This is a genomic window from Acidobacteriota bacterium (assembly GCA_016184105.1).
In the GTDB taxonomy this organism is placed as follows: domain Bacteria; phylum Acidobacteriota; class Vicinamibacteria; order Vicinamibacterales; family 2-12-FULL-66-21; genus JACPDI01.
Genome location: JACPDI010000040.1, coordinates 1 through 57671, shown reverse-complemented (window position 1 = coordinate 57671; position 57671 = coordinate 1). Strand labels below are relative to the sequence as shown.

Annotated in this window: 56 protein-coding genes, 2 pseudogenes and 1 riboswitch (1 of these 59 running past the window's edge); of the genes and pseudogenes, 38 read left to right on the top strand and 20 right to left on the bottom strand. The window is 68.4% G+C overall.

Translation table 11 applies throughout. The features are described from left to right. Window positions 1–335, top strand: partial view of an enoyl-ACP reductase gene (locus HYU53_14355; protein MBI2222375.1) — the end only. 439 nt of this gene lie to the left of the window's left edge; only the last 335 of its 774 coding nucleotides appear in the window; the start codon falls outside the window, past its left edge; its stop codon occupies window positions 333–335. A 50-nt stretch (window positions 336–385) separates the two neighbouring features. Next, a complete protein-coding gene (locus HYU53_14350) occupies window positions 386–700 on the top strand; it encodes a BON domain-containing protein (protein MBI2222374.1) in 315 nt (104 codons plus the stop codon). Between the two features lie 41 nt (window positions 701–741). Here HYU53_14350 and HYU53_14345 read toward each other — a convergent pair whose 3' ends face one another. The 4 genes from HYU53_14345 to HYU53_14330 form a co-directional block, all read right to left on the bottom strand. Then, window positions 742–1428 (bottom strand): FAD-dependent oxidoreductase, encoded by a 687-nt coding sequence (locus tag HYU53_14345; GenBank protein MBI2222373.1) that lies wholly within the window; start codon window positions 1426–1428, stop codon window positions 742–744. A 9-nt stretch (window positions 1429–1437) separates the two neighbouring features. Beyond that, window positions 1438–3933: a diguanylate cyclase gene (locus HYU53_14340; GenBank protein MBI2222372.1), complete on the bottom strand. Its 2496-nt coding sequence runs from the start codon at window positions 3931–3933 to the stop codon at window positions 1438–1440. A gap of 328 nt (window positions 3934–4261) precedes the next feature. Further along, window positions 4262–5605 carry a sigma-54-dependent Fis family transcriptional regulator gene (locus HYU53_14335; protein ID MBI2222371.1) on the bottom strand — a complete coding sequence of 448 codons (1344 nt, stop codon included), beginning with the start codon at window positions 5603–5605 and terminating at the stop codon, window positions 4262–4264. A gap of 1 nt (window position 5606) precedes the next feature. Next, entirely contained in the window at window positions 5607–6068 is a 462-nt protein-coding gene (locus HYU53_14330) for a PH domain-containing protein (protein ID MBI2222370.1), read from the bottom strand. A 211-nt stretch (window positions 6069–6279) separates the two neighbouring features. On the opposite strand from HYU53_14330, the gene HYU53_14325 reads away from it, so the two are divergent. From HYU53_14325 to HYU53_14305, 5 genes are read left to right on the top strand one after another with little or no spacing between them, the layout of a single operon-like run. Further along, window positions 6280–7446 (top strand): deoxyhypusine synthase, encoded by a 1167-nt coding sequence (locus tag HYU53_14325; GenBank protein MBI2222369.1) that lies wholly within the window; start codon window positions 6280–6282, stop codon window positions 7444–7446. After that, complete coding sequence (locus HYU53_14320; protein MBI2222368.1) at window positions 7447–7878, top strand: DUF5615 family PIN-like protein; 432 nt, start codon at window positions 7447–7449, stop codon at window positions 7876–7878. It begins immediately after the preceding gene. Then, entirely contained in the window at window positions 7875–8765 is an 891-nt protein-coding gene (locus tag HYU53_14315; protein ID MBI2222367.1) for an ROK family protein, read from the top strand. Before HYU53_14320 ends, HYU53_14315 begins: the two co-directional genes overlap by 4 nt. Then, entirely contained in the window at window positions 8762–9955 is a 1194-nt protein-coding gene (gene nagA / locus HYU53_14310; GenBank protein MBI2222366.1) for an N-acetylglucosamine-6-phosphate deacetylase, read from the top strand. The genes HYU53_14315 and nagA overlap by 4 nt, the downstream gene beginning before the upstream one ends. 12 nt (window positions 9956–9967) lie before the next feature. Then, complete coding sequence (locus tag HYU53_14305) at window positions 9968–10858, top strand: DUF4097 family beta strand repeat protein (GenBank protein MBI2222365.1); 891 nt, start codon at window positions 9968–9970, stop codon at window positions 10856–10858. Here the strand turns inward: HYU53_14305 and HYU53_14300 are convergent. Genes HYU53_14300 through HYU53_14290 form a run of 3 tightly spaced genes read right to left on the bottom strand, consistent with a single transcriptional unit; the run spans window position 10839 to window position 13417 of the window. Next, a complete protein-coding gene (locus HYU53_14300) occupies window positions 10839–11510 on the bottom strand; it encodes a 7-cyano-7-deazaguanine synthase (protein ID MBI2222364.1) in 672 nt (223 codons plus the stop codon). The two genes, HYU53_14305 and HYU53_14300, sit on opposite strands and share 20 nt — an antisense overlap. Further along, window positions 11510–11914 (bottom strand): 6-carboxytetrahydropterin synthase, encoded by a 405-nt coding sequence (locus HYU53_14295; GenBank protein MBI2222363.1) that lies wholly within the window; start codon window positions 11912–11914, stop codon window positions 11510–11512. Before HYU53_14295 ends, HYU53_14300 begins: the two co-directional genes overlap by 1 nt. Window positions 11915–11941: 27 nt before the next feature. Continuing rightward, window positions 11942–13417: a FeoA domain-containing protein gene (locus HYU53_14290; GenBank protein MBI2222362.1), complete on the bottom strand. Its 1476-nt coding sequence runs from the start codon at window positions 13415–13417 to the stop codon at window positions 11942–11944. A 27-nt stretch (window positions 13418–13444) separates the two neighbouring features. On the opposite strand from HYU53_14290, the gene HYU53_14285 reads away from it, so the two are divergent. Genes HYU53_14285 through HYU53_14255 form a run of 7 tightly spaced genes read left to right on the top strand, consistent with a single transcriptional unit; the run spans window position 13445 to window position 19780 of the window. Continuing rightward, window positions 13445–14512, top strand: a complete 1068-nt coding sequence (locus HYU53_14285; protein MBI2222361.1) for a multicopper oxidase domain-containing protein — start codon at window positions 13445–13447, stop codon at window positions 14510–14512. Window position 14513: 1 nt separating this feature from the next. Beyond that, window positions 14514–15710 (top strand): metal transporter, encoded by a 1197-nt coding sequence (locus HYU53_14280; GenBank protein MBI2222360.1) that lies wholly within the window; start codon window positions 14514–14516, stop codon window positions 15708–15710. A gap of 5 nt (window positions 15711–15715) precedes the next feature. After that, a complete protein-coding gene (locus HYU53_14275; protein ID MBI2222359.1) occupies window positions 15716–16141 on the top strand; it encodes a hypothetical protein in 426 nt (141 codons plus the stop codon). Beyond that, a complete protein-coding gene (locus HYU53_14270) occupies window positions 16138–16905 on the top strand; it encodes a ubiquinone/menaquinone biosynthesis methyltransferase (protein MBI2222358.1) in 768 nt (255 codons plus the stop codon). Before HYU53_14275 ends, HYU53_14270 begins: the two co-directional genes overlap by 4 nt. Beyond that, window positions 16906–17331 carry a hypothetical protein gene (locus HYU53_14265; protein MBI2222357.1) on the top strand — a complete coding sequence of 142 codons (426 nt, stop codon included), beginning with the start codon at window positions 16906–16908 and terminating at the stop codon, window positions 17329–17331. Between the two features lie 44 nt (window positions 17332–17375). After that, the gene (gene tadA, locus HYU53_14260) at window positions 17376–19355 is read left to right on the top strand and encodes a Flp pilus assembly complex ATPase component TadA (GenBank protein ID MBI2222356.1); all 1980 of its coding nucleotides are present in this window, start codon (window positions 17376–17378) and stop codon (window positions 19353–19355) included. Beyond that, window positions 19355–19780 carry a hypothetical protein gene (locus HYU53_14255; GenBank protein MBI2222355.1) on the top strand — a complete coding sequence of 142 codons (426 nt, stop codon included), beginning with the start codon at window positions 19355–19357 and terminating at the stop codon, window positions 19778–19780. The genes tadA and HYU53_14255 overlap by 1 nt, the downstream gene beginning before the upstream one ends. 69 nt (window positions 19781–19849) lie before the next feature. On the opposite strand, the gene HYU53_14250 is transcribed toward HYU53_14255, so the two are convergent. Then, complete coding sequence (locus HYU53_14250; GenBank protein MBI2222354.1) at window positions 19850–21055, bottom strand: CoA transferase; 1206 nt, start codon at window positions 21053–21055, stop codon at window positions 19850–19852. A gap of 11 nt (window positions 21056–21066) precedes the next feature. Between HYU53_14250 and HYU53_14245 the strand changes: the two genes are divergently transcribed. After that, complete coding sequence (locus tag HYU53_14245) at window positions 21067–21342, top strand: glutaredoxin family protein (GenBank protein ID MBI2222353.1); 276 nt, start codon at window positions 21067–21069, stop codon at window positions 21340–21342. On the opposite strand, the gene HYU53_14240 is transcribed toward HYU53_14245, so the two are convergent. Together HYU53_14240 and HYU53_14235 are read right to left on the bottom strand one after the other, a co-directional pair. Further along, complete coding sequence (locus tag HYU53_14240) at window positions 21285–22313, bottom strand: homoserine dehydrogenase (GenBank protein MBI2222352.1); 1029 nt, start codon at window positions 22311–22313, stop codon at window positions 21285–21287. The genes HYU53_14245 and HYU53_14240 overlap by 58 nt on opposite strands. A 7-nt stretch (window positions 22314–22320) precedes the next feature. Next, window positions 22321–23457, bottom strand: a complete 1137-nt coding sequence (locus HYU53_14235; GenBank protein ID MBI2222351.1) for an aminotransferase class I/II-fold pyridoxal phosphate-dependent enzyme — start codon at window positions 23455–23457, stop codon at window positions 22321–22323. A gap of 44 nt (window positions 23458–23501) precedes the next feature. Here HYU53_14235 and HYU53_14230 point away from each other — a divergent pair, with 44 nt between their 5' ends. Next, on the top strand, window positions 23502–24296 hold the full coding sequence (locus tag HYU53_14230) for a formylglycine-generating enzyme family protein (GenBank protein MBI2222350.1): 795 nt from the start codon (window positions 23502–23504) through the stop codon (window positions 24294–24296). Between the two features lie 4 nt (window positions 24297–24300). Here the strand turns inward: HYU53_14230 and HYU53_14225 are convergent, their stop codons facing one another. After that, a complete protein-coding gene (locus HYU53_14225) occupies window positions 24301–25038 on the bottom strand; it encodes an SIMPL domain-containing protein (protein MBI2222349.1) in 738 nt (245 codons plus the stop codon). A 49-nt stretch (window positions 25039–25087) separates the two neighbouring features. Beyond that, a complete protein-coding gene (locus tag HYU53_14220) occupies window positions 25088–26353 on the bottom strand; it encodes a DNA recombination protein RmuC (GenBank protein ID MBI2222348.1) in 1266 nt (421 codons plus the stop codon). Between the two features lie 62 nt (window positions 26354–26415). On the opposite strand from HYU53_14220, the gene moeB reads away from it, so the two are divergent. The 17 genes from moeB to HYU53_14135 all read left to right on the top strand — a co-directional run bounded on the left by moeB (window position 26416) and on the right by HYU53_14135 (window position 42886). Then, on the top strand, window positions 26416–27546 hold the full coding sequence (gene moeB, locus HYU53_14215; GenBank protein MBI2222347.1) for a molybdopterin-synthase adenylyltransferase MoeB: 1131 nt from the start codon (window positions 26416–26418) through the stop codon (window positions 27544–27546). Between the two features lie 101 nt (window positions 27547–27647). Continuing rightward, on the top strand, window positions 27648–28103 hold the full coding sequence (locus HYU53_14210) for an Rrf2 family transcriptional regulator (protein ID MBI2222346.1): 456 nt from the start codon (window positions 27648–27650) through the stop codon (window positions 28101–28103). 7 nt (window positions 28104–28110) lie between these two features. After that, a complete protein-coding gene (locus HYU53_14205; protein ID MBI2222345.1) occupies window positions 28111–28437 on the top strand; it encodes an iron-sulfur cluster assembly accessory protein in 327 nt (108 codons plus the stop codon). Between the two features lie 26 nt (window positions 28438–28463). After that, window positions 28464–29909 carry a Fe-S cluster assembly protein SufB gene (gene sufB, locus HYU53_14200; protein ID MBI2222344.1) on the top strand — a complete coding sequence of 482 codons (1446 nt, stop codon included), beginning with the start codon at window positions 28464–28466 and terminating at the stop codon, window positions 29907–29909. A gap of 2 nt (window positions 29910–29911) precedes the next feature. Continuing rightward, on the top strand, window positions 29912–30679 hold the full coding sequence (gene sufC / locus HYU53_14195) for a Fe-S cluster assembly ATPase SufC (protein ID MBI2222343.1): 768 nt from the start codon (window positions 29912–29914) through the stop codon (window positions 30677–30679). Next, window positions 30676–32031 (top strand): Fe-S cluster assembly protein SufD, encoded by a 1356-nt coding sequence (gene sufD / locus HYU53_14190; GenBank protein ID MBI2222342.1) that lies wholly within the window; start codon window positions 30676–30678, stop codon window positions 32029–32031. Before sufC ends, sufD begins: the two co-directional genes overlap by 4 nt. 60 nt (window positions 32032–32091) lie before the next feature. Further along, on the top strand, window positions 32092–33336 hold the full coding sequence (locus HYU53_14185) for a cysteine desulfurase (GenBank protein ID MBI2222341.1): 1245 nt from the start codon (window positions 32092–32094) through the stop codon (window positions 33334–33336). Beyond that, window positions 33336–33800 carry an SUF system NifU family Fe-S cluster assembly protein gene (locus tag HYU53_14180; GenBank protein MBI2222340.1) on the top strand — a complete coding sequence of 155 codons (465 nt, stop codon included), beginning with the start codon at window positions 33336–33338 and terminating at the stop codon, window positions 33798–33800. The genes HYU53_14185 and HYU53_14180 overlap by 1 nt, the downstream gene beginning before the upstream one ends. 14 nt (window positions 33801–33814) lie before the next feature. After that, complete coding sequence (locus HYU53_14175) at window positions 33815–34219, top strand: DUF59 domain-containing protein (GenBank protein MBI2222339.1); 405 nt, start codon at window positions 33815–33817, stop codon at window positions 34217–34219. Between the two features lie 85 nt (window positions 34220–34304). After that, the gene (locus HYU53_14170) at window positions 34305–35477 is read left to right on the top strand and encodes an IscS subfamily cysteine desulfurase (protein ID MBI2222338.1); all 1173 of its coding nucleotides are present in this window, start codon (window positions 34305–34307) and stop codon (window positions 35475–35477) included. A gap of 54 nt (window positions 35478–35531) precedes the next feature. After that, window positions 35532–35972, top strand: coding sequence for a hypothetical protein (locus HYU53_14165; GenBank protein MBI2222337.1), 441 nt, complete (start codon window positions 35532–35534; stop codon window positions 35970–35972). Window positions 35973–36053: 81 nt separating this feature from the next. Further along, the gene (gene ilvD, locus HYU53_14160) at window positions 36054–37718 is read left to right on the top strand and encodes a dihydroxy-acid dehydratase (protein MBI2222336.1); all 1665 of its coding nucleotides are present in this window, start codon (window positions 36054–36056) and stop codon (window positions 37716–37718) included. A 3-nt stretch (window positions 37719–37721) separates the two neighbouring features. After that, window positions 37722–39452, top strand: coding sequence for a biosynthetic-type acetolactate synthase large subunit (gene ilvB / locus HYU53_14155; protein ID MBI2222335.1), 1731 nt, complete (start codon window positions 37722–37724; stop codon window positions 39450–39452). Between the two features lie 18 nt (window positions 39453–39470). Continuing rightward, a complete protein-coding gene (gene ilvN, locus HYU53_14150; protein MBI2222334.1) occupies window positions 39471–40028 on the top strand; it encodes an acetolactate synthase small subunit in 558 nt (185 codons plus the stop codon). A gap of 11 nt (window positions 40029–40039) precedes the next feature. After that, the gene (ilvC, locus tag HYU53_14145) at window positions 40040–41095 is read left to right on the top strand and encodes a ketol-acid reductoisomerase (protein MBI2222333.1); all 1056 of its coding nucleotides are present in this window, start codon (window positions 40040–40042) and stop codon (window positions 41093–41095) included. Between the two features lie 6 nt (window positions 41096–41101). After that, complete coding sequence (locus HYU53_14140; GenBank protein ID MBI2222332.1) at window positions 41102–42049, top strand: branched-chain amino acid transaminase; 948 nt, start codon at window positions 41102–41104, stop codon at window positions 42047–42049. A 12-nt stretch (window positions 42050–42061) separates the two neighbouring features. Next, complete coding sequence (locus tag HYU53_14135; protein MBI2222331.1) at window positions 42062–42886, top strand: ABC transporter substrate-binding protein; 825 nt, start codon at window positions 42062–42064, stop codon at window positions 42884–42886. 106 nt (window positions 42887–42992) lie between these two features. On the opposite strand, the gene HYU53_14130 is transcribed toward HYU53_14135, so the two are convergent. The 4 genes from HYU53_14130 to HYU53_14115 are packed head-to-tail and all read right to left on the bottom strand — an operon-like array spanning window position 42993 to window position 47990. After that, a complete protein-coding gene (locus tag HYU53_14130; protein ID MBI2222330.1) occupies window positions 42993–43916 on the bottom strand; it encodes an ABC transporter substrate-binding protein in 924 nt (307 codons plus the stop codon). Next, complete coding sequence (locus HYU53_14125) at window positions 43892–44893, bottom strand: iron ABC transporter permease (GenBank protein MBI2222329.1); 1002 nt, start codon at window positions 44891–44893, stop codon at window positions 43892–43894. The genes HYU53_14130 and HYU53_14125 overlap by 25 nt, the downstream gene beginning before the upstream one ends. After that, window positions 44890–45741 carry an ABC transporter ATP-binding protein gene (locus HYU53_14120; GenBank protein ID MBI2222328.1) on the bottom strand — a complete coding sequence of 284 codons (852 nt, stop codon included), beginning with the start codon at window positions 45739–45741 and terminating at the stop codon, window positions 44890–44892. The genes HYU53_14125 and HYU53_14120 overlap by 4 nt, the downstream gene beginning before the upstream one ends. An 8-nt stretch (window positions 45742–45749) precedes the next feature. Further along, window positions 45750–47990 (bottom strand): TonB-dependent receptor, encoded by a 2241-nt coding sequence (locus HYU53_14115; GenBank protein MBI2222327.1) that lies wholly within the window; start codon window positions 47988–47990, stop codon window positions 45750–45752. A gap of 56 nt (window positions 47991–48046) precedes the next feature. After that, window positions 48047–48199, bottom strand: a riboswitch (cobalamin riboswitch). 70 nt (window positions 48200–48269) lie between these two features. On the opposite strand from HYU53_14115, the gene HYU53_14110 reads away from it, so the two are divergent. From HYU53_14110 to HYU53_14095, 4 genes are all read left to right on the top strand, one after another. Continuing rightward, on the top strand, window positions 48270–48767 hold the full coding sequence (locus HYU53_14110; protein ID MBI2222326.1) for a YjbQ family protein: 498 nt from the start codon (window positions 48270–48272) through the stop codon (window positions 48765–48767). Then, window positions 48760–49893 carry an aminofutalosine synthase MqnE gene (gene mqnE, locus HYU53_14105; protein ID MBI2222325.1) on the top strand — a complete coding sequence of 378 codons (1134 nt, stop codon included), beginning with the start codon at window positions 48760–48762 and terminating at the stop codon, window positions 49891–49893. Before HYU53_14110 ends, mqnE begins: the two co-directional genes overlap by 8 nt. A gap of 84 nt (window positions 49894–49977) precedes the next feature. Continuing rightward, a complete protein-coding gene (nadA, locus tag HYU53_14100; protein MBI2222324.1) occupies window positions 49978–51111 on the top strand; it encodes a quinolinate synthase NadA in 1134 nt (377 codons plus the stop codon). A gap of 25 nt (window positions 51112–51136) precedes the next feature. Then, on the top strand, window positions 51137–51739 hold the full coding sequence (locus HYU53_14095) for a superoxide dismutase (protein ID MBI2222323.1): 603 nt from the start codon (window positions 51137–51139) through the stop codon (window positions 51737–51739). 21 nt (window positions 51740–51760) lie between these two features. Here the strand turns inward: HYU53_14095 and HYU53_14090 are convergent. Beyond that, window positions 51761–52093: pseudogene (locus HYU53_14090) on the bottom strand (redoxin domain-containing protein). A gap of 400 nt (window positions 52094–52493) precedes the next feature. On the opposite strand from HYU53_14090, the pseudogene HYU53_14085 reads away from it, so the two are divergent. Further along, window positions 52494–52610: pseudogene (locus tag HYU53_14085) on the top strand (transposase). 92 nt (window positions 52611–52702) lie between these two features. On the opposite strand, the gene HYU53_14080 reads toward HYU53_14085, so the two are convergent. The 3 genes from HYU53_14080 to HYU53_14070 form a co-directional block, all read right to left on the bottom strand. Next, a complete protein-coding gene (locus tag HYU53_14080) occupies window positions 52703–55204 on the bottom strand; it encodes a glucan 1,4-alpha-glucosidase (GenBank protein MBI2222322.1) in 2502 nt (833 codons plus the stop codon). 77 nt (window positions 55205–55281) lie between these two features. Next, a complete protein-coding gene (merA, locus tag HYU53_14075) occupies window positions 55282–56691 on the bottom strand; it encodes a mercury(II) reductase (GenBank protein ID MBI2222321.1) in 1410 nt (469 codons plus the stop codon). A 632-nt stretch (window positions 56692–57323) separates the two neighbouring features. Next, window positions 57324–57671 (bottom strand): mercury transporter MerT (locus HYU53_14070; GenBank protein MBI2222320.1); only part of this gene is annotated, 348 nt, incomplete at its 5' end.

Below are 57671 nucleotides of genomic sequence, written 5' to 3'. Positions count from 1 at the left end.
ACATCGGGAGCCAGCGCGTGTTCCCCAACTACAACGTGATGGGGGTGGCCAAGGCGGCGCTGGAATGTTCGGTCCGGTATCTCGCGTCCGAGCTGGGGCCGCAGAACATCCGGGTGAACGCGATCTCGGCGGGCCCGATCAAGACGCTGGCCGCCTCGGGGATCTCGGGTTTTTCGAATATCCTGCAGACGTACCGCGACCGCACGCCGCTGAGGCGTACCGTGGAGGCTTCCGAGGTGGCGGATGCGGCGATGTTCCTGCTCGGCCCTGGTGGGCGCGCCGTCACGGCTGAGGTTCTTCTCGTCGACGGCGGCTACCACGCCATGGGGATCTGAACACACAGGGCACTCAGTTTGCAGCCGTACGCGGCGGAGGGAAGTGACGTATGAAGACGCGCCGCGTTCTCGTGTCCGTTCTGCTTGCGTGCGCGATGCTCGCGCCGGTGACCGTCGGCACGATCAGCTGCGGAAAGACCGTGGGCGAGACCATCGATGACGCGACGATCACCACGCGCGTGAAGACCGCGCTGCTCAACGATCCCGACGTCGGCGGCCTGCGCATCGACGTGGACACGACCGTCGGTGTCGGGACGCTCTCGGGCGTGGTCAAGAGCCAGGCCGAAGCCGACAAGGCGGTCGCCGTCGCGCGCAAGATCGGCGGCGTCAAAGACGTCAAGTCGACGCTGCAGGTGAATCCTTGAGGTGTACAGCACTTAGCACGTAGCACCCAGCACGTCAGGTCTCACTGCTCCTCGGTCCGTATCCGCCTGACGCCGAGGTGTTCCAGCGCCCGGCGCACGTCGGTGACGAACCCCTCGGGCCCGCAGATGAAGGCGTGCGTGTCGGGCGTGTCGAGGATCGTCTCCAGCAGCGGCCGGTTGACGCGGGTCGAGAGCCCCTTCCACCGGCTGTGCGCCTCGCGCGTGGCGGTCAGCGCCAGGCGGATCGCCCCGCTGCGCGCCGGCTGCCGCAGCTCGCGCAGGAACGCGAATTCATCCGAGTTGCGCGCGCTGTAAACGAGCCGGCAGGCAGGATGCAACGGACGCCGGAGCGCCTCGACCAGCATCGCGCGGATCGGTGCGATGCCCGTCCCCCCCGCGACAAACAGCGCGTCCGGCCAGGTGAAGAACTCGTCGGGCAGGCAGAAGCGGCCGTGCGGCCCTTCGACGTGCACGACGGCGCCCCGTCGAAGCGCCGCCAGCTCCACGCCGGAGCCGTCCGCCCGCACCAGGAACTGGATCCCCTTCTCCGGCGCCTCTGACGGCGCACTGGCGATTGAGTACGGCCGGGCGCCGGCGGCATTCACGCCGACGCGCGCCCACTGGCCGGCCTTGTACTCGAACGGCTGCGCCGGCGCATCGATGGTCAGGAGGCGAGTGGTGGGAGTCGCCCGCGTGTTGCTGCGCACGCGGGCGGTGAGAGCGGGCACGAACCGATTCTAGAGTACCCCTGCCGCCGCGCGCTCGACGTCGAAGTGGCTGATGGTCGCGGTCCACTCCGGCGGCTCCAGAAGCACGCCCTCGGCCGCGCCGCGCTTCCGGAGGGCCTTGTCCTGGTACATGCGGCTGTCAGCCGTGGCGAGCAGGGTCTCGTACGACTCGCCGTCCTGCGGGAACACCGCGCAGCCGATGCTGATGCCGAGCGGCAGGCGCTTCCCGGGCCGGGCCTCGAAGTACACCTCGTCCACCGCGCGCTGCAGTTCCAGCCGCTTGCCTTCCGCCTCGTCGGCGGCGCAGCCCGAGAGCACGACGATGAACTCGTCGCCGGCGTAGCGGACGCAGATGTCGTACGGCCGGATGGCGGTGCGCAGCACGCGCGCGACCTCGCAGAGCGCGCGGTCGCCGATGTGGTGGCCGTGGTTGTCGTTGATGTCCTTGAAGTGATCGAGGTCCATGACGAGCAGCGAGACCTCGCCCTTCAGCCGCTCGGCGCGCGCCAGCTCGCGGCTCAGATGCATGAACAGGAAGCGCGTGTTCGGCAGGCCCGTCAGCGGGTCGGTCAGCGAGTCTTCGCGGGTCGTCTCGAAGACGACCGAGTTGTTGATGACGGCTGATGCCTGTTCCGAGATCCGGTCGAGCAGGCGCCGATGATCGTCGGTGTAGAACGCCGGGTGCGTGTGGTAGACGGTCAGCGTGCCGATGAACTTTTCGTTGAAGACCAGCGGGCAGACGAGGGCCGACTGCAGCGCCGTCGCGCCGTCGCGACCCGCGGCCTCGAGGTCGGCGCTCGGCCGCGCGTTCACCAGCGGCCGGCGGTTGCGGGCGACCCAGCCCGTGAGCCCTTCGCCGCTCCGCACCTCGAGCTGCTGCACCAGCTCGGCGTCCATGCCCGTCGCGAACGCGCAGCGCAGCGTGTCCGAGTCCTCGTGGTACAGGAACAGCGCGCAGCACGAGAACGGCACGAGGTTCGTCAGCTTGGCGGCGATGAGCGCCATCGTGTCCGCCACGCCAAGGCTGGTCCCCATCGCCTGCGCAATCTCGTAGAGCGCGTAGATCTCGCGGTGCGCCAGCGCGATGTCCTCGAAGACGTTCTTCTTCTTCGTCGGCCCGGGCGAGAGCCCCGTCGCCGGGCGGATGTCGGAGGGCTCGGCGTCAAGGCTCAGGCGGCGCACGATCTGCTGCTCGAGCGTCGCCGCCTCCTTCTGCAGCCCGGGCAGCATCTCGATGAACTTGTCCACGATCACCGGGTCGAGCCCCTTGCCAGCCTCCTGGCGCAGCAGCGCGACAGCCGCTTCCTGCCCCATCGCCTTGTGGTACGGCCGCTCCGCCATCAGCGCGTCGAAGTAGTCGACGACCGAGAGGATGCGCGCGCCGAGCGGCACCTCTTCTCCCTTGAGGCCGTGCGGGTACCCCTTGCCATCCCATCGCTCGTGGTGGCTGAGGATCAACGGGGCCACGGGATAGGGGAAGGGGACCGTGCCGATGATCTCGGCGCCCACCTTGGGGTGCGCGCGGATCTTCTGGAACTCCTCCTGCGTCAGCGGGCCCGGCTTCGAGAGGATGTGCTCGGGCACGGCAAGCTTGCCGATGTCGTGCAGGAGCGCGGCGGTCTTCACCCCCTGGATCTCGTTCTCCGACATGCCGAGCGCGCGCGCCAGCGACGCCGCGTAGAGCTGCACGCGCCGGATGTGCGTCTGCGAGGTCTGGTCCTTCGCATCGATCGCGAGAGCCAGCGCCTCGATCGTCGCCAGGTGCAGCTCCGACATCTGCTGCACGTGGCGCCGCTCGTCCTCGATGCGGCCCAGGTACACCTTGTAGGTGCGATACGTGAGATACAGCGGCGCGATCGCGAGCGGCACGAACCAGAGGCGCGAGGACTGCACGAACCACGCGGCGACCGCGGCGGCCACGGCGCCGACGAAGTAGCTCGGCGCGCTCCACAGGAAGTTCTCGTTCCAGACCTTGAAGAGGGGCTGCCGGGTGGAGAGCGCGATCGCGGTCGCGATCGTCGCCGTGTTCAGGACGAAGTAGGTCGTCGCGGCGCCGACCAGCGGCTTCGGCAGATGGCTCAGCGCCACAACTCCCGGCGTCCCGCCGAGCCACAGGTACACGTGCCCGGCCCCCTGCACCGTGACCGCCAGGCACGCCATGCTGAACAGCGTGCGGTACAGCGGGTTGCGCTCGCGGATGCGGAACGTGCACTGGCTCCACGCGCTCGCCGCCGCCACGAGCATCGTCGGGTACGGCCCGAGCAGGAGGAGCGATGCGAAGTCCACGGCGTACGACACGGACATCGTCGAGCCGCTGCGGGTGAGCGGCAGCTGCACCTTGAACATCGAGGTGAGCGAGGACAGCACCAGCAGCATCAGGAAGATCGCGGAGCTGCGGAAACCGGCCGTGGGGAATTGCAGGAACAGGAGGAGGATGAAGCTCGCGCCGAGTGCGACGACAGCGCCAACGTAGAGGCGCGCGAAGACCGGCAGATCCCGGAACACGGTTAGAGACCTAACCCAGAGACATGCATGTGAGATTTCGCAGGGTGCCCGATGGCGCCAGGACGTGCCTTCGTGTGCAAGAGCGCTGCCCTGCGAGGCTCGGCGGCGTACCGCGCCTCCTCTCCTTTAGAATCAGTTGCTTACCTGGCCTTCCGTGCGCCGCTGGGCGCGCGACGACGCTTCGACGGCTTACAAAACTTGTCCCGTAACGGGACACCACAGTTGTAAGTAGCTGCTACTGAATGACTTAACAGCTGGGCTTCTGACTGCGTATATGGCTCGAAATAGAACACAGCTAACGTGTTGATAGTTAAGGAATTTTCCGGAACTACTCGTCCTGCGCGGCGGTGGATGTCCTGTTTCGGGACGATCCTGTCGGTGAAGTTTCAAGACTGTATTCCAGGATCTTCCGGTACAGCGTGCCGCGGCTGATATCGAGGATGCGGGCCGCCTGCTTCTTGTTCCCGTCCACGCTGTCGAGCACGAGCCTGATGTGAGCGCGCTCCGCCTCGCGCAGCGTGGGCAGGCGGTCCGGCGACGGTTCCGCCACGGCTTCCGGCGCGTGCAGGAACTCGACGTCATGCGGCTTGATGAGCGTCTCGGACGAGGAGAGCGCCGCACGCGAGACCGTGCTTTCCAGCTCCCGGATGTTGCCGGGCCAGTGGTATTGCATCAGGAGATCGACGGTCTCCTTCGAGAACATCTTCGCATCCACCGGGAGGCCGTTGTTCACGCAGTACCGTGCGAGGAAGCGCTGCGCCAGCACGGGAATGTCGATCGCGCGCTCGCGCAGCGACGGCAGGCGGATCGAAAACGCGTTGACGCGGTAGAACAGGTCCTCGCGGAAGCGGCTCTCGCGCACGAACTGATCGAGCGGGCGGTTGGTCGCCGAGATCAGGCGGAAGTTCACCTCGATCGAATGGTTGCCGCCCAGCCGCTCGAAACGGCGTTCCGCGAGCACCCGCAGCAGCTTGGCCTGCGCCACGATCGACAGGTCGCCGATCTCGTCGAGGAACAGCGTGCCGTTATTGGCCAGCTCGAGGCGTCCCGGCTTGCGTTCGTGGGCGCCCGTGAACGCGCCTTTCTCGTAGCCGAAGATCTCGGATTCGAAGAGCGTGTCGGGCAGCGCCGCGCAGTTGACCGCCTGGAACTTGTTCGAGCCGCGCCGGCTCAGCTCGTGGATCATTCGCGCGACCACTTCCTTGCCCGAGCCGGTCGGTCCCAGGATGAGCACCGAGATGTCGGACTTCGCCGCGGTGCGGATCCACTCGAAGATGATCAGCATCTTCTCGTCGCGGCCGATCATCTCGCGGAACCGCTGCACCGCCGGCGAGCGATCCTCGTGGCTGACGGTGACCCGCGCCTGGAAGAAGTCCTCGAGCAGCGTGCGGACGGTGTCCGAGTCCGGTGCGTGGAAGGCATAGCGCGGGTGCGCGGAGCTGCCGGCGCGCTGCACGAGGCCGAACGCCACCAGCTCGCGCATGCAGTTGTCCACGTCGAGACGCATGCGCCCGAACGTCTGCATCAGCGCCTCGATGTCGAACGCCTCGCCCGGGCGCGAGCGCAGGAACCGGAGCAGCCCGGCGCGCAAGGGGGACTGCACGAGCGACTGGAAGCGCGCTTCGAGCTCGCTCGGCATGTCGCGGCGCTCCGACACGCTCACCGGATCCATCTCAGGCACTGTCGTCTGTGCCCCCCTGCGCGGCGGGCTGCGCGCCCGGCTGTGCCCCACGCCCCTGGTAATACGCCGACTGGAATCGCTCGATGAGACGCTTCATTTCCTCGGCATCCCGCTTTCGATGGCCGCGGCAGCGAATCGGGCTCGCGCCGCCGCTCGTCTCGATGTACACGTCAGAGAAGAGCAGGTTCGTGTCGATGCGGACCGAGGCGACGTGCGCGATATGAATGGAGTGCTCCAACCGGCCGATCCACTGCGGCTGATAATGCACGACGCTCCGCTCGTCGATGCCGACCTGTGTCGGCAGCAGGCGGTTGCCGGGACTCAGGCGACTGGCGCGGAAGACGTGCGTCCCCGCCATCGGCCGCCCCTTTCGGTAGACCACCCAGCCAAACGCGGCGACCGCCGCCGCAACGGCGAACAGGACGATCCAGACCCACCCGGTCTCGGAATTCATGTGTGCGCTCTGACGATGGAGGACCGGTACAATCCTTCGGCCCCGCCCGGCTGTCAAGCACTGTTTCGGCCGCTCGTGCGGTAAACTTGAGCAAATTCGCGCCGCAAGGTACCGCCAAAGGGCAGCGAACAGGCCGCCCGCGAGGCAGGGGAAGGCCGCCGCAAGGTACCGCCAAAGGGCAGCGAACAGGCCGCCCGCGAGGACAAAAAAGATGCCCCATCGCGCGCCCGGGTCGCCGGGCAGAGATCCCCAGCGCTACCTCACCGGCCGTCCAATCAAGTACTACCGTCCCAAGGGCAGCCGCGAGGTCCGGGACCTGATCGGCCACGGCTTCCAGGCGTTCAACGCCGGCCGCCTGTCCGAGGCCTGCCAGATTTACGCCGAGAAGATGCTCGCGCCCGAAAACGATACGACGATCGGTCTGACGGTGGCCGGTGCCCTCACTCCCGCGGGACTCGGCGGATGCGTCATCGAGCTGATGGATCGGGGGCTGGTCGACTTCATCATCAGTACGGGCGCGAACCTCTATCACGACCTCCACTACGCCCTGAACTTCACGCTGCATCGCGGGTCCCCCTTCCTCGACGACGTGGAGCTGTACGAGCAGGGGATCATCCGCATCTATGACGTGCTGTTCCCGGCCGGCGTGCTCCTCGAGACCGACAAGTACATCCGCGACTTCCTGTTGCGGGAGAAGCTCACCGGCGCGATGTCAACCGCCGAGCTGCACTACCGTCTCGGCCAGGACCTGCTGCGAACGTTCCCCGGCTGCGACGAGCACTCGGTGGTGGCGCGCGCGGCGAAGTGCCACGTGCCGATCTACACCTCGTCGCCCGGCGACAGCTCGATCGGCATGAACATCGCCTACCACGAGCTGATGAACGACGGCACCCTCATGATCGATCCGAACCGCGACGTCAACGAGGTCTGCGCGATCATTCTGGCCGGCAGGAAGAACGGGTGCGTCATCCTTGGCGGCGGCTCGCCGAAGAACTTCTACCTGCAGGGGCAGCCGACGCTCTGGGAGGTCTACGGCATTCCCAAGGGGGGCAACGACTACTTCATCCAGATCACGACCGACCAGGTGGTCTGGGGCGGGCTCTCGGGGGCGACGCCGTCCGAGGCGGTGAGCTGGGGCAAGGTGAATCCCGGCGTCCTGCCCGACACGGTGGTCGCGTACGCGGACTCGACGATCGCGTTTCCGCTGTTCTGCGAGTACGCGCTCGCCTCGGAGCATGGCCGCCGCGCGCGGCGCGAGCTGTATCTCAAGCGCGACGCACTGGTCGCCGATCTCAAACGACAGGCAATGGGGGCGCGCGGTCGTGGCGCGCCCCCGGAGCCCGCCGAGGTCATGCCGAATCTGGAGCGGCACAGGTAAGTGGGCACACTGGCGTCGGAGCTGGGCCCGCACGTGCACGAGCATGCCGCGCAGCCGCGCATCTACGCGGACGCGAACCTGCCGGCGGGCGCCGTCTCGTTCATGCGCAACGATCTCGGATGGGACGTGTTTTTCGTCCTCGAGCACGATGACCTGCGCCGCGCGCGCGACACCGAGCACTACCGCCTCGCGCGGCAGCTGCGGCGCACGCTGCTCTCGCTCGACCGCGATTACTTCGACGCGAAGCGCTTTCCGCCCGCCGAGAGCGGCGGGGTGATCGTGATGTCCGCTCCCGACGAGGAGCGGCTGCGCGTCCTGCTGGCCGCGGCAGACCGTTCGTTGTTCCGCACGGAGATCTCCGCGTCGCTGATGGGGAGAAAGCTGCGGTGGGACTACGGCGCCGAGGCCCCCACCGAGCAGCCCAGCACATGACCACACGCGCAATCGGCGTCGAGATCTTGCCCCATGGCGTGCGCCTGGTCGTCGTCGACCGTGACGGGCGGGTGGTTGCCCGCGCGGAGCGCCGCGCGACGGACCGCGGGATGCCGCGCGCCGCGAAGGCCGCCGCCCAGGCGCTCGTCGAGGCCAGCGTGCGCGACCGACTGCCGGCGCGCGCCTGCGCGCACGATCCGGCCGGCGAAGCGGTGCGCGAGGCGGTGCGGGCCATGGCGGCAATCGTGCGCGTCGAGGGGGACGTGGCTGGCGCCGGCACGGCGGCGGCAATTGCGGAATCCTGGATCGGCGCGGCGCGCGGCGCCGGAAACGTTGTCGTCCTCACCATCGGCGAACAGATCTCGGCAGGGGTGCTGATCGGCGGCGCGCCCTACACCGGCACGCACGGCCTGGCCGGGTCGGCCGCGTGGCTCGCGCTCAATCCTGTCGAGCGCCAGGATTACCGCAGGTCCGGGTGCCTCGACGCGGAGGTCAGCTCGCGCGGCGTCGCCCGGCGCCTCGCGTGGCGGATCGAGGCCGGCGATCGCTCGGCGGCGCTTGAACGAGCCGGCGGCAGCCTCGACGCGATGACCGCGGACCATGTGTACGACGCGGCGCGGGCCGGCGACGGGGTCGCCGTTTCCGTGGTGCGCGACACCGCGAAGTACATCGGCATGGCCGTCGCCAACTTCGTCGTCACGCTCGATCCCGAGGTCGTGGTGTTGTGCGGCGAGGCGAGCCGCGCGGTCGATCTGCTGCGCGATCCGGTCCGGCAGGAGGCCGCGCGCCGGCTGCCGCAGCCGCTCGCCCAGGCGCTCCGCCTCGAATTCTCCACATTGGCCGAAGAGGCTGCCGCCATCGGCGCCGCGCGGCTTGCACTGCCGTGATCTTCCTGCGAGCCGGAGGGCTCGTCCTTCCCGACCGCGTCTCCGGGCCGGCCACCGTTGTCATCGAAGGGGATCGCATCGTGGACGTGCGCGACGGGTCGCGCGGCGGCAGCACCGCCGACGTGGCGATCGACGCGACCGGACACCTCGTGGTGCCCGGATTCATCGACGTGCACGTGCACGGCGTCGATGGCTGTGATGCGCTCGCGCAGGCGGATGGCGTCGAGCGGATGTCGCTCCGGCTTCCGCGGTTCGGCGTGACGGCGTTCTGTCCCACGAGCATCGCGTGCGCCCCCGCGACGCTGCGCGCCCTGCTTGCCGCTGTCGGCCGCGCGCGCGCGAATCGGCCGCGGCGGGGGGCCCGCGTCCTGCCGGCGCACCTCGAGAGCAACTTCATCAGCCCGGCCTTCGCGGGGGCGCAGCCGGTCGAATGCCTGCGCGTGCCGCGCGGCAGCCGCCCCGAAGGCGAGTTCACCGGCGCCGAGATCCTCGACGAAATCGACCGCGCGCGCCCCGACGTGGGCATCGTCACGCTCGCGCCGGAACTGGAGGGCGCCATCGACCTCGTGCGGTCGCTCGTCTCGCGCGGCCACCGCGTGTCGATCGGCCACACCGGCGCGACCTACGAACAGGCACGCGCCGGGATCGACGCAGGCGCCCGCCACGCGACCCACCTGTTCAATCGCATGACGCCGCTGACGCACCATGAGCCGGGCGTCGTAGGGGCGGTGCTCGAAAGCGAGGAGGTGGCCGCCGAGCTCATTGCCGACGGCGTTCACGTGCATCCTGCCGCCATGCGCGCCGCCATCGCCGCCAAGGGGGCGTCCCGCATGATCGCCATCACCGACGGCACATCCGGTTCGGGCATGCCCGCCGGCTCCCGCGCAACGCTCGGCGGCCGCCCCATCACGGTCACCGACGTCGCACGGCTCGATGACGGGACGCTGGCGGGGAGCGTGCTCACCATGGACCGCGCGTTCGCCCGGCTGACCACCCTCGCCGGGCTGTCCCCCGTGGAGGCCGCCCTCATGACGTCCACGACCCCGGCCCGCGAGCTGGGGCTCCACGGCCACGGTGTCTTGGCGCCAGGCACGGTGGCGGACCTGGTGGTCCTCGACGCGGCGTATCACGTCGTGCAGACCTGGGTCGGGGGTGAACTTGCGTGGGCCGGGGATCGTCTAGGAATTTGAGGAGTTGAGGGCTTGAGAATCGCTGCCCTTGTCGCGACCGTTGTGCTTGGCCTGGCGGCCGGCGCCTGCACGGTGCGGGTGGATTCCGAGGAGCACACCGCGCGCGAGGAGAAGCGCTTCAAGGTTGCCGCGGAACCGGAAGTGCGCGTGGCAACCTTCGACGGCTCGATCGAGGTCCATTCCTGGGACCGCGACGAGGTGCTCGTCGAAGTGGAAAAGCGCGGCCCGGACGAGGAGGCCCTGAAGTCGATCAGGGTGCGGGCCGAGCAGCAGGGCAACCGCATCGAGGTGGACGTGACGCGCCCGTCGGGACGGGACAACTTCGTCGGGATCGGCATCCACATCGGCACGGCCGCCCGCCTCACGGTCACGGTGCCCCGGCGCGTGGTCCTCCAGGTGCGCTCGGGCGACGGCTCGATCCGGGCCGACCGGCTGGAAGGGCGCATCGAGCTAAGGACGAGCGACGGCAGCGTGCGTGCCGATGAGGTGAAGGGCACCCTCGACGTCGAGACGCACGACGGCTCCATCACCGCCGATGAAGTTGACGGCGAGGCGACGCTCTCCACGCGCGACGGCGGCATCAACGTGTCGGGACGCCTCTCCATTCTGAAAGCCAAGACCGGCGATGGTTCTGTCACGATTCGTGCGGATCGCGGCAGCGTCATGGCCGCGGGCTGGTCCATCATCACTGAAGACGGCGCGGTGGCGGTCTATCTCCCCGAGCCGTTCGCCGCGGAGGTGGACGCGCAGACCGACGACGGCCGCGTGCGCAGCGATTTCGAGTTGGAGGCCGAGCGCGAGGACGGGCACCGCCGGCGCTGGGTGCGCGGAAAGATCGGCGGCGGCGGCCACCAGCTGCGGATCCGCACGGGAGACGGATCGATCAGTCTGCGGAACTGGTAGCCGCGTATCGCGCAGGGTCCTCGACCCCCACTTCGCGGAATGCCTCGAGCCGTTCGCGGCACTTGCTGCACCGGCCGCAGTGCAGATTCCCCTGCGGGTTCATGCAGGACATGGTGAGCTCGAGCGGCACCTTCAGCGTCAATCCCAGGCCAATCACGTCAGCCTTCGTCAGGCTCGCCAGGGGTGCGACGACGTCGATCGGGTGATCGAGTCCGATTGACAGCGCCCGCGCCATCGCGCCGAAGAATTCCTGCGTCGCATCCGGGAACGGGTTGCCGGCCAGCGGCCCGATGGCGACCCTGGTGATGCGCTCGCGGGCCGCGAACACGGCGGCCTTCGACAGCAGCACGATGTTGCGTCCCTCGAGGTAGACCTCTTCGTCGGGAGAGTCGTACCGGGGGGGCGTTCCTCGCACCGCCCAGTGCGCGGCCGGATACACGTCGAGCATGTCGACCGTGAGCCGCGCGGCGGGCGCGATGCGGGTGTCGCGTGCGAGCGCCGGCAGCAGGCGATCCAGCATGGCGCGCTCCGCGGCCTCCCACGCCAGACCCACCGACACATACACGGGCTGCACCCGCCGCTCGCGCGCTTCGAGCGCGACGAGCACGGCGCTGTCGAGGCCGGCCGAGCACAGGACAAGGGACGTATCCACTAGCCGCCCGTGTATGTGGCGAGTGAGGTCGGTGTTTCCCACACCCTGATAGTCACGATGTCGAGGCCGAGCGAGCGCCCCTGGTCGAAAATCAGCCTCGCGATGCGCTCGACGGTGGGATTGCTGTCGATGACATACACCGGCTCGCCAAGCGCCTGCAGCGGCTCCACCAGCGGGTCGTCGTGGCGCAGGATCATCTTGTGATCCAGCTCGCGGTCGATCCAGCCTTTCACGAGCCGCTTGATGTCGCTGAAATCGGCGACCATGTTGCGCCGGTCGAGCCGATCCGTGCGCACCTCGACTTCGACAACCGCATTGTGGCCGTGCGGGTGCTTGCAGACGCCATCGTAGTCGAGGAGCCGGTGCCCGTAACAGAAATCGATGCGCTTGGTGACGACGTACATGAATCTAGTGTATCGCGTGCGACTCCCTTATCGCCTGAACGGCAATTCGTACGAGAAATACACGAGCACCGCGGCGTCGGATCCTTCGTCGTAGAACGTGACCGGCAGGGCGAGGCCCATCACCACCTGGTGATCGCCGTAGTTTTTCCCCAGGCGCATGCCGGGCGACAGCGTGAGGAGCGACGCGCGGCCGGCCGGCGAGTCCTCGGATTGGAAGACGGCCTCGAGCATCGGGTGGATCATCGGTCGGGCGCGCCAGATGAGGCTGCCGCTCAGATGGGGCGTGAAGAGCGTCGCCTGCTCCGTGGTGCCATCCACCTCGACGCCCGGGAAAGACGTGAAGCCGGCGTTCCAGTGCACGTACACGTCGTCGAACTGCTTGCTGAACGGCAGGTTGACCTGGTAGCCGAGCGCGTCGAGTCCCCGCTCGCGGCCGCCGGTGGGCAGCACGAGCGACCCGCGCGGCGCGAATGCCGGACGGCTGCCGTCCTCCGTCCACACCTGGTAGCGATAGTTCAGGAGCGCGTCACCGATCCCCTGCGAGCCATCGCCGCCGACAAAAGGCAGCGTGTACGAGAGCTGGTGGGTTTGCGAGCCGACCGGCCACTCCTGCGTGAACGCCAGCTCCCACGCGCCCGCGCCCCGCTCGAAGCCGAAAATGTTCTGGACGATCCCCGCCTCCTGGTTGAACGCTTCTTCGACGAGAAACGAGTTGTCGAGAATCTCGAACGGCCGCGAGGCTTCGTTCGGCGGCGACGCCTGCGCGCGGGCGCCGCCGGTCAACACGACGAGCAGCAGGAGCGCGGTCTGCACCATCAGCTTGGCCGCCGCGCGCGTGCCGATGGCAATCACGTCGTCTCGCCGCTTCAGCATGACGCGGTCTGCCGCCGCGTCGCGATCTTCAATCTGCACGATCTCTCCCGGTTTCAACTGGCTGTTCTCGATGAATCGCAAGAAGTCCGCGTCCTGATCGGTCACCCGGGTCACCCTCATGGGAACGTGCAGCTGGCACGTCAGCAGGTTGTCGTAGTGGGGCGCCGCCAGCTGCCCTTCCTCGTTGGGAATCGGGTCGCCATGCGGGTCGACCTTCGGGCGGCCAAGCATCTCGTCGATCCGATCGATGAGTCGATCGGACACGGCGTGCTCCAGGTGTTCGGCTTCGTCGTGGACCTCGGCCCAGCTCATCCCCATCACCTGCACGAGGAACAGCTCGATGAGGCGGTGGCGCCGCAACACGAGCGCCGCCAGCTTCTCGCCCGCGCTCGTCAGCCGCACCCCGACGTACGGCTCGTATTCCACCAGCCCCGACTCGGCCAGCGCCTTCACCATCGTCGTCGCGGTGCCGGGGACGACGCCAAGGGCGGCGGCCAGGTGGCCCATCGCCACGCGTTCGCCGTGCGCCTGTACCTGTGCCTGGTAAATCGCCTTGAGGTAGTTCTCGACGGTGTAAGAGGTTGTGGCGGCCACGTTTTGAAGCGTTTCGACTTGACTTACGATGAGCATACTACTATATTTTGAGTTATCAAAATTATGTTTTGGAACCCACGAACGCAAAGTCTCTCCCGGCGCACGTGGCTCCGGCTCGCGGGGCTCGGCTCGCTCGGTGCCGGGAGCGGACTGCTCGCGCGTCGCGTGTCGGCCCAGGACCACAATCTCGGTGTTCCGGTCATGGAGCACGCGGCCCACGCGATGGGGCCGGTGGGACACGTGGCTGCCGGGGGGTTCAACCCGACGACCTACCTGCGCTCCTGGAATTTCTCAGAGCTGGCGCCCGAGCGGCGCGCGGACTTCTATCGCGAAACGCGCCGGCCGGACGGCACGCTGCTTCGCGAGTACGAGATCTTCGCCGTGGACCGCGAGATCGAAATCGCCCCCGGCGTGTTCTTTCCCGCGTGGACCTTCAACGGACAGGTGCCGGGACCCACGCTGCGCGCGACCGAAGGGGACCGCGTGCGCGTGCGCTTCGTGAACCAGGGATCGCATCCCCACACGATCCACTTCCACGGCTGGCACCCCCCCGGGATGGACGGCTCGCTTCCGGAGCACCAGGTGATGCCCGGTGGATCGTTCGTGTACGAGTTCGACGCGGAGCCGTACGGCATGCACTTGTATCACTGCCATGCGGTGCCGCTGAAGCGCCACATCCACAAGGGTCTCTACGGGGTGTTCATCGTCGATCCGAAGGATGCGCGCGCGGAAGCCGACGAATTGATCATGGTGATGAACGGGTTCGACACGAACTTCGACAGCGACAACGAGGTGTACGCGGTCAACACCGTGGCGCATCACTACATGTACGAGCCGATTCGCGTGCGTGTCGGCGGGCTGGTGCGGGTGTATCTCGTCAACCTGACGGAGTTCGACCTGATCAACAGTTTCCACCTGCACGGGATGTTCTTCGACGCCCATCGCACGGGCACGCGCCGCGATGCGACGGATCACACCGACACGATCATGCTGTGCCAGGGAGAGCGCGCCATCCTGGAGACGCGGTTCCGTTATCCGGGCGACTTCATGTTCCACGCGCACCAGACTGAGTTTGCGGAGCTTGGCTGGATGGGCCTGTTCCGTGCGGAGGCGGCGAGCCGTGAGAGCTGAGATGGTTCCCGCGACGGCGATGCGGCCGCGGGCGCGGCTGTGGATGGCGGCCGTGATACCCGTCGTGCTGCTGTCGGCGCTCCTGTGGCTGATCGTGCGCAGCGGTCCGGGCGACGCGCTGCGCGGAGACAACGTGCCGCCCGTCGAGCGGCTCGCGTTCCAGCGCGTGACGCTCGACACCGCCGGCATTCACGCGCAGGTCCTGAACGACGGCCCTGATCCGGTGACGATCGCCCAGGTGAACGTGGACGACGCGTTCTGGTCGTTCCACGTGGATGGGCCGAAGACGCTCACCCATCTCGCGCGCACGACGATCACCGTGCCGTACCCCTGGGTGCACGGCGAAACGCACCGGCTGAAGGTCATGACCGCGACCGGCGTGACCTTCGAGCATGAGATCGCGGTGGCGCTGCCCGCGCCGCGCGCGAGCGGGCGCGTGCTCGGCGTCTTCACGCTCGTTGGAATTTACGTGGGCGTGCTGCCGGTGGCCATCGGGCTGCTCTGGTATCCGCTGATTGGCAGGCTCGGTCGAACCGGGCTGGATTTCGTGCTGGCGCTCACGATCGGGCTGCTGCTGTTCCTGCTTGCCGATGCGGTGCACGAAGGGATCGAGACCGCGCAGGCGCTTCCCGGGTCGTTCCAGGGCTTTGCGCTGTTCGCGATGGCGGCCGCTGCCGCCTTCCTCGCGCTGGAGACGCTGGGCGCCTGGCTGCGCGCGCGCCGCCAGGCGGTCGAAGGTGGCCAGGCCCGCGTGCTCGCGCTGCTGGTCGCCATCGGGATCGGCCTGCACAACTTCGGCGAGGGACTGGCCATTGGGGCCGCCTTCGCGCTGGGCGAAGCGGCGCTCGGCACCCTGCTGATCGTCGGCTTCACGCTGCACAACACGACCGAAGGGATCGCGATCGTCGCACCGCTCGCGCGCACGAGAGTACGCGTCGCGGACCTGGTGCGCCTCGGTCTGGTTGGCGGCGTGCCGACGATTTTCGGCGCGTGGCTCGGCGGGCTCGTGTATTCGCCCGTCTGGTCTGTCGTGTTCCTCGCGGTCGGCGCGGGCGCGATCGCGCAGGTCGTGGCGCAGATCTCGAGGCAGCTGGCGGGCGAGCGGCCGATGATGACATTCTTCTCGACGCGGACGGCGCTGGCCGGCCTGCTCGCCGGCTTCGCGATCATGTACTCGACCGGCATGCTGGTGGGATGACGCGCATGAGCCGCTCGCCGAACGGATGGATCACACGCGGCGCGGTCACCATCCTGGCGCTCACGCTCGCGTTCGTCGCCTTTCGATGGCTGCCGCTGACGGCGGGGGACGGCACCAGTGACGCCGATCGCGCCGTCACCGAAGTCGTCCTCGTGGCGAGGAATATGGCGTTTTACCACGACGGCGACTTCGGGCGACCGAACCCGCCGCTGCGGTTTGCGGCCGGCGCGCGAGTGCGCCTCGTGCTGCGCAACGAAGAGCCCGGCATCACGCATAATTTCTCGGTGCCCGCCTGGGATGTGTTCACCCGCGAATTAAACGGGGAGGGCACCACGGAGCTGGAGTTCGTAGTGCCGGCCAGCAAGGGGCGGCAGGCGTACGAATGCACGCCGCACTCCGTGATGATGCGCGGCACGATCGAGATCAGGTGACCATCGCCGGGACACCCCGCCAGTCCCTCCGCGAGGGGCTCGCGACGCCCGACGCGAAGCGTCGTTACGTCCGCCAGCTCTTCCACACCATCGCCGGTCGCTACGACCTGATCACGGTGCTGCTGTCTTTTGGCCGCGACCGTTCCTGGAAGCGGCGGCTCGTGTCCCTCGCGTCGATCGGCCCCGGCAGCCGCGTGCTCGACCTCGCCTGTGGCACCGGCGACATCGCGTTCGAGGCGGCGACCCGCGGCGCGCACGTCGTGGGGCTGGACATCACGGAGCGGATGGTGCGGCTTGCGGGAAAAAAGGGGGACAGTCACACTTTCCGGAGATCTGAGCCGGGAAAGTGTGACTGTCCCACTTTTCTCGTCGGGGACATGATGGCGCTGCCGTTCGCAGATGGCGCCTTCGACGTCGTCACCACCGGCTACGGCATCCGCAACGTCCCGCTGCTCGAGCCGGCGCTTCGGGAGATCGCGCGCGTGCTGCGGCCGGGCGGGACGCTGCTGTCACTCGATTTCAACCGGCCCGACCCGGCGATCCTGCGCGTCGTGTACCTCGCATATCTCGAGTTGGCCGGCAGCATGCTCGGCTGGGCGCTGCACCGCGACCCGGACACGTACCGCTACATTCCAGCCTCGATTCGCCGCTACCCGGGTGCGCCCCGCGTCGCCACGCTGATGCGCGAGAATGGCTTTGCGCTCGCGGAGTGGATTCCGGTCCTTGGAGGCCTGATGGCGATCCATCGCGCGCGCAGGACGTAGATGGACGTTGATACCACGCGCTGGTCGGGCGACGGCGGCTTCACGCAAGTGCTCGTCGATGCACTGCGCGATCTGCCCGACGTGCTCGCCGTCAGGGTCGAAGACGCGCCCGCGTCGCGCGCCGAAACGGGCTACAACTTCATCGTCAACGAGGTGTACGTCACGTTCGCGACCACCGAGGTGCGCGAGCGGCGCCGGCTCCTGGGGGTCGTGCCCTACTCGCGGACGCGCCCCGCGCCCCGCCTGGACCTGGACGGCCTCTCCTCGATCCTCTCGGCGGCCGCACGCATTGGCGCGCCGGATTATGCAGATCCAGGAATGATCCAGTATCTTCGGACGGAGCGGGTGGTCGCGCCCTACCAGACGAAGGGCGTCAAGATCATCGAGCTGGTCCGCATTTACCGCGCGGGTACGGTCCCGCGCTAAAGCGCAGCATGTCATCCGCCGACAAGAATTCCGGATCAGTCCGCGTGTCTCTAGTCGAGTCGCTCTTCAGCGCCATCATTCGCCTCGACGGCGATTCCCTCGTGCTCCACACGGGTGAGAAGCCCTACGTCGTCACGTCCTCTTCCTCGATGAATGCCTTCCGAGGGCCGCTGGCGTGGGGCCAGGTGGAGCTGTCCACGCGCACGTTAACGACGGAAACGGTCGAGAGCATGCTGGATCAAATGCTCACGCCCGAGCAGCGGCGCGTGCTGAACGAGCTTGGCGCCGTCGAGCATGAGCTCGCGGCGACCGGAGACCGCCCGGCGTTCACCGTCGTCGCGGCGCGTGGCGGCGACGACATCTGGGTCGAGATCCGGCCGCTGCGGGCGAAGCGCGAGGAGGAGCCTCAGGAGGACTACGCGTTGCCGTCGGGCAACGCCGTGCCCGAGCCGCAGGCGCTTGCCGCGCCGGACGGCCATCCCTCATTGGAGATCGTCGCCGACGTCGCGCAGCAGGAGCCGGGGGCCGCAGACGTGACGCAACTGCTCGAGTCCTCAGGACTGATCGAACCCGGCACGCCTGAAGCGATGGAGGACCAGAGACCCAACGCCGCCGTCGTGGCCGCGGAAGAGGCCGCGGAAGAGGCCGCGGCGGCGCGCGCGGCGGAACTGTCGCGGCTCGAGGCGGCCCACGCACAGGAGCTCGCGCGGCGTGAGGCCGCCCACGCGGAGGAACTGGCGCGGCTGGAAGTGGCGCATGCCGAGGAGCTCGACAGCCTGGAGGCGGCCCGCCGCGACGAAGAGGCCCGCCTTGAAGCCGCACGGGCCCAGGAGTCCGCGCGGGAGCCCGATCGAGACGCGGAGCCGCGCACGGCCGTCGTGGTGCCGCTCGTGCGAACGGTGCACGAACCGCCGCCGGCGCCGCCACCCGTCTCGACGGCGCCGGACCTGGATCGCCTGCTGAGCATCGCCGCCGCCAGAGGCGCATCCGGCCTGTATCTTGTCAGCCGATCGGTGCCGGCCATCCGCGTCGAGGGGGAAACGCAGCAGCTCGAAGGCGAGGACGCGCTCGCCCCGAGCGACGTCGAGGCGTTCGTGCTGGCGCTCTCGCCGGGATCAAACGCCGACCTCCTCGACGGCCGCGAGACGTCCGAATGGTTCTACGACGTGCCCGAACTGGGACGCGTGCGGTGTCTCGGCTTCCGCGATCACCGCGGCCCAGGGCTGCTCGTGCGCATGTTGCCGGCACGGGCGATCTCGGCCGAGCAGCTGGGCATCTCGAAGGACATCCAGGCGGTCTGCACTCAACACGAAGGGCTCGTGCTGGTGAGCGGCCCGCGTGCCAGCGGCAAGTCCACGCTCATTGCCACGTTCGTCGACCTGATCAACCGCACGCGGGCGGACCACGTCATTTCGATCGAGCGCCAGATTACCTTCGTGCACGAGAGCCGGCGGTCGTTCATCAGCCAGCGCGAAGTGCGCGGAGAGTCGCAGGACGTCGTTTCGGCGATCCGCGCCGCGCTGCGCGAGGATCCGGACGTTCTGGTGATCGAGGAGCTCCGCGCTCCGGAGGTCGTTGCGGCCGTGCTCGAAGCCGCCGAGTCCGGCCTGCTGGTGCTCGCCGGCATCCGCGCGCCAGGTGCCGGCCCCGCGCTCGAGCGGCTGATTGAACAACTGCCCGCCGAGCGGCGCAACCAGGCGCTGGTGAGCCTGTCGGCGAGCCTGCGTGCGGTCGTCGTGCAGACGCTGCTGCGCAAGCGCGGCGGGGGGCGCGTGGCGGCGCGTGAATTGCTGCTCAGCACGGCGGCGGCCGCGTCCGTGATCGCCGACGGAAAGCTCTTCCAGCTGCCCGCGGCCCTCGAGAGCGGCCGGAAGCTCGGCTGCGTGCCGCTGAACGACTCGCTCGCCGCGCTCGTTCGCGACGGCGTCGTGGATGCGGGAGAGGCCTGGCGCAAGGCGTACGACCGTGAGGGGCTGCTGGCGCTGCTCCGGCGCGAAGGAGTCGACGTGGAAAGGTTGGCGTAGTGGTTGAAGTCGCTGATGTGCGCCGGAAGTTCCGCGCGCGCATCGAAGAAGCCAGGAAGCGCGGGGACGCACGCAGGATCGCGGCCGATCGCGCATCGCAAGAGTACGAGATCTTCCTGAGGGACGTCGCCACGCCCGCATTTCGCATGGTGGCGTCGGTGCTCTCGGCGGAAGGCTACCCGTTCAAGGTGTTCACGCCGGCGGGCGGCGTGCGCATGGCATTCACCAACTCGCGCGACGACTACTTCGAGGTCGAGCTCGACACGGGTTCAGAGGCGCCGCAGGTGATCGGCCGGGTCAACCGGTCGCACGGCGGGCGCGTGACGACGATCGAGCGGCCGGTGCGCGAAGCCACGGCCATCGGCGAATTGAGCGAAGGAGACGTGATCGACTTCGTGCTCGCGGAGATCGATCGATTCGTGTAGGGAGCAATAAGTGGGACAGTCACACTTTCCGAAGCAGGCCCAGGAAAGTGTGACTGTCCCACTTATTTTCTAGATCGCGCCCTCCGAGCGCAGCACGCGGATCCGCTCGCTCCCGAAACCCAGCTCCCGCAGGATCGCCTCCGTGTGCTCCCCCAGCCGTGGCGGCGGCGTCGACACGCGCCCGGGTGTCTCGGAGAGCCTGGCCGGCACGCCCAGCAGCCTGATCGTGCCGGCGGTCGCGTGCTCCAGCGAAACGATCATGTCGCGTGCCGCAAGCTGCGGGTCGGCGAGCACTTCCGGGATGTCGCGAACCGATCCGCAGGGGACGCCCGCGCCGAGCAGCGTCTCCAGGCATTGGCCCCGCGTGAACGCCCGGAACTTTTCGATCAGGATCGGCCGGAGCGTGTCGTAGTTGAGGACGCGCTGCTCGTTGGTGGCGAACTTCGCGTCGCGCGCCAGCGGCTCGAGCTGCATGGCGCCGCACAGGCGGCGCCACTGCTCGTCGTTGCCGACCGCGAGCACGAAGTCGCCATCGGCGGCCGGGAACGTATCGTAGGGCGCGATCGTCGGGTGCCGGTTGCCCATGCGCCGCGGCGTGGTGCCGGCGGCGAAGAAGAGGCCGGCCTGGTAGGTGAGCAGCGACACGACCGAGTCGAGCATCCCGACATCGATGAACTGTCCGCGGCCCGTTCGCTGCCGCGCGAGGAGCGCCAGGGCGATCGCATACGCCGCGTACAAGCCGGCCGTCATGTCGCCGATCGCCACGCCGAGCCGGACTGCCGGCCGATCCGCGTGGCCGGTGACGCTCATCAGCCCGCCTTCGGCCTGCACAACCGAGTCGTAGCCGGGCGCGTCGCGCCGCGGCCCCGTCTGGCCGAACCCCGAGATCGAGCAGTAAATCAGCCGCGGGAAGCGCGGCCCGAGCTGCGCGTACGACAGCCCAAGGCGATCGACCGTGCCCGGCCTGAAGTTCTCAACGACGATGTCGGCGCGTTCGAGGAGCGGATCGAGAATGTCGCGCGCGGCTGGATGTTTCAGGTCGAGCGTGAGGCTTTCCTTGTTGCGGTTGATGCTGAGGTAGTACGCGCTCTCGCCGCCGGGAAACGGCGGCCCCCACGCCCGCGTGTCGTCGCCACGCCCCGGCTGCTCGACCTTGATCACGCGCGCGCCCATGTCGGCGAGCTGCATCGTGCAGTACGGTCCGGAGAGCACGCGGCTCAGGTCCAGTACCGTCGTTCCCGCGAGCGGCGCGTTGGAGTCGGATGATAGGGACATAAGACAACTCGATGGTGAAACCGATCGTCGTCTTCAGCGGCTCGCATCGACTCGCGTGCGAACAGGTGAAGGAGTTTCTTTCACGCGCAGGACGGGTATTCACGGTCAGGAACGTGGATGAAGACGATGACGCCCATCGCGAGCTGATGGCGCTCAACCTCCGCAGCGTCCCGGTGACCGTCGTCGGCGCCGGGCCGCCGCATCGTCGGGGGACTCGAGCCCGCCGCCCTCACGAGCGCGCCCGCAGGGAACGATTCAGCGTGACCAGGTCGGAGAGCAGGGCGTAGGCGGTTTGCGTGAGGCCGCCGTCGAGCTGCGTGATCCCGACGCGGCCGAGCAGGTCGCTCTCCACGTAGAGCGCGTTCGACATGCCCCGCAGCAGCGACAGCGGGTCTTCGCGTTCGAGCTCCTCCGGCGCCACGCGCGCGCGGATCGCTTTTCCCTCGCGACGCGCGGAAGCCACGAGGCGGATCCGGCGGCCGCGCGCGAGCGCGTCGCGCACGGCCGCGCCGGTGAGGTGCGCGATGCCGGTGCGATCGACCTCGCGCGGCGTCATCGCGCCGTCCATCAGGACGTTGACGAGCGCAGCCGTCTTGGCCGCGGCATCCCAGCCGTCCACGTCGAGCGACGCGTCGGCTTCGGCGATGCCCTGCTGCTGCATCTCGGCGAGAGCAGGCTCGAACTCCCCCCCCTCCTCGAGCCTGGTGATGATGTAGTTGGTCGTGCTGTTCACGACGCCGCGAAACCCGGTGATCTCGACGGCCGGCATGGTCTCGCGGACCAGGTTGAACACCGGGATGCCGTCCATCACCGCCCCTTCGAACAGGTAGCGCACGCCCATACGCGCCGCCAGCTCCCGCAGCTCCCGGTACGCGAGCGCGACCGGTCCCTTGTTCGCGCTGACGACGTGCATCCGGGAGAGGAGTGCGAGGCGGACATGATCGATGGCCGGCCGCGCCTCCCTGATGTCGAGCGGCGTCGTTTCCACGACGACGCGGGGCGCTTCTGACGGAGACGCCGCCGCCGCGATCAACTCCAGGCCGCCGGCGATGGGTCCGAGCGGGCCGCCGCCTGCGAGCGCGCGCGAGACGTCCACACCGCCGGGCGCGAACATGCCGCCGCGGCGCCCCGTGGCGATGCCGACGACGCGCGCGTGCAAGTTGTGGTCGCGAGCCAGGCGCTCGCGGCGCTCGTCGAGCAGCGAGGCGAACCGCCGCGCGACATTGCCGAAGCCGACGAGGAGGAGATCGAAGGTCACGGGACGCCTATACCTTGGCCAGCGACTCCAGCAGCACGTTCAGCCGCCCCAGTCCCTCCCGCAGGTACCCGGTGTGCGATCCGAATCCCAGGCGGAAGTACCCGTCCATGTGGAAGTGATCGCCCGGCACGATGAGCACGCTGTGCTCGTCCTTCAGCCGCAGGATCAGCTCCGTGGAGTTGATCGGGTACTTGTAGGCCACGTACACGATCGCGCCGGCTTCGGGCGGCGCGTGCCGGAACTGGTCGCCGTACGCGGCGAGCCATTCGCGCACCACGGGATAGTTGGCGGCGATCATCTGGCGCGTCCGCGCGAGGATCTGCCGGCGCCGCGCGGGCTCGAGCGCCACGCGCGCGAGCAGGTCGCTCATGGCCCCAGGCGCGATCGTCGTGTAGTCGTGGTACGACCACAGGCGCGCGATGAGTTCGGGCGGCGCGACGATCCATCCGATCCGCAGGCCGGGCAGGCCGTACGCCTTCGACAGCCCGCTCGTCACGATCGCGCGGTCGTATCGTCCCCAGACCGAAGGCGTCTCCACACCGTCAAGCTCGGCGCCGCGGTAGATCTCGTCTGACAGCACCCAGGCGCCGTGCGCCGCGGCGATGCGGCAGATGGCCTCGAGGTCGGCGTCGGTCAGCCTGGCGCCCGTCGGGTTATTGGGATTGCAGATCAGAATCAGCTTCGTCTTCGCGGTGACCAGCGAGGCGAGCGCGTCGAGGTCCACGCGCCAGCGCGTGGCTGATCCTTCGCGGACCTCCCGCAGCGCCCAGGGCTTCACCGTGCCGCCGAAACCCCGCGCGAGCCCCCACGCCTGCATGTAGTTGGGCACCATCATGACGACGTCGTCGCCAGGATCGACCAGGTTCCACACCGAAATGCAGTTGGCCTCCGAGCCGCCGTTGGTGACCTCGACGTGGTCCGCCGTCGCGCCGGGATAGATGGCGGCGATCATCCCGCGCAGTTCCGGCGTGCCGTTCGACTGCGTGTACACCAGTTCCTGCCGCAGGAGGAGCGACTGCAACTCCTCTGTGGTGCAGAGTTCTTCAACACGCAGGGGGTGGACGCCGCTCTCGGAGAGGTTGATCTCCACGCGGTTCTCCCACGTCGACTGCATGCGTTCCATGGCGAACTGTTCGAGACGCATGGCATCAGTCTAGTCGAATCTGGTAGTGTTCCCCGTCGGCGGGCATGCCGGACACTTTGCCGGAAACGGTCAGAATCGCCGCGGGTCAGTTCATCATGGGCGCCGACGACGGGGAGGAGGACGAACGTCCCGCGCACGTCGTGGCGATCGACCCGTTCGAGATCGGTGTCCACCCGGTGACCGTGGCCCAGTACGCGCGCTTCCTGCGGGAGACAGGGCACCGCCCGCCGGCCGTGCACGAACTTCCCCTCATCGTGGCGACCGGGGGGCGCGATCGCGAGCACGCGTTCCGCGCCGCGGCGGCGGCTTACGCGTGGGTTGACGGCCTTCAGCCCGAGGAACGCGCGGACCACCCGGTGACCCTCGTCCGGTGGGAGGACGCGTTCGCGTACTGCCAGTGGTTAACGTCTTTGCTGGGGCGGCCTGTCCGCCTCGCCACGGAGGCCGAGTGGGAGTATGCGGCGCGGGCGGGATCGACCGACCGCCTGCCGTGGGGAGACGCGCTCGACCCGTCGCGCGCCAACTTCCTGCTGAATCCGCACGACAGGGCCGCCGCCGGCACGACGCCGGTGCACCGCTACGAGCCGAACGCGTTCGGCGTCTGCGACGTGATCGGCAACGTGTGGGAATGGGTGTCCGCCTGGTACGCGGCGGACTACTACACGCGCTCGCCCGAGCGGAATCCGCGCGGCCCCTCGCGCGGCGCGCTGCGCGTGCTCCGCGGGGGCGGATGGCCCACCTCCGACCCGAAGATGCTCACCTGCAGCTACCGTCACAAGGTGCCCCCCGACACGTACTCCTACAGCATCGGGTTCCGCATCGCCTGCCCGGTGGACTAGACCGTCAGGGTTTCAGTTCCGCGGTCAGCGTGACCGTGGCGCGGATTTCGATCTCGCCAGCGGCAATCGGCGTGGGCATCGCCTGTTTGGCTTCCATGCGCGCGGCGGCCATGTAGGGGATCGGCGGCGGGACGTCGGTGGCCCCTTCCTCGATCTTCAGGATCCGCGCGACGGCAGATCCGGCGCCGGCCGCGGCGGCCTCGGCGCGCGCCCGCGCGTCCGCCACCGCCTGCTTGAGCGCCTCGCGCTCCAGGAGGTCCCGCTCACGCAGGTCGAAGCGGACCGAACCGGCGTGGGTGGCACCGGCGGCGATTGCCGTGTCGATCACGTCGCCGAGCTGCTCCAGCTTGTCCAGGCGCACCTCGATGTGATTCCGGGCCGTGTAGCCGCGCGGGATCTGACGGCCGTTCACGTAATCGAACTCCGGGTTCAGCTGGTAGCCGCGCGTGCGCAGCGCGTCGGCGGGCACGCCCAGCGCGCGGACCTTCTCCTGCACCGCCGTCATCAGTTGGGCGTTGCGCGTGCTCGCGTCTTTCGGCGTCTGCGCGCGGGTCTCGACCGCGAGGTCGACAAACGCCCGGTCCGGCGCGCGCCTGACGGTGGCCTCGCCGTGAGTCACGACGGTCGGCACGCGCACGTCGGCGGGCTGCGCCGCCTGCGCGAAGGCAGCGGGGGCGGCCAGACCCAGCACGAGCGTGAATCTGAGAATTTGAGAACCGGAGGATGTGAGGATTTTCAACACGGAAGCTCCCACAGCAGATTGGACGCCGGGACGCGTGCGTTTGGCCTTTCTAAACCTCCTCCGCCTCTGCGTCCTCGATAAGTCCCGCAATCTCCGGCTGCCCGACGCTCTGCGGGACGCGCTCGATGGGTTCGAGCTCCGGGAGGTCATCGGGAGACGTCACGCCCATCTCGCGGAACTTGCGCGCGGTGACCAGCACGCGGCTCTCCACCGACCGGAGCGTCTTGTTGTAGCCCTCCACGGCGCGGTCCAGGCTCTTTCCGAGCCTGTCGAGGTGTGTCGCCATCACGCGCACGCGGTCGTACAGCTCACGCCCGAGCGCGCTGATCTCCTGCGCGTTCTCCGTCAGTTTCTCCTGGCGCCAGCCGTACGCCACCGCCCGCAGCAGCGCGATGAGCGTCGTCGGGCTCGCGGGGATGACGCGTCGCGCCACGCCGTATTCGATGAGCGTGGGGTCGTGCTGCAGCGCCGCGCTGAAGAAGGTCTCGCCCGGCAGGAACATGAACACCATGTCCGGCGTGTGTTCGAACTGGTCCCAGTACGCCTTGGATCCCAGCGCCTCCATGTGCTGGCGGACCTGCCGCGCGTGATCGCGCAGCTTCAGTTCCTTCGTCCCCTCGTCGGCGCACTCGATCGAGTCGAGGTACGCGGCCAGGGGGGCCTTCGCGTCCACGATGATGTTCTTTCCACCGGGCAGCCGCACGATGAGGTCCGGCGTGAGCCGCCGGTCATCGCCGGATGTCGCGCGCTGCTGCTCGACGAAGTCGCAGTGTTCCACCATCTCCGCCATCTCGACGACGCGGCGAAGCTGGATTTCTCCCCAGCGCCCGCGGATGTGAGGCGTGCGCAGGGCGGTGACGAGCTTCGAGGTTTCCTGCTTGAGGTCGACCTGTGTGGTCGCGAGCGACTTGAGCTGCTCGCTCAGCGCCGAGTAGTCGCCGACCCGCTGCTTCTCGACATCCTGCAGCTTGGTGTCCACCTTCGCCAGCGTGTCTGTGAGCGGCTGGACGATATCGGTGAACGCCTTCTGCCGCGCGGTGAGGTCCGTCTCGGCGTGCTGTTTGAGCTGCGCGAACTTGGTTTCCGCCAGCGCGAGGAACGATCGGTTGTTGGTCTCGAGCGCGTGCTTCGACAGCGCGTCGAACGTGTCCTTCATGCGCGATTCCGTGTCGCGAAGCAGCGCCAGCTTCTCCTCGCCCGCGCGGCGCTCCGCGTCGAGGCGCGCGCGGGCATCGGCGACCTCGGCAGCGCTGCGCCCGCGAACCCAGAGATACACGGCCACCGCCGCGCCGAGGCCGAGCGCGAGGCCGGCGATGAATTGTTCGGGAACCACGCTCGAATGTTAGGCGAAAGCGGCGGTATGATCTAGAGGGTCGCATGCCTGAGCTGTCCGCCGACGAACGCCGCCGTTATGCGCGCCATCTCGCGATGCCCGAGGTCGGCGTGGCCGGGCAGCAACGCCTGAAAGCGGCGCGCGTGCTGTGCATCGGCGCCGGAGGGCTGGGGTCTCCCGCGACGCTCTACCTCGCGGCGGCCGGAATCGGCACCCTCGGTCTCGTCGAGTTCGACCGCGTCGACGTTCACAATCTCCAGCGCCAGGTGCTCTACACCGACGCGGACGTGGGGCGCCCCAAGCTCGCCGTCGCCGCCGCGCGCCTCCGCGCGCTCAACCCGGCGATCACGGTCCGCGAGCACGACACGCCGTTCCGCGCGGCCGTCGCCCTGGACCTGGTGCGCGACTACGACATCGTGGTGGACGGGAGCGACAACTTCGCGACGCGCTACCTGGTGAACGACGCGTGCGTGCTGTCGGGACGGCCGAACGTGTACGGCAGCATCTTCCGGTTCGAGGGGCAGGCCGCGGTCTTCGCGGCGAAGGGGGGACCCTGCTACCGTTGCCTCCATCCCGATCCGCCGCCGCCAGGGTTGATTCAGAACTGCGCCGAAGGGGGCGTGCTGGGCGTCCTGCCGGGCATCATCGGCGCAATCCAGGCCGCGGAAGCCACGAAGCTGGCGCTCGGTGAAGGAGAGCCGCTCATCGGCCGCCTCCTCGTCTTCGACGCGCTCGCGATGCGCTTCCGCGAGCTGAAATTGGATCGCGACCCGCAGTGCCCGGTCTGTGGGGACGCGCCGGCGATCACGACCCTGCAGGATTACGACGAGTACTGCGACGGCATCGTGACGGAGGATTCCGACAGCGTGACTGTTGAAGAACTGAAGGAGCGGATGGATCGGCGCGCGGACTTCGTGCTCGTGGACGTGCGGGAGCCGTCCGAGTACGACATCTGCCGGATCCCGGGGGCGCAACTCATCCCACTCGGACAGCTCAGCGAGCGCCTGGCTGAAATCCCCAAGGATCGCGAGGTCATCCTCCAGTGCCGGTCGGGCCTCAGAAGCGCGCGGGCCACGCACTTCCTCCGGGGGCAGGGATACCGAAACGCCCACAACCTCGAAGGGGGCATCCTCGCGTGGATCGATCGCATCGATCCGACCCAGCCTAAGTATTGATATCCAGGGACTTAGCACGAGTTGCTCGGGTCCTGCTTGATCCGACCGGAACGGTCGGATTAAAATAGGACGTTTCCGGTCGGAATTACACCGGAGTGTCTATGCTGAGGCTCTCGAAGAAGTCGGATTACGCGTTGATCGCGATGAAGCACCTGGCCGCCCAGTCGGACCGCGGTGCGGCGAGCGCTCGGGAGATCGCGCGGCAGTACGACATTCCCGTCGAGCTGCTCGCGAAGGTGCTGCAGCGCCTCGTGCAGCGCGGTCTGCTGTCGTCGCACCAGGGCACGCGTGGCGGGTACCGGCTGGCGCGCCCGGCGACGGCCATCTCCGTCGCCGACGTCATCCAGGCGATTGACGGACCCCTGACGGTCACCGCGTGCTCGGTCGAGGACACCGACTGCGACCAGTACTCCTCCTGCAGCGTGCGCGACCCGCTGTGGCGCATCAAGGATCGGATCGTCTCGGCGCTGGCGACCTGCAGCGTGCAGGATCTGACGATCGACGAGCCGGTTGCCGCTCCGGCGGCGTTCACGAAGAAACTCGAAGTGCGGAGCTAGGCGGACGATGTTGCAGATTAGCGAGAACGCCGCGGGAATCATCACCAGGATGCTCGACAAGAACGGGCTGACGGGCGGTGGCCTGCGCATCGGCGTCAAGGCGGGCGGCTGCTCCGGATTCAGCTACGTCTTCGGATGGGAAGCCGGTCCGAAGGATGCCGATCGTGTGTTCGAGGGCCCGAACGGGGCGAGGGTGTTCGTCGACCCTAAGAGCCTGCGCGTGCTCGACGGAACGGTGCTCGACTACGACACGAGCCTGCTCAGCAAGGGGTTCATTTTTCAGAATCCGAACGCGAAGTCCACGTGCGGGTGCGGGACGTCGTTCAGCGTCTAAGCGTTCAGGGTTCAGGGTTCAGGACGATGTCGACAGCCAACGAAACGATCGAACAGCTCGCGAAGCAGGAATACAAGTACGGCTTCGAGACGCACGTTGAAACGGAGGAGATCCCGAAGGGGCTCGACGAGGATGTCATCCGGCTGATCTCGTCGAAGAAGCACGAGCCCGAGTGGCTGCTCGAGTGGCGCCTGAAGGCGTATCGCCTCTGGCTCACGATGAAGGAGCCCACGTGGCACAACGTGCACTACGACCCGATCGACTACCAGAGCATCGTCTACTACTCGGCGCCGAAGAACCGGCCGAAGCTCAACTCGCTGGATGAGGTCGACCCCGAGGTGCGGCGGACGTTCGAGAAGCTGGGGATTCCGCTCGAGGAGCAGAAGCTGCTGGCGGGTGTCGCCGTGGACGCGGTGTTCGACAGCGTGTCGGTCGCGACGACCTTCCGCGAGAAGCTGAAGGGGCTCGGGATCATCTTCTGCTCGTTCTCCGAGGCGGTGCAGGCGCATCCGGACCTGGTGCGGAAGTACCTCGGGTCGGTCGTGCCGTACTCGGACAACTACTTCGCCGCGCTGAACTCCGCGGTCTTCAGCGACGGCTCGTTCGCCTACATCCCCAGGGGGGTGAAGTGCCCGATGGAGCTGTCCACGTACTTCCGGATCAACGCGAAGAACACGGGGCAGTTCGAGCGGACGCTGATCGTCGCGGAAGAGGGGGCGTCGGTGAGCTACCTCGAGGGATGCACGGCGCCGATGCGCGATGAAAACCAGCTGCACGCGGCGGTCGTGGAGCTGGTCGCGCTGCAGGATGCCACGATCAAGTACTCGACGGTGCAGAACTGGTACCCCGGCGACAAGGACGGCAAGGGGGGCATCTACAACTTCGTGACCAAGCGCGGTCTCTGCAAGGGGACGCGGTCGAAGATCACGTGGACCCAGGTGGAGACCGGCTCGGCGATCACGTGGAAGTATCCGAGCTGCATCCTGCAGGGGGACTACTCGGTGGGCGAGTTCTACTCGGTCGCCGTCACGAACAACCGGCAGCAGGCGGACACCGGCACGAAGATGATCCACCTCGGCAAGGGCACGAAGAGCACCATCGTGTCGAAGGGGATCTCGGCCGGCTTCGGCCAGAACACGTATCGCGGTGCCGTGAAGGTCGGCAAGAACGCGGCGAACGCGCGGAACTACTCGCAGTGCGACTCGCTGCTCATCGGCGACAAGTGCGGCGCGCACACGTTCCCGTACCTCGAGATCAAGAACACGACCGCGCAGGTCGAGCACGAGGCGTCGACGTCGAAGATCGGCGAAGACCAGATCTTCTACCTGCGCCAGCGCGGCCTGCCCACCGAGGACGCGGTGAACATGATCGTCAGCGGCTTCTGCAAGGAAGTATTCCGCGAGCTGCCGATGGAATTCGCTGTGGAGGCCCAGAAGCTCCTCAGCGTCAGCCTGGAAGGATCAGTAGGGTAATGATGCTCGAGATTCGCAATCTGCAGGTCCGCGCGGAAGGGAAGCAGATCCTGCGCGGGATCGACCTCAGGGTGGACCGTGGCGAAGTGCACGCCATCATGGGCCCGAACGGCTCCGGGAAGAGCACGCTCGCGCGCGCCCTCTCCGGTCACCCGCAATACGAGGTGACCGGCGGCGAGGTCACCTACGACGGCAAGGACCTGCTCTCGATGGATCCGGACGAGCGGGCGCGTGAAGGGGTCTTCATGGCGTTCCAGTACCCGGTCGAGATCACCGGCGTGAACAACGCGTACTTCCTGAAGGCCGCGCTGAATGCGAAGCGCGCGCACCAGGGGCAGCCGGAGCTCGACGCCGTGGAGTTCATGCAGTTCATCCGCGAGAAGGCGCAGCTGCTCGACATCGACCAGGCGATGCTCGGGCGATCGGTGAACGAGGGATTCTCGGGCGGCGAGAAGAAGCGGAACGAGATCTTCCAGATGACGGTGCTCGAGCCGCGGCTGGCGATCCTCGACGAGACCGACTCGGGGCTGGACATCGACGCGCTGAAGACGGTGTCGACCGGCGTCAACGCGCTGCGCTCCCCGGATCGTTCGATGATCGTGGTCACGCACTACCAGCGTCTGCTGAACTACATCGTGCCCGACTTCGTGCACGTGCTCGTTGACGGGCGCATCGTCAAGTCCGGCCGCAAGGACCTGGCGCTCGAGCTCGAAGAGAAGGGCTACGGTTGGGTCGAGGACGCCGCCCGCGCAGAGGCGCTCCGGGCGTGAGCGATCGCACGATCGGACAGGGCGCAACCGGCGTGGCGGAAACCGCGCACGCCAACACGTTTCTTCTGGAGTACGACCGCCTGAATGCCGGTGCCGGCGCATCGCACGCCGCGTGGCTGCGCGAGCTGCGCGGCCGGGCGCTGACGCGCTTCGCCGAGCTGGGCATTCCGACCACGCGCGACGAGGAGTGGCGGTTCACGAACATCTCGCCGATCGGCGAAACGCCGTTCCGGATGGCGGGAGAGGCGGGCGGCGCGGCGGCGGCGCTCCTCGAGGCGGTCGACACCGGCCGCGCCCAGCGCGTCGTCGTCATCAACGGGCGGTATTCGGCGGAGCTGTCGTCCGCGCAGTGGCAGCGCGGGGTGAAGGTGGAAAGCCTCGCCGCGGCGCTGGCCAGAGGCGGCAGCGAGGTCGAGGGGCTCCTGGGGCGGATCGCGGCGTTCGACAGCCGTGCGTTCGTCGCGCTCAATACCGCGTTCCTGCAGGACGGCGTGTTCCTGCGCGTGCCGCGCGGCGCGATCGTCGAGCGCCCGGTGCATCTCGTGTTCGTGTCGGCGGCTTCGGCCGCCGAGCCGGTGATGACACACCCGCGCGTGCTCGGCATCGTCGGCGACGGCGCGCAGGTCAGGATCGTCGAGAGCTACGTGGGCGCGGAGGGCTCCCGGTACCTCACGAACGCCGTGGCCGAGTTCGAGATTGGCGAGAACGCCATCGTGGATCACTACAAGGATCAGCGCGAGGCGCCGGCGGGCTTTCATATCGGCCTGCAGGCGGTCCGCTGCGCGCGGAGCAGCACGTTCCTGTCGCACGCCTTCACGCTCGGCGGCCAGATCGTGCGCAACGAGGCGATCGCCATCCTCAACGGCGAAGGGGTGGACTGCACGCTGAACGGCCTCTATCTCAGCGACGGCCAGCGCCTGGTGGACAACCACACGCTCATCGACCACGCCCAGCCCCACTGCGGCAGCCACGAGCTGTACAAGGGCATCCTCGCGGGGCGCTCGCGCGCGGTGTTCAACGGCAAGATCATCGTGCGGCCCGACGCGCAGAAGACCGACGCGAAGCAGACCAACCGCGCGCTGGTGCTCTCCGACGAGGCGCAGATCAACACCAAGCCGCAGCTGGAGATCTTTGCCGACGACGTGAAGTGCACGCACGGGGCGGCGATCGGTCAGCTCGATGAGGAGGCGCTGTTCTACCTTCGCGCCCGCGGGCTGACGGCGCGGGAGGCGCGCGACATGCTCATCCACGCGTTCGCGGGAGACATTCTGAACCGCGTCAAGATCGACACGCTGCGCGCGCAGCTCGAGACCGAGCTGTTTGCGCAGCTGCAGCGCGACGGCGTTATGTAGCGCGGGCCTTCCAGGTCCGCGCGCGCGAGCCCGGAAGGCTCGCGCCACAGGAAGACGGTGATGCTCACGACGGCCACAGCCGCGGCGCTCGACGTCGCGCGGGTTCGCGCGGATTTCCCCATCCTCTCCCGCACCGTCCGCGGCGGGAAGCCGCTCGTGTATCTCGACAACGCCGCGACGACCCAGAAGCCGCAGGCGGTGCTGGATGCGCTCCTTCAGTACTACTCCGGGGAGAACGCGAACGTGCACCGTGGCGTGCACGAGCTGAGCGAGCGGGCCACGGCCGCGTTCGAAGCGGCCCGCGAGAAAGTGCGGCAGTTCCTGAACGCCGGGACGAACCGCGAGATCATCTTCACGCGCAACGCGACGGAAGCCATCAACCTGGTGGCGCAGACCTTCGGCGCGCAGAACCTCGGTGCCGGCGGTGAAGTGGTGATTACGGAAATGGAGCACCACTCGAACATCGTCCCGTGGCAGATGATCTGCGAGCGGCAGCGGGCGCGGCTCCGCGTGGCGCCGATCTCGGACGCCGGCGAGCTGGATCTCGAACGCCTTGACGCCCTGATCGGCCCGCGCACGAGGATCGTGGCCGTCACCCATCTCTCCAACGCGCTCGGCACGATCAACCCGGTGAAGCAGATTGCCGCGATGGCCCACGCCCGCGGGGCCGCGGTGCTCCTGGACGGCTCGCAGGCCGCCTATCACCTCAAGGTGGACGTGCGGGATCTCGACTGCGACTTCTACGCGGCGACCGGGCACAAGCTGTACGGTCCGACGGGCATCGGTGTCCTGTACGGCCGCCACGCGCTGCTCGAGTCGATGCCTCCGTACCAGGGGGGCGGTGACATGATCAGTTCCGTCACCTTCGAGAAGACGACGTACAACGTGCCCCCCTATAAATTCGAGGCAGGCACCCCGCATATCGCGGGCGCGGTGGGGCTCGGCGCCGCCGTCGACTACATCGACGCGGTCGGGCGCGATCGCATTGCCGCCCACGAGGCCGGGCTGCTCGCCTACGGCACATCGCTGCTCGAGCAGATCCCCGGCCTGCGGATCATCGGCACGGCGAGCGGGAAGGCGAGCATTCTCTCGTTTGTCATGGACGGCATCCACCCGCATGACATCGGGACGATCGTGGACCGCGAGGGGGTCGCGATCCGGACCGGGCATCACTGCGCGCAGCCGGTGATGGAGCGCTTCGGCGTTCCGGCGACGGCGCGTGCGTCGCTGGCGATGTACAACACGCGCGAGGATCTGGACGCGCTCGCGCGCGCCCTCGACAAGGTGCGCGAGGTGTTCGCCTGATGTCGGAGCTGCAGGACCTCTACCAGGAGGTCATCCTCGATCACAACCGCCGGCCGCGGAATTTTCGCGAGCAGCCGCCACCCGCGCGCCGCGCCGAGGGCTTCAACCCGCTCTGCGGCGACCGTCTGACGCTCTACGTCGATCTCGACGGCGAGGTCATCCGCGACCTCAGCTTCGTCGGATCCGGCTGCGCGATCTCGAAGGCCTCCGCGTCCCTGATGACCGACGCGCTGAAAGGGAAGACGGTCGCCGAGGCCGAGCGGCTCTTCGACCGCTTCCACGAGATGGTCACCTCGCCCACGGACACGGCGGCCGGAGACCTCGGCAAGCTGTCGGTCCTCGCAGGGGTCCGCGAGTTCCCGACGCGCGTGAAGTGCGCCAGCCTGGCGTGGCACACGCTCAAGGCGGCGGTCAAAGCCAGCGGCGCGCCCGCCCCGGTGTCCACGGAAGATCCGTCCGCCTGAGGCGGACTTTTCCCATGAAGAACCTGCCCGTGATTCCAGATCACTTCGACATACCCGGTACCGACTCGCTTCCGAGTGACTCCATCGCGGACATCGTGCCCGATCCCGGGAAAATCGCGGAACTGCAACCGCCGATTGTGGATGCCTTGAAGACCGTGTTCGACCCCGAGATCCCCGTCAATATCCACGAGCTGGGGCTGATTTACGACATCGTCGTCGACAGGGACGCGAACGCGGGCATCCGCATGACACTCACCGCGCCGGCCTGCCCGGCGGCGCAGTCCCTCCCGGTGGAGGTCCGCAACAAGGTGGCCGCGGTTCCCGGCGTCCGGAGCGCCCGCGTGGAGATCGTCTGGGAGCCGGCGTGGACCAAGGACCGGATGAGCGACACGGCAAAATTGCAGCTCGGGCTCTGGTAGTCCTCACCGCAGAACACGCGGAACCCGCAGAACAACGACGTCTTCAGCGTTTTCGGCGGGTTCTGCGGTTACACTTTGAGCAGCCGTGAAGCGTCCCGTCTATCTCGACTACCACGCCACCACGCCGGTCGACCGTCGCGTCTGCGACGCGATGCTTCCGTACTTCTGCGAGACGTTCGGCAACGCCGCTTCGAAGACGCACCCCTATGGGTGGGATGCGGCCGATGCCGTGCAGCTCGCCCGCGAGCAGGTGGCGCGGCTCGTGGGCGTCAGCGCGAAAGAGATCTGCTTCACCAGCGGCGGCACCGAGGCGAACAATCTCGCGGTGCAGGGGGCGGCCCGCGCGAACCGCGCGCGCGGCAATCACATCGTGACCGCGTGCACCGAGCACAGCTCGGTGATCGACACGGCCCGGCACCTGGAAGAAGAAGGGTTTCGCGTCACCGTCCTTCCGGTCGGCGCCGACGGCCTGATCGACTTGAACCGGCTCGAGGACGCGCTCGACGATCGCACGCTGCTCGTCAGCGTGATGGCCGGGAACAACGAGATCGGCGTGCTGCAGCCGATTCGCGAAGCGGCCGCGATTGCCGCGAAACGCGGCGTGCCGTTTCACACCGACGCGGTGCAGGCCGCGGGCAAGGTTCCGTTCGACGTCGCGGCGCTCGGCGTCGATCTCGCGTCGATGTCGGCGCACAAGATGTACGGCCCGAAGGGAATCGGCGCGCTGGTGGTGCGCCGGCGCAAGCCTGGCATCGAGATCGAGGCGATGATGCACGGCGGCCGCCACGAGCAGGGACTGCGATCGGGCACGCTCAACGTTCCGGGGATCGTCGGATTCGGCCGGGCGGCGGAGATCTGCGCGGCGGAGCTCGAGACGGAGGCCCCCCGGCTGGCCTCGCTGCGCGACCGCCTGCTCGGCCGCCTGCGCGAGCTGGGCGGCGTCACCGTGAACGGATCGCTGGAACGCCGATTGCCACATAATCTGAACGTCGCGTTCGCGGGGGTCGAGCCGGAGGCGCTGCTCATGAGTCTCGGCGATCTTGCGATCTCGACCGGATCCGCGTGCGCTTCGGCAAGCGCGGCCCCTTCGCACGTGCTGACCGCGCTGGGACTCGGCGACGACCTGGCGCGGGCATCACTCCGCTTCGGTCTCGGCCGGTTTACGACCGAAGAGGAGATCGACTTTGCCGCCGACCGGGTCGCCAACGCCGTGCGGCAGCTCAGGGAAAAGGCCGCGCGGCTCGGCGTCGCGCGCTGAGCTCGGCTCGACCGGAAGCGCTCGGCGGGCGTCTTAAAGAACACGGTGGCCTCCATGGATCCTGCTCGCAAGGCGGTCGCATTCGTCCTCTTGTCGGTCCTGCTGGTGCCGGCCGAAGCGCTGTCGCAGACGGCGGAGGGGCCGGGCTCCGGGCCCGCGAAGCCCGCCGCGCCGAACCCTGACCCGCCAGTGTCGCTCGAACGGATCCGCCGCGGCCTCGCCGTGCAGGCGCGCACGAGGGAATCGCGCGACGGGCTCAAGCTCGAGTACTTCATCGAGGTGTACGGACAGGCGCCGCGCCTGGCGCTGTTCACGCCCGAAGAGAACGTCGCCACGGCGCCTGTCATGTACGGCGGTATGACACACCGCGAATTCCTCCACGTGGTGACGCCCGAGGAATTCCGCGCTCCGGCCGCCGACATCTCCGGCGCCATCGCCGCGCTCCTGAACTGGTACGCCCGGAAGCGCGCCGGCGGCACCACGCCGGGGCGCTGAAATCCGCCAATATAACTATCTTTTATATAACGTTTAACACTATCAATTTGACCAATGGTCCCGCCCCGTACACAGTAGGGCATGGACCACCCGCGCAGCCGCACCGTCACGCAGGGCGCGCACCGTGCACCCGCGCGCGCCATGCTGAAGGCCATCGGCTTCACAGACGATGACCTGCGGCGCCCCCTCATCGGCATCGCCAACACCTGGACCGAAATCGGACCGTGCAACTTCCACCTCCGCGATCTCGCCGTCGCGGTGAAGGAAGGGGTGCGCGCGGCCGGCGGCACGCCGATGGAGTTCAACACGGTTTCGATCTCCGACGGCATCACGATGGGCACCGAGGGCATGCGCACGTCGCTCGTGAGCCGCGAGGTGATTGCGGACTCGATCGAGCTGGTCGCGCGCGGCAATCAGCTGGACGGTGTCGTCGCGCTCGTCGGCTGCGACAAGACGATCCCGGGTGCGGTGATGGCGCTCGCGCGCCTGGATGTTCCCGGCCTGGTGCTCTACGGCGGCTCCATTGCGCCGGGCCGCGTGGACGGCCGCGACGTGACGGTGCAGGACGTCTTCGAGGCCGTGGGCGCGCACGCGGCCGGCCGGATCGACGCCGCGGCGCTGCGGCGGATCGAGGATGGCGCCTGTCCCGGCGCCGGCGCGTGTGGCGGGCAGTTCACCGCGAACACGATGGCCACCGTCTGCGAGTTCCTGGGCATCTCGCCGATGGGCAGCGGCTCGGTGCCGGCCGTCGACTCCGCGAAGGCGGGCGTGGCCCGCGATGCCGGGCGCCTCGTGATGAAGCTGGTGGCCGACGGCCCGCGGCCGCGGCAGGTCATCACGGCGGCATCCATTGAAAACGCGATCGCATCCATCGCCACCACCGGCGGATCGACGAACGGCGTGCTGCACCTGCTCGCGATCGCGCGTGAAGCGGGGCTCGCGCTCGATCTCGACGCCTTCGATCGCATCAGCGCGCGCGTGCCGCTGCTCGCGGACCTCAAGCCGGGCGGCCGGTTTGTCGCCACCGATCTGCATCGTGCGGGGGGCACGCGGCTCCTCGCCGAGCGCCTGCGCCAGGCGGGGCTGCTGCACGAGAACGCGATCACCGTGTCGGGGCGCACGATTGGCGAAGAGGCGAGCGCCGCCGAGGAAACGCCGGGGCAGCTCGTCGTCCGGCCGGTCGATCGCCCGATCGCTGAATCCGGCGGCCTGGCGATCCTGCGCGGGAATCTCGCGCCGGACGGGTGCGTCGTCAAGCTCGCGGGGCACTCGCTTCGGCGCCACGCGGGGCCGGCGCGCGTGTTCGACAGCGAAGAGGCCGCGTTCGAGGCGGTGCAGCGCGGCGCCATTCGCGCCGGTGACGTTGTCGTCATCCGGTACGAGGGGCCGCGCGGCGGGCCCGGCATGCGGGAGATGCTCGCGGTGACGGCGGCGATCGTCGGTGCGGGCCTCGCCGACTCGGTGGCGCTCGTCACCGACGGCCGGTTCTCCGGCGCGACGCACGGCCTGATGGCGGGGCATGTCGCCCCGGAAGCGGCCAGCGGCGGGCCGATCGCCGCGGTCGAAGACGGCGACACCGTCGCGTTCGACGTGCCCGCGCGCCAGCTTCGCGTCGAGGTGAGCGACACCACGCTCGCCGACCGCCTGTCGCGGTGGACCGCCCCTGCTCCCCGCTATGCGACCGGCGTGCTCGCGAAGTACAGCCGCCTGGTGGCCTCGGCGTCCGCCGGAGCGGTGACGGGATAAGCGATGACGGATTCTGGCCAACGCCGCACCGGCGCGCAGATTCTCTGGGAGTGCGTCGTACGCGAAGGCGTGCGCGACGTGTTCGGCTATCCCGGCGGCGCCATCCTCCCGGCGTACGACGCGATGCTGGAGTTCCCCATCCGGCACGTGCGCGTGCGCCACGAGCAGGGGGCGACGCACATGGCGGACGGCTACGCGCGCGCGTCGGGCCGCGTGGGGGTCGCGGTCGCGACGTCCGGGCCGGGCGCGACCAACATGGTGACCGGCATCGCGACGGCGATGATGGACTCCTCGCCGATCGTGTGCATCACCGGGCAGGTCGGCAGCCGGCTGATTGGCACCGACGCGTTCCAGGAAACCGACATCACCGGCGTCACGCTCCCGATCACGAAGCACAACTACCTCGTGACGCGTCCGGAAGACGTCGCGCCCGCCGTGCGCGAGGCGTTTCACGTGGCGCGATCCGGACGGCCGGGGCCGGTGCTGGTCGACATCACCAAGGACGCGCAGCAGGGATCGTGCGCGTTCGACTACGACGCGGCGGCCCCTGCGCGCGCGCGCCGGCCGGTTCCGCGGCCGTGCGCCGACGAGATTGCGGCGGCGCTCGCGCTCATCAACGCGGCGGAACGGCCGGTGATCCTCGCCGGGAACGGCGTCATCCAGTCGGGCACGTCGAGCGCGCTCCGGGCGCTGGCCGAGCGCGCGCAGGTTCCGGTCGCCGCGACGCTGCTCGGCCTCGGCGGGTTCCCCGCCTCGCACCCGCTCAGCCTCGGCATGATGGGCATGCACGGCGAGGCGTGGGTGAACACCGCGATCCAGGAATCGGATCTGCTCATTGCGCTCGGGATGCGGTTCGACGATCGCGTGACCGGCAACATCCGGACGTACGCCACCGGCGCGCGGAAGATTCACGTCGAGATCGATCCCGCCGAGGTGAACAAGAACGTCAAGGTGGACCTCGCCCTGGTCGGCGACCTGCGCGACGTGCTCGACGATCTGCTGCCCGGCATCGCGCCGCCGCCGCCGGGCCGCCGCGCCTGGCTGGCGCGTATCCGCGATCTCAAGGGAGACTCGGCCGTCCTCGACATCCAGAACCTGCCGGACAACGGCCATCTGTACGCCGCGCACGTGATTCACGACCTGTGGCGCGCCACCGGCGGTCGCGCGCTCGTCGTCACCGACGTCGGCCAGCACCAGATGTGGGAGGCGCAGTACTACCACCACGACTCGCCGCGCTCCCTGATCACGTCGGGCGGGCTGGGCACGATGGGATTCGCGCTGCCGGCCGCGATCGGCGCCAAGCTGGCGCGGCCCGACGCCGAGGTCTGGGCGATCGCCGGCGATGGCGGCTTCCAGATGACGATGGCGGAGCTGGCGACGATCGCGCAGGAGCAGCTCGACATCAAGATCGGCATCATCAACAACGGGTATCTCGGGATGGTGCGGCAGTGGCAGGAGTTCTTCTACGAGCGCCGGTATGCGGCGACGCCGCTGCTCAGCCCGGACTTCGTGGCGCTGGCCGGGGCGTACGGCGTGCCCGGGGTCACGGTCAGCCGGCGCTCCGAGGTGAGCCGCGCGGTTGAAGCCGCGCGCGCGCACCGCGGCGCGATGCTCGTCGACTTCCGCGTGGAGCAGGAGGACACCGTCTACCCGATGGTGCCTGCCGGCGCGGCACTGCACGACATGATCCGGCGCCCGAGCCCGATCGCGGAAACGGGCGCCGACCCGGACTAGGGAAGTCAGGAGGAACGAGTGGCTGTCACGCTGTCCGTTCACGTCGAAGACAAACCCGGATCGCTCGATCGCGTGGCGTCGCTGATCCGGCGGCGCGCGTTCAACATCATCTCGCTGGCCGTCGGCCGCTCCGAGCAGCCCGACGTCTCGCGGATGACGATCGTCGTGGACACGGACGCGGACGGCGCGAGGCGGATCGAAGCCAACCTGTACAAGCTCCTCAACGTGCTGCAGGTGCAGAACATCACGACCTCGCCGTCGATCGTGCGCGACATGGCCCTCGTCAAGGTTGCCGCCACCGAGCAGACGCGATCGTCCGTCGTCCAGCTCGCCGAGGTGTTCCGGGCGCGCATCGTGGACGTGGCGCCCGACTCGCTGGTGATCGAGATCACCGGGACGGAAGACAAGGTGGACGGGCTCGTGGAGGTGCTGCGGCCGTACGGCGTGCTGGAGCTGGTGAGAACCGGGCGGATCGCGATCGCGCGCGGCGCGCGCCCGGCGGCACGGGCGGAGGGGCCGCGCCAGCTGCCCGGCCAGGCGCCGGTTGAGACGCCCGGCATCTCGTGTTCAGTGTAGGAGCAGGAACAATGGCGACGATGTATTACGACGACTCGGCGGATCTTTCGCTCATCCGCGGGCGCAAGGTGGGGATCATCGGCTACGGATCGCAGGGGCACGCGCACGCGCTGAACCTGCACGACAGCGGCGTGACGGTCCGCGTCGGGCTGGCGCCCGCGAGCGCATCGCGTGCCGCCGCGACCGCGGCGGGCCTCACCGTCGGCACGCCGGCGGAGGTCGCGACGTGGGCGGACGTGGTGATGATGCTCGTCCCGGACACGTCGCAGCCGCAGGTCTATCGGGAGTCGATCGCGCCGCACCTCGCACCTGGAAAGATGTTGATGTTCGCGCACGGGTTCAACGTCCGGTTCGGGACGATCGTGCCGGGGCCGGGCATCGACGTGACGATGGTCGCCCCCAAGACGCCGGGCCACCGCCTGCGCGAGGTCTTCGTGGAAGGGGGAGGCACGCCGGCGCTGCTCGCGGTGCACCAGGACGCGACGGGCCGCGCCAAGGCGCTGACCTTGTCGTACGCCCGCGCGCTCGGCGCGACGCGTGCCGGCGTCATCGAAACGACCTTCGCGGAGGAGACCGAGACGGATCTCTTCGGCGAGCAGGCGGTGCTGTGCGGCGGCGTCAGCGCGCTGGTGCGCGCCGGATTCGAGACGCTGGTCGAGGCCGGCTACCAGCCCGAGATCGCGTACTTCGAGTGCCTGCACGAGCTGAAACTGATCGTGGACCTGATGTACCGCGGCGGCCTCAACTACATGCGGTACTCCGTGAGCGACACGGCGGAGCACGGCGACTATACCGGCGGCCCGCGCATCGTCACGGATGACACGCGCCGCGCGATGCGCGCGCTGCTCGACGAGGTGCGCGACGGCAGCTACGCGCGGCGGTGGGTCCACGAGAACGAGGCGGGCCGGCCGTGGTTCAGCGCCGAGCGGGCGCGCCAGCAGGATCAGCTGCTCGAGCAGGTCGGCGCGACGCTCCGCGCGATGATGCCGTTCGTCAAACCGGTGACCGTCACTCCCGCCGGCACGCGGCCGCAATCGCCATCTGCGGCCGGCGTGGCCGGAGTGTAGGGCGTCATGCGGTCCGCGCATGTCTGGATGGACGGACGGCTGGTGCCTCCCGAGCAGGCGACCGTCCCCGTGCTCACGCCCGCCCTGCACTACGGCGTTGCCGTGTTCGAGGGCATCCGCTGCTACGCCACGCGGCGGGGTCCCGCGGTGTTCCGGCTGCAGGAACACATGGCGCGGCTCGCCGACTCGGCCGCGATCCTCGGCTTCCGCGAGCTGGGCTACACGCCCGCGGAGCTGGCGCAGGCCACGCACGAGACGATCCTCGCCAGCGGTTTCGAGGAATGCTACATTCGCCCGCTCGTCTACCTGGCCGACGGCGGCTGGAACCTGACGGTCGATACCGGCGTGCCGCGCTGCACCATTGCCGTGTGGCGCTGGGATACGTATCTCGGCGCGGACGCGCTCGAGCAGGGGGTCCGGGCGAACATCTCGTCGTTCACGCGGCTGCATCCCAACGTCGCGATGACGAAGGCCAAGATCTCGGGCAACTACGTGAACTCGGTGCTCGCGAAGACCGAGTCGGTCAGGCTCGGCTTCGACGAGGCGATCCTGCTGGATCCGCAAGGTTACGTGGCGGAGTGCACCGGCGAAAACATCTTCGTCGTCAACCGCGGCCGCCTGCTCACGCCGCCGACCTCGGCGATTCTCGAGGGCCTGACGCGCGACGCGATCATCACGCTCGCCGGCGACGCCGGCCTGCCCGTGGTGGAGCAGCCGGTGAGCCGCGACGATCTGTACCGCGCCGACGAGATCTTCGTCTGTGGCACCGCGGCGGAGGTGATCGGCCTTCGCGAGGTGGACTTCCGTCGCATCGGATCAGGCCGGACGGGGCCCATCACGCGGCAGCTCCAGCAGGCGTATCACGCGGTGGTCCGCGGTGAGCACCCGCGCTCCGAAGAGTGGCTCGCGTACGTCCGTTCCGGCGCGGAGGCTGAATCGCAAGTCGTGGGATAAACTGGCAGGGTCATGAAAATCGTGGTGGCCCACAGCCCTGATTCCGACGACGCGTTCATGTTCTACGGCCTGGCGAGCGGAGCGATCGGATCCGACACGTACGAAATCGGCCAGGTCCTGTCCGACATCGAGTCGCTGAATCGCGCGGCGTTCCAGGGACGCTACGAGGTCACGGCGGTCTCCTTCCACGCGTACGCGCACCTCTTCGACACGTACGCGCTGCTGCCGCACGGCGCGAGCATGGGCGATCGGTACGGCCCCGTGCTCGTGACGCGCCGCGGCGGCCCCTCTTCGCTCGACGGTGTGAAGGTGGCGATCCCGGGCACGCTGACGACCGCGTTTCTCGCCCTGCGCCTGTATCGCCCGGACGTCGAGTACGACGTCATGCCATTCGATGAGATCCAGAACGCGGTGCGCGACGGCCGCGCGCAGGCCGGGCTGCTGATCCACGAGGGGCAGCTTACCTACGCCGAAGAGGGGCTGCAGAAGATCGTGGACCTCGGCGAGTGGTGGGCGGACCGGACCGGCGGGCTGCCGCTGCCGCTCGGCGGAAACGTGATCCGTCGAGACCTCGGGGCGGAGGCGATCCGCGAAGTCTCCCGCCTGCTGCACGACAGCATCGCGTACGCGCTCGCGCACCGGCAGGACGCGGTGACCTACGCGCAGCGGTTCGGGCGCGGCCTCGACACGCAGCGGACCGATCGCTTCGTGGGGATGTACGTCAACGATCTCACGCTGGACTACGGCGACCGCGGCCGCGCGGCGGTGAAGCGCTTGTTCGAGGAGTCGTTCGACAAGGGCCTCATCCCGAAGCGGGTGCCGGTCGAGTTCGTGTGAGACGACGCCGATACACCACGAAGGCCACGAAGAACACGAAGCAGGCCACGACGGGTTCTTTTCGAGGCCGTCGTGTGCTCCTTGGTGCGCTTCGTGGCCTTTGTGGTCAGCGACCGTGCGCCTCGGGATGGATCGCGCGCGCGAGGCGCTCGGCGGCCCGCACCAGCCGCGGGCCGGCGGTGACGAGCTCCTGGCCCGAGAGGACGTGGACGCGCTGGCGGCGCACCGCCGGGAGGCCGGCGAGCGCCGACCACACCTGCGCTTCGCGCGCCGCAGCCGCCTCGCTCAGCACTTCGCCGCCGTGGATCTCCACGATGACCTCCGGCGACCGTCCGAGGACGAGCTCCACCGTGGCCTGCACCGATTCGCGATCGATATCCGCAAAGACATCATCGCCACCGGCAATCTCCACCAGGTCGTGCAGAAAGCCGCGGCCTCCGCTCGCGTAAATCGATCGCAGCGCCCCCTTCTCGCGGCCGAACACCAGCATCACGCGCGGGCGCGGGCGCCCCGCCACGCGCGCCCGCACGGCGTGCAGCCCCGACTCGAGGCTCGCGGCGGCGCGCTCCGCGGACTCTCGCACGCCGAGCCTGACGCCCAGCTCGCGCATCGTCCGCGGCACGTCAGCGACGCCGCCGTGCCGGTACGCGTAGGTGGCAATGCCCGCGCGCTCGAGCTGCCGCCGCAGGTCCTGCTGCGAGCCGTAGATGACGGCCAGCGCCGGGCGCAGCGCGAAGATGCGCTCGAGGTCCGGGTCCAGCAGCCCGCCGACGCGGGCGATCCGGTTCACGTCCGGCGGATACGCATCGAAGCTGGAGACGCCCACCAGGCGATCGCCGGCGCCGATGGCGAAGATCATCTCCGTGACGTTGGGGACGAGGGAGACGACGCGGCGGGGGGCCGGCTGCGCGGATACAGGTACCAGGTACCAGGTACCAGAGGCCAGGTACCCAAAGGCCAGGTACGAAATCGCGACGAGCGTGCCGAGCGAGCGGGCGGCGCGCGCTACCGCTTGGAGATGAGCAGCCACAGGAAGAACGGGCCTCCGATGAGCGCGGTGACAACGCCGACGGGCAGTTCAATCGGCGCGATGATGGTGCGCGCGATGGTGTCGCAGGCCACGAGAAACGCGGCGCCGAACATGGCCGACGCGAGCATCACGACCCGGTGGTCGGCGCCGACCATGAGCCGCACCAGGTGCGGCACGATGATCCCGATAAAGCCGATCGGGCCGCCGATCGACACAGCCGCCCCGGTCGCGAGCGACGCGCTGAAGAACGCGACGCGCTGCGCGCCGGTGACGCTGACGCCGCGGGCCTCGGCGGCATCCGGCCCGAGCGTCAGCACGTTCAGCGCCTTCGGCAGCCACGCGAACGCGAGGCCCGCGATCGCCAGCAGGGGCAGCGCCGCCACGATCGGCTGGTAGCTGCCGACGTCGAGGTCCCCCATCAGCCAGCGAATGGCGCGAAACGCGTCGGCGAAGTCCGCGAAGTACTGGATGAACAGGATCAGCGCGGAGAAGAACGCGTTGAGCGTCACCCCCGCGAGCAGCAGCACGTTGGTGGAGAGGCCGCGGCGCGCGCGCGCGGCCGCCAGCGCGTACACGACCAGGACCGCCACCAGGGAGCCGGCAAAGCTCGCGAGGGGCACGGCGGAGAACGGTCCCGTCGCGACCGTCCAGTGAAACGTGATCGCGAGCATGGCGCCCAGCGCCGCGCCGGAAGACACCCCCAAAGTGAACGGCGTTGCCAGCGGATTTCGCAGCAGCCCCTGGAACACCACGCCCGCGGTGGCGAGCGCCGCGCCGACGACGATGCCGGCGAGGAGGCGCGGAAGCCTGGCGACAAACAGGATCTGCGCGTCAATGTTGCGCTCGAAGGGGATCGACGCGTCGAGCGCGCGCGGCAGGCTCACCTGCACGCTGCCCAGGGTCGGCGCGAGCACGCACACGATCGCGGCAGGCACGCCGAACAGCACGCACACCCGCAGCAGCCGCGCCCGGGTCATGGCCCGCTGCGTCCTCCTGCACGCGCCAGCGGCACCACGACCGGATGACCCGCCCCTTCGTGGGGAACGACCTCCACGTCCACGCCGTACAACTCGCGGACGTGTTCGGGCGTCAGCACGTCGCGCGTCGCGCCGTCGGCCAGGACGCGCCCGTCCCGCAGGAGGACGAGCCGGCTGCACAACGCCGCGGCCAGGTTGAGATCGTGGATCGAGACGATGATGCCGGGGCGGCGCTCGCGGTGAAGCCGGCGCAGCACCGCGAGCACCTCGAGCTGGTAGCCGAGGTCGAGCGACGCGGTGGGCTCATCGAGAAGAAGGTAGGTTGATCCGCCGCCGGGCAGACTGGTTGATCCGCCGGCCTGAAGGCCGGCGGCTACACTCAATTGGGCGAGGGCCGCGGCGATGATCACCCGCTGTTTTTCACCGCCGCTGAGCGACTCGAACGGGCGGCGCTCGAACGCCGCCGTCCCCGTCATCGCGAGCGCCGCGCGCGCGGCGGCAAAGTCGTCCGGCCCTTCGAGCTCGAACGCGCCGAGGTGCGCGTAGCGCCCCATCAGGACCACTTCGAGCACGGAGTAATCGAACGCCAGGCGGGTTTCCTGCGGCACGACGCTCATGCGTTGTGCGATGGCGCGCCGATGGAGCGAGGCGAGCGGCCGCCCGTCGAGCAGCACGCGCCCCGCCTGCGGGCGCACCAGGCCGGCCAGCACCTTCAGGAGCGTCGTCTTGCCGGACCCGTTCGGTCCGAGGATCCCGACAATCTCCCCCGGCGCGGCTCCGATCGTGACGCCCCGGAGCACGGGGGCGCCGCGTTCGTACGCAAAGGAGACGTCGTCGGCTGCGAGCATGGCGTGGCTCAGCGGCCGGGAAACCGCACGCCGACGTACGCGCTGCGGCGCGCGGCGGGAAAGCCGAGCACGTCCTCGTAGCGACGGTCGAAGAGATTGGTGACGCGGCCGAACACCTCGAGCGCGGCCGTCACGCGCCAGCCGCCGCCCGCGTCAACGGATGCATATCCCGGGTTCTCGAAGAGGCCGCCGAACGCGCCCCAGCTCGGATCGACGTCCAGCGTGCGGCCGCGCGCGCCGGCGGTGAGGAATGCGCTCGCCGCGCCGCGCCGCCAGATCGCGTCCGCCCACAGCTGGTGGCGCGGGCGTCGCAGGAGGGCGTCGCCGGGCTTGAACGGCGGCGGCGCGACGCCAAGCCGATCGACGGCGAGAACGTCCGTATCCAGGAAGGTGTAGGACGCCGAGACGCGGATTGATCCACGGGTGCGCCCGCTGACCAGCAACTCCACGCCGCGCGCGCGAGCGTTCGAGATGTTGTCGCTCTGGTAGCGGCTGGCGTCAGCAAGCGACCGGCCGACCGTCACGATGAGATCGGAGTACCGGTTGGCGAACGCGGTCGCCTCGGCCACCAGCAGGCCGCCGGCCAGCGCGTGCTCCACGCCTGCCTCGACGCTCCGCGTGCGCTCCGGTTTCAGTCCCGGGTTGTCCGTGAACGCCAGCTCGAACGCGTCCGGAGGGCGGATGCCGAGCCCCGCGCTGGCGCGCAGGCGGGTCCACTCTCCGTCCTGGTTGGCCGGACGCGCAAACCACGCGGCCGATACACGCGGCGTGACCGCGGTCGTCGTGTCGTCGGGCAGCACCGGCCGCGGAGAGAATGGGTTGGGATCTTCATCGAGCCGCCTGCGTGCGATCCGCTCGACACGCGCGCCGCCGGTGACGACGAGCGCGCCGGCGTCGTACCTCGCTTCGGCGAACGCCGATTCGATGCTGCGTTTCACGGGGATCGTCGCGCCCGTCGACCCGGTGATGAACGTGCTCGTCGCCTCCTCGCGCAGGAACTCGGCGCCGACGGTGGCGTCGAGGGAATCGGCAAGGCGCACGTCGGCGTCGGCGCGAGCCGTCAGCCGGCGCGATGCGGACTCGGACGTCCCGAACGGGCTGTCGAAGTCGCTCTCGAGGCGATACCAGGACGCCCGGACACCCGGGCGAACGCGCGAGAACGCGCGCGCGAGGGAGCCGCCGAGCAGAGCGGCTCGATTCCTGCCGCGCGAGACGCGATCGATGCCGGAGTACGTGCCGCCGGGATCGGAGCCGAAGGGTCCCGGGCTGCCGCGCTCGCTCCGCTCCAGCCGCGACGTGATCTGGGCGCGCGTCACCCCCTCGTGGCGGACGCCGGCGCTCGCGTGCTCGGATGTCCAGTCGTCGTTGCTCACCGTCTCGCCGTTTCGCGCGCCGCCGGTGAAGCCGTCAGACGCGGCGCGGCCGCCGCCCGCCGAGAGCCGCCACGCGCCGATGGGAAACGCGCCGCCCGCGGCGGCCCGTCTCGACTCGCGCGAGCCGGCCTCCGCCGAGGCGTCGAGCAGGCGCCGTGCCTCGGGGCGTGTCACGACCTGCACGACTCCCCCGATCGCCCCGCCGCTCCACAGGGCGCTTTGCGGCCCCCTCACCACCTCCACGCGTTCGACATTCCCGGTCGTGAGATTCCCGAAGTTGAAGCTGCCGCCGAAGGTATTGACCGGCACGCCGTCAATCACCACGGCGGTGAAGTCCGACTCGCCGCCGCGCGAGAAGAGGCTCGTGACCGCGCCCTCGCCGCCGTTGCGCGCCACGGACACCCCGGGCACGCGCCGGAGCGCGCTCGCGACGCTCTCGTGCTGAAAGCTGCGCAGATCCCCGCGCGTGACGACGGTCGTGCTGGCCGGCGTGCGCGAGAGCGGCTGGTCGACGTGCGCCGCCGAGACGACGATGGACTCGCTCACGGCGCTGAGCTGCAGCGTGACGGTCACGGATCGGTCGTCGTGCGCGGCCAGGTCGAGCGCCAGCGGCGCGGCGCGGAACCCCTCCCGCACGACGAGCAGCTCGTACCGATCGGCCGCGAGATCCCGCGCCTCGAACGCGCCGGCCGCATCCGTCGTCGTCGTGGCGACGACCGCGCCCCGTGCGGTGACGAGGACGTGCGCGTGCGCGACCGCCGCGCCGTCGGGGTCGCGGACCGCGCCGCGAATCGACGCGGCGCTCGCGACGCTCGCGATCGAGAACGCCAAGGCAAAAGAAGAAAGGAAAAAGGAAAAACGAGCTGGACGGTGCATGTGCGCCTCCTTCGGCGTGATCTCGCGCCGATCGAGAAGCGCCCCTGACGACCAGGTATCCTGACTTGCGGGGCATTGATCGTTTGGATCAATCGCGGCCGTCCCGCCTTCCCATGCCGATGCACAGTGGCTGCGCGGCTGCATGGCCGCGCCTGGGAGACCGCTGCCCGCTCACAGTGGCGGCACCGTGTGGGATTCACACCCACTTCGCGTGGCCGCGGGGCGGAGAGCCGGTTGAGTTGTCACCGCGAGTATAGCATGGCAGAATCAGGGACTGGCATGACACGGACCTCCACGCCGACGGTGCGTGCGACGCCGGTAACCGACGTCGTCACGGCCGGAGGCCTGCGCATCCACGCCGAGACGTTCTCGTTCGAGTCGCGCGAGCGCATCGAGATCGCGGACGTCACGGAGCGCGTGATGCGGATCGTGCGCGCCGCCGGCATTCGCGAAGGCCTGGCGAGCATCTGGTCCATGCACACGACGCTGTCGGTCTTCGTCAACGAGTCGCAGCCGGCGCTGTTCGCCGACATGAAGCGCTACATCGAGTCGCTGGTCGACCAGACCGAGAAGTGGCAGCACAACGACCCCAGCCACTCGGATTGCGATCGCGCGAACGCCGATTCGCACCTGCGCTCGCTCCTGCTCGGCCACAGCGTGACGCTGCAGATCTCGGGCGGTGAAATCGCGCTCGGGCAGTGGCAGCGCGTCCTGGCGGCGGAACTCGACGGGCCGCGTACTCGCACGATCCGCGTGCAGGTGATGGGCGTTGCATAGCCGCCTGGCAGCCGCCGGCATCCTCGACATCGCGGAGAAGCTCGAGGCGCGCGAGCGGCTGACGCTCGCCGACGGCGTCCGGCTGTTCGAATCGCCCGACCTCCTCGCGGTGGCCTGGCTGGCGAATCGCGAACGCGAGCGGCTGCACGGCGCGCGCGCCTATTACAACCACAACATCCGCATCGAGGCGACCAACGTCTGCGTCGCCAACTGCCTGTTCTGCTCGTTCGCGCGCCTCAAGCCGGGCGACGATCACGCCTACACGATGAGCCTGGAGCAGGCGTGGGAGAAGCTTCGCGTCCGCGCCGACCAGCCGCTCACCGAGATCCACGTGGTCAACGGCCTGCATCCCGACCTGCCGTTCGACTACTACACGGACCTGCTCCGCGGCTTCAAGCGGATCCGCCCCGACATCCACTTGAAATGCTTCACCGCGGTGGAGATCGCGTTTTTCGCGGACCTGTACGGCATGACCGACCAGCGCGTGCTGCGCGAGCTGGCCGACGCCGGGCTGGACTCGCTGCCGGGCGGCGGCGCCGAGATTTTCGCCGAGCGCGTGCGCCGGAAGATCTGCCACGACAAGTGCGACGGGGACCGCTACCTCGCGATCCACCGCCTCGCGCACGGCCTCGGCATGCGGTCGAACGTGACGATGCTCTACGGGCACATCGAGACGATGGAGGAGCGCGTGGATCACATGCTGCGCGCGCGCGCGCTGCAGGACGAGACCGGCGGCTTCCAGGCGTTCATCCCGCTCGCGTTTCATCCCGACAACAACCAGATGCGCAAGCTGCCGGCCCCCTCGGCGTCAGACACCTTGCGCGTGCACGCCGTCGCGCGCCTGGTGTGCGACAACATCCCTCACGTCAAGGCGTTCTGGATCGCCACCGGTGTCGACCTCGCCCAGACGTCGCTCTGGTTCGGCGTGGACGACCTCGACGGCACCGTGCAGGAGGAGCGCATCTACCACATGGCCGGCGCGCGCACGCCCGAGGCGCTGTCCACCGCGGACATCCGCAGGCTCATCCGCGCAGCGGGCCGCGAGCCGGTCGAGCGCGACACCCTCTACAACGTCGTCCGCGGGCCGGAGTACGACGAGACCCCCGTCGCATCTGCGGTACAATAAGAGGTTCCGGGTGGTGTCTGTGGCGCGGACCTTTCCGCCTTCGCGGAAGCTTCGGCCGACCCGCAGCATCCTGGCTGAGAACCAATGGACATCGAGCTCCTGATCGAACACGAGAAAGCCGGCATCGGCGAGCGCCAGCCGCTCCCGCCGCAATACCTCGGCCTTTCGGACGAGGAAATGGACCGGCGCATCGTCGCGGCGCGGGCGAAGCTGGCCTCGCGCGTCGTCATCCTCGGCCACCACTACCAGCGCAGCGAGGTCATCAAGTTCGCCGACTACACCGGCGACTCGTTGAAGCTCGCGCGCGAGGCGGCCACCCGCGGCGAGGCCGAGTTCATCGTCTTCTGCGGCGTGCACTTCATGGCGGAGAGCGCCGACATCATCAGCGCCCCCCGCCAGCGCGTCATCCTGCCGGACCTGGCGGCCGGCTGCTCGATGGCGGACATGGCGGCGCCCGATCAGCTCGAGATGTGCTGGCGCGAGCTGGAGGAGATGGGCATCGACCACGATCGGATCGTGCCGGTGACCTACATCAACTCCAGCGCGGCCATCAAGGCGTTCTGCGGCGGGCGGGGGGGCGTCGTCTGCACGTCGACCAACGCGGCGGGCGTGATGAAGTGGGCGTGGGACCGCGGCGGGAAAGTGCTCATGCTGCCGGACCAGCACCTGGGCCGGAACACGGCGTACAAGATGGGCGTGCCGCTCGATCGGATGGTGGTGTGGGATCCGAACGAAATCTGGGGCGGGCTCACGCCGGAAGCGGTGGCCAACGCGCGCCTGCTGCTCTGGAAGGGGCACTGCTCGGTCCACACGCGCTTTAACACGAGGCAGATCGAAGCGTTCCGCCGGAGGCATCCGGAAGGTCGCGTCATCGTGCACCCGGAGTGCACGTGGGACGTCGTGCAGGCGGCCGACGACAGCGGCTCGACGGAACACATCATCCGCACGGTGAAGAACAGCCCGAAGGGCACGGTGTGGGCGGTGGGCACCGAGATCCATCTGGTGTCGCGCCTGGCGCAGGAAGTGGCGCCGGACAAGGCCGTCGAAACGCTCGATCCGTTCGGCTGTCTCTGCTCGACGATGTTCCGCGTGTCGCCGAATCACCTGCTGTGGGTGCTCGAAGGCCTCGTGGATGGCCGCGTGCACAACGAGATCGTGGTGCCGGAGCCGATCAGGTCGCAGGCGAAGCGTGCGCTCGATCGGATGCTTGAAATTTGAGAATTTGAGGATGGAGGAGCTGCCCGTGCCTTTCGAATTGCCCCCGCTGCCGTACGCGTACAACGCCCTCGAGCCGCACATCGACGAGCAGACGATGCGGATTCATCACGACAAGCATCACGGCACGTACGTGACCAACCTGAACGCCGCGCTGGAAAAGCATCCGCAGCTGTCGGGGAAGTCGGTTGACGACCTGGTGCGCGGCATCAACTCGGTGCCCGAGGACATCCGGACGGCGGTGCGCAACAACGGCGGCGGCCACGTGAACCACACGATGTTCTGGGAAATCATGGCGCCCAACGCGGGCGGCGGGCCGAAGGGCGCGCTGGCCGATGCCATCGACTCGACCTTCGGCGGGTTCGACGCGTTCAAGGACCAGTTCAACAAGGCGGCGCTCGGGCGCTTCGGCAGCGGCTGGGCCTGGCTGGTGGATGCCGGCGGCAAGCTCGCGATCGAGAGCACGCCGAACCAGGACAACCCGATGATGGAGGGGAAGAAGCCCGTCATGGGGCTGGACGTGTGGGAGCACGCCTACTACCTGAAATATCAGAACCGCCGCGCGGACTACTGCGGCGCGTGGTGGAACGTCGTGAATTGGGAGGCGGTCGCGGCGCGCTTCGGGCGGTAGTGACCGCGCCCGGCCTCAAATTCATAGAGCCTCGAGCCAGGCGAGGATTGTCGCGTGGCTCGGAAACTGATCCTGCCGTGTCGCCGCGAACCTCCTCACCACGCGCCTGTCGCGCGCGATCAGGAACGGCGCGGGGCGGGCGATGTTCCAGGCATCGATCCCCACGCGGTGCCACACGCCGTACGCGCGCAGGACGTCGCGCGACTCGTCTATCAGCACGTGGAAGGGCAGCGGGTTGGCGTTGAGGAAATTCACGACGGCGCTCGATTTCTGCGCGACGACTGCAACCGTCGTGACGCCCCGCTCGAGATAGGCCGCGCTGTTGTGTGCAAGAGCGCCGAACTGGCGCCGGCAATTCGGTCACCACGTGCCGCGGTGAAAGGCGAGCAGCACGGGGCCGCGCTGCAGGAACTCCTCGAGCGTGTGAACGACGCCGCGGTTGTCCGGTAACGAAAACGGCGACGCCGCGCGGAACGTCCTCTCGCTCATCTTTTCTGACCCTGACCCTCGTACTACTTTGTCACTTTAACGAATTCCTGCGGGAATCCGCGAGTGATCACTTTTGAGGTCATTGTACTTTTTTCACAGTTCCGCCACGCTGCATCGCAGTGCTGGATCGCACGGCGAGTGCGTGGCTGCGGCGTTTGCTGACCTGGCACCTATCAGGCGTTCCAGCATTTCATCACGCATGCGCTGTGGGACGCCGAATCGCTCTGGAAGCGAGTTCGCGCGGTGGTTCCGGAAGCGCACGGGCATCCTGATTCTCGACGGCACGAGCTTTCCGAAACAGGGCACGGCCTCGGTCGGCGTCGCGCGGCAGTACTGTGGGGCGCGCGGGAAGATCGCGAATTGCCAGGTGGCCGTGACCGTCGCGCTTGGGACGGGCGTCCGGGCCTGGGGGCTGGGCGCGAGGCTTGACCCTGCTTGCAAGATTTGCGGTCTGTCACGGCCACGCAGCTCGATTCATGAACGATTGTTCAGTTCGGCATCGGCCGCGCGCGTTTCAGCGGCATTCACGTCTTCTTCGTCGCCACGCAGCGTCACGACGAAGTCACGACCTTCCCAACGGTCGGCCTCCGGCCAGTAGAACGTGAAGACGAGGTCGCTTCCCGTGTACGCATCTCGCGGGAAGTCAAAGACGTGGACGCCGAAGCCGGTCGGCTCCGTTGGCGTGTCGTGAACTGTTATCCAGCCGTCTGCGCTCCAGTGGACGATAGCGGGCGCGTCGACCTGCAATCGAAGCCGTTCATGCGCCGCGATCGTCGGCACAGGCAAGTTGAAGCGCCAGATCTGGAGCATCGAGCGCTGCTGCTGGCGCACGAAGCGTTCGTACACAGGCTCCACACGCTCGAACGGCTGCCTGTCGCGCTTCGAGCGAAGCAGCATCAAGTACTCGGCATGCGCCCACACGAGCGGCGTGGCCGAGCCGGTGCCCTTCCCGTTTCGTAACCCTCGCTCGGGCACATCGTCCGCATCCCACACTTGCTCGGGAATCATGCCGCCATCGTTCGCGAATCGTTCCATCGCTTCGATGTGCAGGTCTGCCGATCGGCCTGCCGCGAGCTCGTACTGTCCGCGCTCGCCAGTCAGCAATGACCATCCTCGACCGATGCCTGTGCCATCGTACGGCGAACCGTCGGCCTTCTCTCCATATCCGTCGTAGTTGTAGCGATGCCACACCGGGCCAACGCGCGTGTCGACCCGCAACACGGCGTCATAGACGGCCAGCGTCTTGAGCACGTGCGGATCGTTGGCAGCCCGCAGGCCGAAGCGAACCAGGTCGAGGAAGCCGCCGTCGATGACACAGCACTGCGAGATGGAAGGCTGCGCTGACGGTGGCAGATTCTGGATCGGTAGAAACACGCGGCACTCTGCGTCCAAGGGATCGAGCGCCGAGGGAGCGATCGTCGCGATTCGCTCGTAGTGTTCGGGATGGCCGGGCAGGAGCGCGCTACACTGCGTGTACGTCCAGCGCTCGATTTGCGCGTTCCACGCATCAGCAATCTCGCGCAGATACCCCACATCCCGGCGGCCGCCCGACCCGTCCAGGAGCTCGGCCGCGCAGATAAGTGCGGCGACAACTGCCGCGATGGTGGCGGGCGAAAAGCCGCTGTTCTCTTCCCAGCGCTCCTGCTCGGTGACCGGACCGTTCCGGAGCAGATACGCGGCGGCACGGCGCACCATCTCGATCGTCTCGCCGGCCGGAATGGCTCCGAGCGTGGAGAGGCGCCACGCGAGAATGATCGGGTACGACGTTTCATCGAGCTGCACGGCCTGCCAGTACGGGGTGCCATCGAGCCAGAAGTTCTGCGGCCAGTGACCGTCCGCGGCCTGCGTGCGCTCGAGATATCGCAGGATGCGCAGGACCGAGCCGGCGTCGTCGATCGCGAGAAACCCCATGGCCGTCTTGTAGAGATCGCGCGGCCAGACCAGATGGTAGCCGCCCGCGTTGGCGTCCCCGGCCAACTCTCCCCACGGGATCGCGAGTGACGCCACACCGGCGCCGGCGTGCGTCTTGTCCTGATGCATCTGCAGCACCATCGCGCCCGTGCAGAACGTGCGCCCCGCATCCCGCGCTTCGCGGCGGAGATCCGCAAGGCCCGCGCACCAGCGATGCCACTCGCCGGCGTACCGCGCCAGCAGATCGGCGGAGGGTTTATGCGATGACTCCAGCGCAGCGCGACACGCGTCCTCGTCCGTGTGGCCGAAAGCCACGGCCACGCTGAAGTCCCTGTGCTTGCGCAGATCGATCTCGCCCGTCAATGCGACATGGCCGTCGGTCGCCGTGGCGAACGTCCAATCCATCCGGAGATTACCGTGGAGGTCTTGCCAGCCGTCAGAATGGCCCACGAAACCCGCGGACGCCCTACGGAATCCCACCGAAGCGGCAACCGCAGCGACGACCTTGTCCCTCGATGCGACAAGGAATCGATGCGACCCGCAGCCCACAACCCGAGCGGCATTGCCGTAACCGCGGTTGCCGATCTGGGGCGCGAACAGCAGATAGAGCTGATACGAGTTCGCCCGCTCCGTCAGCGGCTCGAAGCGGACCCGCATCACCACCGCGTCCGCGTCGGGGTCGCAGATGATGATCTTCGAGAGGAGGTAATCGCCGCGTGGGTCGACGCTGGCGACGAGGTACGCGGGTGCGCGCTGATCGGCATAGCTGACCGTGTGCCGGAGGTCGCGGCGATCCTCGTGAAAGAACGTCTCGCCGTCGGTCACCAGGAACTGTAGATCGCGCGAGTTGGCGACGTCGACATAGGGATAGAAGATCTCGGTGAGGACGCCCTCGGCAATCGTGAACCAGACGCGGGATCCGTCGGAACGGGCCGTCCCCACGCCTTGCTTGGCGCCAGGTGCCCAGCGGGGCTCGAGGCCGGGCCAGCCGAACGCCTCGCCGTGACCAATGAGGTGAAGCGCGCCTAGCGGTGGGGCGGGTTCAGCGTCGGTATGGACTGGCATGGGCGTTGAGCGCCGCGCGTGTGCGCGGCGTTCCATCTGACGAAAACGTCTGAGGCGCTCTTGCGGTTAGGCGAGAATCACGCCGCGCAGCACGAGAGCTTCTTCACGTCTTTCGTGAAGGTTTGCGCGGCGAGCTTGACGCCTTCCGCTAGGGTGAGATACGGATGGAACGCCGCGGCCAGATCGTCGATGCTGATCCCGTACTTTATCGCCAGCGTCGGTTCCTGAATCATTTCGCCCGCCTCGGTGGCCAGGATATGCGCGCCCACGAGCCGGTTCGTGCGCCGGTCCGCGACCAGCTTGATGAAGCCGCGCGTCTCGCGAGCCGCCAGGGCCCGCGGCACATGCGACAGCGGCAGCTTCGACGTCGCCAGCTCGATGCCCTTGTTTCGCGCCTCCTCTTCCGTGAGTCCGACAGACGCGACCTGTGGGTCGGTAAACGTTACGCGCGGCAGCGCGGAGAGGTCGTAGCGTCGTGAGTTGCCGTTCAGCGCGTTGTCCGCGGCCAGATTGCCGCCGTACGCCGCAACGTAGACGAACATCGGGTCGCCGATGACGTCGCCGGCCGCATACACTTCGGACCGTGACGTCTGCAAGTGTTCGTTCACCCGGATTTCACCCTTCTTGCCAAGCTCGACGCCCGCTTCTTCAAGGCCGAAGCCGCGCGTGTTCGCGCGCCGGCCTGTGGCGACGAGCAGTTGCTCGGCTGTGAACGTCTCCGCACGTCCGTCCGTCGTGGCCTCCACGGTGTATCCACCACTGGCGCGGCTGACGCGACCAATCGACAATCCGGTTCGGACCTCAAGTCCTTCCTCGCGCAGGTAACCGGCGAGCGCCGTGCCGATCTCGCCATCTTCCGCCGGCACGAGCGTCGGCATCGCCTCGAGCACGGTGACACACGTGCCGAGCCGCGCGTAGAGTTGCGCGATCTCGAGGCCGACGGCACTACCACCGATCACGATTATCGAGACCGGGCGCTTCGTGAGGGCCAGCGCTTCGGTGCTCGTCAAGGAGCCAGCGTCGGCCAGTCCGGGGATTGGCGGTGCCCACGGCGACGCGCCCGTTGTGACGATGAGGCGTCCCGGCTTCAGTACTTCGCCGTCGACGGTGATCGACAAGTCGCGGTTGACCATGCCGCGGCCCTGGCACAAGGTAACGTTCGGGTACGCGGAAAGCACGTCCCAGTACTTCTCCTGGCGCAGTGCGGTCACGAGCGCATCCTTTTGCGCCATCACTTTTGGAAACTCGGGCGCCCGCGCCGCTGTGCGCACGCCGTCGAACGGATGATGCGCGGCGCGACGCTGAACTTCCGCGGCGCGGATCAGCGTTTTCGACGGCACGCATCCAACGTTCACGCAGGTGCCCCCCAGCGTGCTGCCTTCCATGAGCGTGACGCGCGCGCCGAGATCGGCCGCACGGATCGATGCGGCAAATCCGGCCGATCCCCCGCCGAGCACGATGACGTCGGGCGTACGGCCGGATGACAGGTGCGGCGCACTCGGCCGTGACGCCTTGGAGTTCGGCCGCTCGACAACCGACGCCCGGTAGCCGGCCTGCTCGACCGCATCCACGAGCGCACATCAGTGAGCGCCCGCTGGATCGTCACCGCGCAGTGATCGCAGGTCATGCCCTCAATGGCAAGCTCCACTCTGTGCTTTTCCATCTCCGTGATACTCCTCCTCCGTGATGCTCCTCGCAGGTACAGGCGGGCACACATGCACACCTCACCAAGCCGATCGGCTCGCGAAGTGCTCGCCCCGTCGTGACGTCGGCGGCAAAAGCTGGGCCACCAGCCCCACGTGGCGACGGACCATCGTTCTGCGTGCGCTGAGGTCGAGGCGCTGCAACCGCTTTACGTTTTGTTCTTCCCGCTTTTCGGCGCCTCGGTTTTGAATCCCGTTGCCTTTGTGATGGCGTTCGCAATCGCCTCGGCGTTGGTCTTCGAGGGATCGAACTTCACGTCGGCCGTGCGTGTGTCAAGGTCACGACCTGTGTGCTGCTTGCGGGTTTCTGATTCTGCGCGAGAGTCGTCGTCAGTAGTCCGGCACCTGCCAAGGTCACGACGAATACCGCTGTCACAACACCTATCGTTCGCATGTCTGTCCTCCTCAACGGGAATCTAAACCAGCCACTTCACGTAATAAGGGAACGTCGCCAGCAAGCCGACCACCACGACCGCCACCCACAGGACGATCTTCGCGGTTCGCCGCGAGGAAGGCGCGCAGCTTCCGTCCGCACAGGTTGCCGGCTCGCGACGGTACGTGGTCACGAACGCCATGCCCAGCAAGATGACCGTCAGTCCGAGAAACCACGGCCGATATGGCTCTAGGCGCGTACTGGCCGCGCCAAGGGCGCCCGCGCCGATGGCTGCGGCCACCACCGGCCCGATGCAGCACACGGACGCTGCCACCGCTGCCACCACTGATCCAACAACCGCTTTCATAGTCGAAACCCTCCCAACGCGTGT

Coding starts and splice junctions, on each gene's coding strand:
- HYU53_14140 (MBI2222332.1), top strand. CDS start 41,102: ATGCGGTCCGCGCATGTCTGGATGGACGGACGGCTGGTGCCTCCCGAG.
- HYU53_14165 (MBI2222337.1), top strand. CDS start 35,532: ATGGATCCTGCTCGCAAGGCGGTCGCATTCGTCCTCTTGTCGGTCCTG.
- HYU53_14335 (MBI2222371.1), bottom strand. CDS start 5,605: ATGGATCCGGTGAGCGTGTCGGAGCGCCGCGACATGCCGAGCGAGCTC.
- HYU53_14235 (MBI2222351.1), bottom strand. CDS start 23,457: ATGCGTCTCGAACAGTTCGCCATGGAACGCATGCAGTCGACGTGGGAG.
- HYU53_14230 (MBI2222350.1), top strand. CDS start 23,502: ATGCCGGACACTTTGCCGGAAACGGTCAGAATCGCCGCGGGTCAGTTC.
- HYU53_14245 (MBI2222353.1), top strand. CDS start 21,067: ATGGTGAAACCGATCGTCGTCTTCAGCGGCTCGCATCGACTCGCGTGC.
- nadA (MBI2222324.1), top strand. CDS start 49,978: ATGGACATCGAGCTCCTGATCGAACACGAGAAAGCCGGCATCGGCGAG.
- HYU53_14120 (MBI2222328.1), bottom strand. CDS start 45,741: ATGCTCGCAGCCGACGACGTCTCCTTTGCGTACGAACGCGGCGCCCCC.
- HYU53_14110 (MBI2222326.1), top strand. CDS start 48,270: ATGACACGGACCTCCACGCCGACGGTGCGTGCGACGCCGGTAACCGAC.
- HYU53_14285 (MBI2222361.1), top strand. CDS start 13,445: ATGTTTTGGAACCCACGAACGCAAAGTCTCTCCCGGCGCACGTGGCTC.
- HYU53_14330 (MBI2222370.1), bottom strand. CDS start 6,068: ATGAATTCCGAGACCGGGTGGGTCTGGATCGTCCTGTTCGCCGTTGCG.
- HYU53_14265 (MBI2222357.1), top strand. CDS start 16,906: ATGGACGTTGATACCACGCGCTGGTCGGGCGACGGCGGCTTCACGCAA.
- moeB (MBI2222347.1), top strand. CDS start 26,416: ATGCCTGAGCTGTCCGCCGACGAACGCCGCCGTTATGCGCGCCATCTC.
- HYU53_14175 (MBI2222339.1), top strand. CDS start 33,815: ATGAAGAACCTGCCCGTGATTCCAGATCACTTCGACATACCCGGTACC.
- HYU53_14185 (MBI2222341.1), top strand. CDS start 32,092: ATGCTCACGACGGCCACAGCCGCGGCGCTCGACGTCGCGCGGGTTCGC.
- HYU53_14275 (MBI2222359.1), top strand. CDS start 15,716: ATGAGCCGCTCGCCGAACGGATGGATCACACGCGGCGCGGTCACCATC.
- HYU53_14125 (MBI2222329.1), bottom strand. CDS start 44,893: ATGACCCGGGCGCGGCTGCTGCGGGTGTGCGTGCTGTTCGGCGTGCCT.
- HYU53_14315 (MBI2222367.1), top strand. CDS start 7,875: ATGACCACACGCGCAATCGGCGTCGAGATCTTGCCCCATGGCGTGCGC.
- HYU53_14280 (MBI2222360.1), top strand. CDS start 14,514: ATGGTTCCCGCGACGGCGATGCGGCCGCGGGCGCGGCTGTGGATGGCG.
- HYU53_14210 (MBI2222346.1), top strand. CDS start 27,648: ATGCTGAGGCTCTCGAAGAAGTCGGATTACGCGTTGATCGCGATGAAG.
- HYU53_14205 (MBI2222345.1), top strand. CDS start 28,111: ATGTTGCAGATTAGCGAGAACGCCGCGGGAATCATCACCAGGATGCTC.
- HYU53_14325 (MBI2222369.1), top strand. CDS start 6,280: ATGCCCCATCGCGCGCCCGGGTCGCCGGGCAGAGATCCCCAGCGCTAC.
- ilvB (MBI2222335.1), top strand. CDS start 37,722: ATGACGGATTCTGGCCAACGCCGCACCGGCGCGCAGATTCTCTGGGAG.
- HYU53_14180 (MBI2222340.1), top strand. CDS start 33,336: ATGTCGGAGCTGCAGGACCTCTACCAGGAGGTCATCCTCGATCACAAC.
- HYU53_14115 (MBI2222327.1), bottom strand. CDS start 47,990: ATGCACCGTCCAGCTCGTTTTTCCTTTTTCCTTTCTTCTTTTGCCTTG.
- HYU53_14080 (MBI2222322.1), bottom strand. CDS start 55,204: ATGCCAGTCCATACCGACGCTGAACCCGCCCCACCGCTAGGCGCGCTT.
- HYU53_14290 (MBI2222362.1), bottom strand. CDS start 13,417: ATGCTCATCGTAAGTCAAGTCGAAACGCTTCAAAACGTGGCCGCCACA.
- HYU53_14350 (MBI2222374.1), top strand. CDS start 386: ATGAAGACGCGCCGCGTTCTCGTGTCCGTTCTGCTTGCGTGCGCGATG.
- HYU53_14135 (MBI2222331.1), top strand. CDS start 42,062: ATGAAAATCGTGGTGGCCCACAGCCCTGATTCCGACGACGCGTTCATG.
- ilvD (MBI2222336.1), top strand. CDS start 36,054: ATGGACCACCCGCGCAGCCGCACCGTCACGCAGGGCGCGCACCGTGCA.
- sufC (MBI2222343.1), top strand. CDS start 29,912: ATGCTCGAGATTCGCAATCTGCAGGTCCGCGCGGAAGGGAAGCAGATC.
- HYU53_14295 (MBI2222363.1), bottom strand. CDS start 11,914: ATGTACGTCGTCACCAAGCGCATCGATTTCTGTTACGGGCACCGGCTC.
- sufB (MBI2222344.1), top strand. CDS start 28,464: ATGTCGACAGCCAACGAAACGATCGAACAGCTCGCGAAGCAGGAATAC.
- ilvC (MBI2222333.1), top strand. CDS start 40,040: ATGGCGACGATGTATTACGACGACTCGGCGGATCTTTCGCTCATCCGC.
- HYU53_14250 (MBI2222354.1), bottom strand. CDS start 21,055: ATGTCCCTATCATCCGACTCCAACGCGCCGCTCGCGGGAACGACGGTA.